Raw genomic sequence first — 40924 nt, forward strand, 5'->3', positions numbered from 1 at the left:
ATCATCCTCGGCTCGCTGATGGTGGCGCGCCTCGCGAGCGGCGAAGGCCAGAACTAACACAACGCTCATTCAACGGCCTGACGGAGAACTCATTTGACGAGCCGCCAACAAGAAACCGATCCGCGACTGATCCTGCTCAGTCCGGACGACAACTGCCTGATCGCGGCGGCGCGTCTCGACGCCGGCACGCAGGTGCAGATCGAAGGCGAAAGCGTCACGCTGTCGCGGACCATCGAACTCGGGCACAAGGTGGCGCGCCGCGATCTGGCGAAAGACGACAAGGTGCTGCGCTACGGCGCCGTGATCGGCCACGTCACCGAAGCGGTGCCGCGCGGCGAGCATCTGCATACGCACAACCTCGAAAGCGATTACCTGCCGACGTACACGCACGACGCGGGTCATCAATTCGTCCACCACTGATTTGCGCATCACGAGGCGGCCTTGCGCCGCGCTGGAACGAACATGACTGAGACATCCGTAGCAAGCGCCTCTGCGCAACAGCCGACGCTGCAAGGCTATCTGCGCAGCGACGGCCGCAAGGGCATCCGCAACGTGGTTGCGGTCGCGTATCTGGTCGAGTGCGCGCATCATGTGGCGCGCGAGATCGTCACGCAGTTTCGCGAGCCGCTCGACGCGTTCGGCGAGGCCGGCGCGGCGCATGAAGCGCCGGTTCATCTGATCGGCTTTCCCGGCTGCTATCCAAACGGCTACGCGGAGAAAATGCTCGAGCGGCTGACCACGCATCCGAACGTCGGCGCGGTGCTGTTCGTCTCGCTCGGGTGTGAGAGCATGAACAAGCACTACCTCGTCGATGTCGTGCGCGCGAGCGGCCGTCCCGTCGAAGTGCTGACCATCCAGGAGAAAGGCGGCACGCGCAGCACGATTCAGTATGGCGTGGACTGGGTTCGCGGCGCGCGCGAGCAGCTCGCCGCGCAGCAGAAGGTGCCGATGGCACTGAGCGAACTCGTGGTCGGCACGATTTGCGGCGGCTCCGACGGCACCAGCGGCATCACCGCGAATCCGGCCGTGGGCCGCGCGTTCGATCATCTGATCGACGCGGGCGCGACCTGCATCTTCGAGGAAACCGGCGAACTCGTGGGCTGCGAGTTTCATATGAAGACGCGTGCGGCGCGGCCCGAACTCGGCGATGCGATCGTCGAGTGTGTGGCCAAGGCGGCGCGCTATTACTCGATTCTCGGCCACGGCAGTTTCGCGGTCGGCAACGCTGACGGCGGCCTCACCACGCAGGAAGAAAAGTCGCTCGGCGCGTATGCGAAAAGCGGCGCGTCGCCGATCGCGGGCATCGTCAAGCCGGGCGATATTCCGCCGACCGGCGGCCTGTATCTGCTCGACGTGGTGCCGGACGGCGAGCCGCGTTTCGGCTTTCCGAACATCAGCGACAATGCGGAAATCGGCGAACTGATTGCGTGCGGCGCGCATGTGATTCTGTTCACGACCGGACGCGGTTCGGTGGTGGGCTCGGCGATCTCGCCGGTCATCAAGGTGTGCGCGAATCCCGCCACGTATCGCAATCTGTCCGGCGACATGGACGTCGACGCAGGCCGCATTCTGGAAGGGCGCGGCACGCTCGACGAAGTGGGCCGTGAGGTGTTCGAGCAGACCGTGGCGGTGTCGCAAGGCGCGGCGTCGAAATCGGAAATGCTGGGCCATCAGGAATTCATTTTGACGTACAAGACGTTCGAGCCGGTCGGGCCCGCGTGCCTGCCGTCGAGCGTGGCGGCGCCGCGTCGTGTTGTTGCGGTCGAGCCGCAGTAACGCAACGCAATAAGGCAACGAAGAACCGCAGTGAAGAACCGCACTGAGCGTCGGCTCGCGGTGTGATAAAAAGCTCATTCGACAGAGTGTGACCAGGATGGAGACGGGTACATGACCGCAACGATCGGTTCGAAGGTTCGGCAGCGCCGCCGCGTCGGGCGTAGCGCGCTGGAATTAACCGGCTTGAGCCTCGGCAGCGCGCCGCTTGGCGGCCTCTATCGCGACCTGTCGGATGAAGAAGCGCACGCGACCATCGCGGCCGCGTGGGACGCCGGCGTGCGTTATTTCGACACCGCGCCGCATTACGGGCACACCAAGGCGGAGCATCGTCTGGGCGACGCATTGCGCCGCTATCCGCGTGGCGAGTATGCGCTGTCGACCAAGGTAGGCCGCCGCTTCGTGCCGCGCACGACGCCCTACGACGGCAAGGAAGGCTGGCAGAACCCGCTGCCCTTCGAGGCGATTTACGACTACACGCACGACGGTATTCTGCGTTCGTTCGAAGACAGCCAGCAGCGGCTCGGCATCGTCGACATCGACATTTTGCTGGTGCACGACATTGGCCGCGTCACGCACGGCGACAACAATCCGCATTACTGGCGGCAACTGACCGAAGGCGGCGGCTTTCGGGCGCTCGACGAACTGCGCTCGGCCGGCGCGGTGAAGGCCGTAGGACTCGGCGTGAACGAAAGCGCCGTGATTCTCGACGCGATGGCCGAGTTCGATATCGATTGCGCGCTGCTTGCGGGCCGTTATACGCTCCTCGAACAGACGACGCTCGACGACCTCCTGCCGGCGTGCGAACAGCGCGGCGTCAGCATCCTGTTGGGCGGCGCTTTCAACTCGGGCATTCTGGCGCGCGGTGTCGAAGGCGATCTGAAATTCAACTACGGCGAGGCGCCGCGCGAAGTGATCGAGCGCGTTGCGCGGCTCGAAGCGGTGTGCCGCGCGCACGGCGTGCCGCTCGCCGCCGCGGCCTTGCAGTTTCCGTATGCGCATCCGGCGGTCGCCACCGTGCTGACCGGCGCGCGCAGTGCCGAAGAACTGCGCGAGAACGCGGCGTCGTTCGAGTTGCCCATCCCGGCGGCCTTGTGGTCCGCCTTGCGCGACGAGGGCCTGCTCGACGCCCGCGCGCCCGCGCCAGAGGACTGAACAGAACATGCGTATCGATGCCCACCAGCACTATTGGGACCCCGCCCGCGGCGATTACGAATGGCTCACGCCGGAACTCGAGATTCTGTACAGGCCGTTCGGCCCGGCGGATCTTGCGCCGTTGCGGGAGCAAACCGGCATCGAGAAAACGGTGGTCGTGCAGGCGGCGCCGACCATCGACGAAACGCGTTATTTGCTGGACATCGCGCGCAACGAGCCGTCGATTGCCGGCGTGGTCGGCTGGGTGCCGCTGCTGCTGCCCACCGCGCCGGCTCTGATCGGCGCGCTCGCGGACGAGCCCAAGTTCAAGGGCGTGCGCCCGATGCTGCAGGATCTGCCCGACGACACCTGGATCGCGAATCCCGATCTCGCACCGGCCATCGACGCGCTGATCGCACACGACCTCGCGTTCGACGCGCTGATCTACGCGCGGCACGTCGAACACGTTGAAACCTTCGCGCGACGCTTTCCGGCGCTGCGCATCGTGGTCGACCACGGCGCGAAGCCGCCGATCCGCTACGGTCAGGCGGGCTGGCAGACCTGGGCCGATGCAATTACGCGGCTCGCCGCGTTGCCAGGCGTGCACTGCAAGCTGTCCGGACTCGCGACCGAGGCGTCGCCAGGCTGGACCGAAGACACGCTGCGGCCCTACGTCGAGCATCTGCTGACCACGTTCGGTCCCGCGCGGCTGATGTGGGGCAGCGACTGGCCGGTGCTCGAACTCAACGGCGATTATCTGCTGTGGCATTCGGTGGCGAACACGCTGCTTGCGTCGCTTGCCGACAGCGAGCGCGAAGCGATTTTCGGCGGCAACGCCGCAGCGTTTTATCGACTGTGATGTGACCCAAGCAAACGGACCAACACAGGTTAAGCCCATTCAACTGGAGTCGTAGATGACGCAAAGACTGGCCGGCAAGACAGCATTGATTACCGCAGCGGGACAAGGCATCGGGCTCGCGACCGCGGAAATGTTCGCACGCGAAGGCGCGCGTGTGATCGCCACGGACATTCGCATCGACGGCCTCGCCGGCAAACCGGTCGAGGCGCGCAAGCTCGACGTGCTCGACGGCGAGGCGATCAAGGCATTGGCCGCCGAAATCGGTCCGATCGACGTGCTGTTCAACTGCGCGGGCTTCGTGCATGCGGGCTCGATCCTCGAATGCAGCGAGGAAGATTGGGACTTCGCGTTCGACCTGAACGCGAAGGCGATGTACCGGATGATCCGCGCATTCCTGCCCGGCATGCTGGAGCGTGGCGGCGGCTCGATCATCAATATGTCGTCGGCGGCGTCGAGCGTGAAGGGCGTGCCGAATCGCTTCGCGTACAGCGCGTCGAAGGCGGCGGTGGTCGGGCTGACCAAATCGGTCGCCGCGGACTTCATCACGCGTGGTGTACGCTGTAACGCGATTTGCCCGGGCACGGTGTCGTCGCCGTCGCTCGAACAGCGAATCGCCACGCAGGCCGCGGCGCAAGGCGCGACGCTCGAAGCCGTGCAGGCCGCGTTCGTCGCGCGTCAGCCGATGGGCCGCATCGGCAAGCCGGAAGAGATCGCCGCGCTGGCGCTGTATCTCGCGTCGGACGAGTCGGCGTTCACGACTGGCCATGCGCATGTGATCGACGGCGGCTGGTCGAACTGATTCATGCGCGCCTGCCTGAGCCGGCGCGCGTTGACGTACCAACTGAACACCACTGAAACCCAGAGGAAAGTGCAACGATGAAACTGCTTCGTTACGGGCCGAAAGGCCAGGAAAAGCCGGGCTTGCTCGACGCGCAAGGCAAGATTCGCGATCTGTCCGGCGTGGTTGCCGACATCGACGGCGCGGCGTTGACCGACGCAAACCTCGCCAAACTGCGTGCAGTCGACGCGGCCTCGCTGCCCTTGGTCGAAGGCAATCCGCGCATTGGTCCGTGCGTCGGCAAGATCGGCAAATTCATCTGCATCGGCTTGAATTACGCGGATCACGCGGCTGAATCGAATCTGCCCGTGCCCGCCGAACCGGTGATCTTCAACAAGTGGACGAGCGCGATTTCCGGTCCCAACGACGACGTGGAAATTCCGCGCGGCTCGAAGAAAACCGATTGGGAAGTGGAGCTCGGCGTGGTGATCGGCAAGCCCGCGAAGTACGTGGACGAAGCGAATGCGCTCGACTACGTCGCCGGCTATTGCGTGATCAACGACGTGTCGGAACGCGAATGGCAGATCGAACGCGGCGGCACGTGGGACAAGGGCAAGGGCTTCGACACGTTTGGCCCCATCGGCCCGTGGATGGTCACGCGCGACGAAGTCGCCGATCCGCAGAACCTGGGCCTGTGGCTCGAAGTGGACGGTCACCGCTATCAGAACGGCAACACGAAGACGATGGTGTTCGGCGTCGCCAAGCTGGTTTCGTACGTGTCGCAGTGCATGAGCCTGCAACCGGGCGACGTCATTTCCACTGGCACGCCGCCTGGAGTGGGCATGGGCGTGAAGCCGAACCCGGTGTATCTGAAGCCGGGGCAGACGATTCGCCTCGGCATCGAAGGTCTTGGCGAGCAAACGCAGAAGACCTACGCGGCGGAGTAAAACGCTCGCGGCCGACGCGGGGCGCGGGGCGCGCGGCGCATGAGCTTCGCGCCTGCAACTTCAATTCGCCGGTTCGTGGTCGCCGTTCTCACCGATCCGGTTGATCGTGCCTTGCGCCACCGCCACGAGTTTCTCGCGGTTGCCGTCCATCACGAAGATGTTGCACTGGCAGGTCGCCTGATGGCGGCCTGCATACACCACTTGCGCCCTCGCAATCAGCGTCCCGTTCACGGCCGGACGCAGATAGTTGATCTTATATTCCCCCGTCACGACCTTCGGCCCGAGCGAGAGCGCACCGGCAAACGTGAGCGCGTTGTCGGCGAGATAGCTGATCACGCCGCCATGCACGAAGCCGTGCTGCTGCCGCAGCTCGTCGCGGATCGGCAGGCTCAGCGCGAGTTCGCCGGTGCCCGTGTACATCAGCTCGGCGCCTAACAGCATGCTGAACGGCTGGGCGTGCAATGCGCCGCGCGCCCGGTCGAGTAGGTCAGTCATTGTGTTTCCTTCGAGGAAGGCCCGCGGTGGCATTGCGCACGAGGGTGCGCTCGTCGGTCCCTACCCACTCTAGGAAGCGCCGACGCACGCCGTCAAGGTGAATCGGAAATATCCGCGCGGCATGCTTGTGTCGGTCGACAGAAATTCAGACGATGGCCGACGTAAACGCACCGTAAGGCGAACTTTGACGAATTTGATCTTCAGCCAGCTTCGATGCTGCCGTTAACCCTGACGTAGCTCCCGTTATTCTTTGCCTTCAGGTGTTCACGATGTTCAGCAAGATCAAGGTCGCATCCGGCCTGTTATGTGTCCTGGCCGCGTTCTGCGTTTTCCAGCTTGTCACGGTGGGGTTGGGTTTCTGGTCGTTGACGCGCACTCATCACGACGTTGGCGACCTCGCGAATATCGCGTTGAAGCAGGTCGACGCCGTCAACGAAACGACGCAGCATCTGATGGACGCGCGTATCAACCTGTCGCGCGCCGGTACGCGGATGGTGCGCGGCGGCGCGGAGCCGACGGACATCGTCCAGCATGCCCGCGAGCAGCTCACGGCCGCCGAGCGGTCGTTCAACGCGTTCTCGAGCGCGCCGAAAACCAGCGACGAAAACGGCGCGCGCGCGGCGGCGCTCGCCGAGCGCTACAAGAAGCTGCATGGCGCGCTCAGCGAGCTCGCGCAGTTTCTCGACGCGAACAACATTCAGGCTTTTCTCGATCAGCCGACGCAGTCGTTCCAGGATGCCTATCTGACCGAGCTCCATAACTTCACGCAGTTCGGTAACGCCGCGAGCCGCGCGTCGCTGGATTCGATCGACACGCGCATGGCGACTTTCCGCGTCGTCAGTATTGTGATTTTGCTGGCGCTGGTCGCCGGAACGTTCGCCGTGCATCTGGCGTTGCGCCGTGGCGTGGTCGCGCCGCTCGAGGAAGCCGGCCGTCACTTCGAACGCATCGCTCAAGGGCGCCTCGATCAGCCGATCGCCGCGCGCGGCACGAATGAAATCGGCCGGCTGTTCTCGGGCCTGGCGAAGATGCAAGCAAGCGTCGCTCGCACTGTGCAGACCGTGCGCGAATCCGCCGATTCGATTCACCTTGGCGCCGATGAAATCGCGACCGGCAACGCCGATTTGTCTGCACGCACGGAGAACCAGGCGGCATCGCTGGAAGAAACGGCATCGAGCATGGAGGAACTGACCGCCACCGTGCGTCAGAATGCCGACCACGCGCGTCAGGCCAATGCGCTCGCCGAGACCGCTTTGGAGGCCACCTCGCGCGGCAGTGAAGTGGTCGACAAGGTGGTCGACAAGATGCGCGGCATCGCGCAAAGCTCGGACAAGATTGCCGAGATCATTTCGGTGATTGACGGCATTGCGTTCCAGACCAATATCCTCGCGCTGAATGCGGCCGTCGAGGCGGCGCGCGCGGGCGAGCAGGGCCGCGGCTTCGCGGTCGTGGCCGGCGAAGTGCGCGGGCTCGCGCAGCGCAGCGCGCAATCGGCGAAGGAGATCAAGACGCTGATCAGCGAGTCGGTTGCCGAAATCCAGGGCGGTTCCGCGCTGGTCGAGCACGCCGGCGAGGCGATGAGCAACGTGTCGGCGTCCATTTCCCGCGTCACGCAGATGATGGCGGAAATCAGCGCGTCGTCGCTCGAACAAAGCACGGGCATCGAGCAGGTGAATCAGGCCGTGGTTCAGATGGACGAGATGACGCAGCAGAACGCGGCGCTCGTGGAAGAGGCGGCGGCAGCGGCGGCTTCGCTGCATCAACAGACGCAGCAATTGAAGGAGGCGGTTTCCGTCTTCGAAATTTCTGAAGCTGTGTTGCGGACACAACAGTTCGACGCAATGCCGGTCCAATCTGCGCAATTTGCGTTGTCGCGAATGCGCGCAATTTAAATCGTCTGCGCGTAAAAATCAGGCAGCCGCAAAAAGAAAATGGCCCGCAAAAGCGGGCCATTTTTTTGTCAGGCGCAAGCGCCTACGCAAAGCTCAAAGTACCGTGGGTACTTAGGCCGGCGTGATGTTCGCAGCTTGCTTGCCCTTCGGGCCTTGCTTCACTTCGAACGACACCTTTTGGTTTTCTTGCAGGGACTTAAAGCCGCTGCCTTGAACTTCCGAAAAGTGCGCGAACAGGTCTTCGCCGCCGTCGTCCGGCGTAATGAAACCAAAGCCCTTTGCATCGTTAAACCACTTCACAGTACCTGTTGCCATTTTTAATCCAGTAAATGTTGTGTATTGCATTCGCGACCGCTACTTCTCAACCCGAGATCGAGCGCGAAGTACGAGTTGTATCACGTCTTTATGACGGACGCCAATCAACCAGTATTCGGGTATTCCCAGGTTTGGGGGTTTTTCCGGTGTCAACGGCGCAAAAAACGCATTACTAGAACCAGGGTAAACCCTTGGTATTAAGGGTTGCCCCGGCCGTTCCCGCCCCGGAATTTTCGGCGCTTCAGGCCGGTAACGCGTCGAAAGCGGTGGCGAGGTGATAGGGGGTAGTCGACGGCATGTCGGCGCGCGCGACTTCACCGGCCGAGGTTTTGCATTCGAACCAGCCTTGCGGCCGCAGGAAGCGCTGCTGGAACAGTTCGATTTGCCGCGGCAGCGCCGCGCGTACGGCGGCATCGTCGTGGCTCGCAAGCGCGCGCAGATATTCCGTCTGCGCCCAGATGCGCTGGATCGGGTCTTTGACTTGTCCGTCTTCATTCAGCGACGCATACACGCCGCCGGTTTCCTGATCCACGCCATGACGTTGCGCGAAGGCGAACGCGCGCGGCAACGCTTCCGCAAGCCCGGAGCCGTCGAACAGTTCGCGTGCCTGCGTGACCAGCCAGAACCATTCGAACTGATGGCCTGGCTCGAGGCGATTGTCCGGCGCGCCGACCGGCAATTCGGCGATGCAGCCCGACGGCGCATGCACGAAGTGACGAGCGACGGCGCTGGCGAGGCGCCGCAGCGCGGCGTCGAAAGCGTTGTCGCGCGTGGCCTCGCGGGCGGCGAGCCACGCTTCGGTCAAATGCATCAACGGATTCTGGATCGGCGTGCCGGTCACGTTCGCGAAGTCGGCGGTGAGCGCGGCGTTGAAGAGATCGTCTTCGGCGGTAAAGCGCGATTGGATCAGCGCCGACGTTGAATGCACGATCTCGAGCGCGTCGCGATTGCCCGAGCGGCGGCCATATTCCGCGCACGCAAAGACGACGAACGCATGCGTGTACAGGTCTTTGACGGTGTCGAGCGGTGCGCCCTGCGCGTCCACGCTGTAGAACCAACCGCCGTGTTCCGTGTCCTGAAAAGTGCGCGTGAGCGAATCGAACAGGACCTGCGCGTGGGCCGCATCGCCGGCCTGCGAGAACACGAACAGTTGACGCGCGCACGCCATTGCCCGGTAACGCTCGACGGGCGCCGGACCGTGGTCTTCCCCGACGAGCGCCTCGTACGGCAACCTGAGCGCGGGGTTGAAACCGGGCCCGCGCCACATGGGCAGGATGACGCCGTTGAAGTGGTCGCGCAGGCCGGCGGCGAGCGCGATCGTCGAGGCGGCGTCAGAGTGGGTGCTGGGCATAATCAAATTCAAGCGCGGGTTTCAAGGCGCCCGTGAGAGCGGGCCGGGTTCGGCGGCAGCGCGGCTGCGGCGTGCGGCCTGCCTCGCGGGTACGACAAAAGCGGCAGGTGCAGCAGGAGCGGCGGAACCAGCAACGGCACGCGGCTTAGCATAATGCAAACGGATGCGAGCCGGCACCCAAAATCGGCAGCGAAAAGGCTTAATAACTTCAAGAAGGAGAGAAGACGATGCTCGGCAACTTTGATCTCATCTCCCGTCTGGTGCTGGCCGCGGCGCTCGGCAGCGTCATAGGCTTCGAGCGGGAGCGTCTGTCGTGGGCCGCGGGCTTGCGCACGCACATGCTCGTGTGCGTGGGCTCGGCGCTGATCATGATCGTGTCGGCCTATGGTTTCGCCGAGGTGCTCACCGGCGAACACGTCGTGCTCGACCCTTCGCGGATGGCGGCCCAGGTCGTCTCCGGAATCGGCTTTCTCGGCGCGGGCTCGATTCTGCTGCGCGGCGAAATCGTGCGCGGGCTGACGACGGCGGCCAGCCTCTGGTCGGTCGCCGCGATCGGTCTTGCGGTCGGCGGCGGGCTCTACACGGCGTCGATTGCGGCGACCGTCATCATTCTGATCATCCTCGCGGGCATCAAGCCGCTTGAGCGGCGCTTCATCACCGTGAAGCAGCGGCGCCAGGTGACGATGCTCGTCGAGCGCGGCACTCTCACGTTTCACTCGCTGCACGACGAGCTGGGCGCGGCGAGCCCGCGCGTGAAGCAATTCGTGATGCAGCAGAGCGACGAAACACCCGAATGCGACGAGGTGATGATCACGCTGCATCGCGTGTCGAGTGTCGAATACGAGGCGATTTGCACGCGCTTGCGTCAGTTGCAGGGCGTGAGGGAGTTCCGTCAGGACGACGCGTCGGGTTAAGCGAAAATCGTCGGCGAATGGCTTCGGCGGCGGTGGGCGCCATGCGACAATGCGGTCTCGAAAAATTCCAATGGCATTTGACGAGCGGTGCCGGCGCCCGCTCCCCGGCGACGGCCGCTTTCTTCTCTATGGCAGATTCCGCAGTAACCAAGCAGTCCCGGCCTGAGCGCGCCGCTTCGAAGAAGCGTCGCCAGGCCACCGTCCCAACCGAAACCGAAAAGAAGCTGGCGCGCGCCGCGCGCTCGGCGCAACGTCTCGCGCAACTGAGCGACGTCGCGCGCGACGACAGCACGCTCGACCTGTTCCCCGACGACCCCACCCGCGCGACGCTGGAAGCGATGAATATCGACATCCGCCAGGGCACGCTGCATGGCTTCGAATTGCCCGATGTGGTGCTCGCGGCGGTGGGCGCTTTGGATGCGTCGGCTGAGGGTGCGTCGATGGATGGTGGTAAGGCGGCGCGGCGGACAGGTCGCGGCGGGAAGAGTGACGAATCTGAGGCGGTGAGCGCGCAATTGACTGGGCTGGAGATCGAGCCGCCGGCGGCCGTTGCGTCGGATGCGGCGCGCGAATCGTCGGCTGTGGATTCGGCTGACGGCGATAAGCTGGCCACTTCGGCGCTTACGCCGGCCATGGCGGCCGCGACCGTCGCGCGCAGCGTGACCGCGCTGCGTCAGGCCGTGGAGCCTGGCGGCGTGAGTGTGGACTCGGCGGCTGGTGACGGCGCAAGACAGGGGAACGCCAAATCCGGGCAGCGGTTGGCTTCGACCGAGCGAACGGAAGCGGCGCTGCCTGGCTTGGCGGATGCGACTGCAGCGAGCCCGCGCGGCGGAGCGGCTGTAGCGCTGGAGTCTGGGCTTGGGTTGGCCGCAGGCGTGGCGTCGTCCAGGGCGGCGGACGCGCAAGCGCGTCGGACGGCCGCGTCGACGGACAGATTTGCGAGCTCATTTGCGGACGAGACGAAGCCATCGGCGATTGGATCAGCGCGCGACGCAACGGCAACTGCAACCGCAGGCATAGAAGCGCCGGAAACCAAACGCATCGGCACCGCGGCCGCGTCGGCGCACGATACAACGTCAACCGCAACTGCAGCGAAAGAAGCACTCGACACTAAACGCACAGTCACCGCGCCCACCTCGGCGCGCGATACGACACCGACTGCGACCGTGGCCACCGAAGCGCCAGAGACTAAACGCACCGCCACTGCACTGACGTCGGCGCGCGGCGCAACGTCAACCGCGACAGCAGCGACAGAAGCCCAACGCGCCGAACCCGCCGCCGCCGCGCCCGCCGCGCCCACCGCGCCCACCGCGCCCGAACTCGACCGCGCCCGTGCAACCGCCTTCGCGGACACCGTCGATGCGTTGTACGGCGTGATCGCCGACCAGCGCCGCGCGGCAACCGACCACTCGCGCCGCATGAAATGGATGCTGTCGATCGTGGTCGGCGCGCTGCTGATGACGGTCGCGATCGGCATCACGCAAACGCTGCTTCTCATGCGCCTGACGCGCGAGACGACGGCGCAGCAGCATCGCGTCGAAGAGATGATGCAGAACCAGCAGGCCGCGATGGCCAGTCTGCTCGACACCCAATTGGCGATGGCCAATGCAGCCGCTGCGAAGGCCGCTTCCCCGGCCGTGATGCCGACGGCGGGCGCCGCGGCCGCCGCAGCACCGCAGCAAGCCACCACGACGCCGACAGCGAACGGCAAGCGCGCCATCCGTACTCAACACGCGCACAAGCCGAAGACCGCCACGCGCTGATCGTCCGCGAGTCCCCGCCGCGCCGGCGCAATGCCAGCCGCGCCGCGATTTCCACCGCCTCGCCCGGATAGACGCCGTAAGGCGGACGCCGCCCGCTGTCCGCCGCAATCGCGATCGCGCGCTCTACACTCTGCATGCTGCCGCGAAGCCGAATCGGACACGCGGGCGCCTCATTCGACCCTAGCCACATGCCGACGAGCGAACACAAATATTCCATCGACGACCTGATCGCCGCGCTTCTGCGCGATCAGGGCATACACGACGGACATTGGGCCTTGAACGTCGAGTTCTCGGCCACCGGCGCCGCCGTCAAGCCGCAAGACCAGCCGACGCGCACGCTGCCGGGGCTGATCGTGTCCGTCAACAGCGCGACGCTGGTGGCGGCTGACCCGTCGGCGGAAGGCTCCGTCGACGCCGCCGCCGTCAACCCGCGCAAAAGCGGGCCGGCGAAGCGGCGGGCGGCCAGCCCGAAAGCCGGGCCGACGACGCTGCAATAAGCGCTGACGGCGACAAACGGAAGGCTCGCAAAAAGGGACGTTGTAATGTTGCAACGCAATATGCCCGTCCATGCGGCCAGGCGTCGCACCACCCATTTATTGCTGCGCCGCACTAGCTTTCGACTAGGGAAAACCCTATAATTCTTTTTAAGGGAAAACCCTAGCAAATGCAGCAATCAACCGGGAGTCGCCATGAGCTTCATCTTTGCACTGTTTCAAAAGGTCAGCGACCTCTTTGCGTCGCCCCATCTGCCGCTGGACGCAGACTATTCGTATGCGGCACGCGCCCGCGAAGCCGAGCGTCAGCGCAAGGCGCAAGCCACGCTGTTCGGCATCAAGCTGACCGACTAATAGCAAGCTGTTCGGCCCGCGCGCGTTAAAGCGCCGGGTGCGCACCTCGAGTGCGCGCGCATCATTTCAAGCCACTGCCCGCGAAAGCGTGCCGTGGCTTTTGTTTATTCGGGGCCTGGCGCGCCGCTTCAGCGGGTTCGCTGCCGTCTTATATTTCCCCGCCGAAATGAATGTAACGGCGGCTGACGTGATTGCGCCGCGCAAAGCGCGCGCTCGGCCCCGAGAGCCTTATTGCCCGCAGGTCTCAGCCGAGAAGGCGCTAACGCCATCCGTCCCTATCTTTGAAATGTGCGCTTACAAGTGCTCACGTCTTCATGCGGTTTGCGTCGTTAAAGTGGTTTTCAAGCGCACGGCGTCGTGTGCAGGCCCCAAAACCCGGGCCAATGCAGCGCGGCGCCGGCTTGATCCGAACTTTACGGGAGAGAACCATGAAAGCCTTCAACAAGACATCGCGGACTATCGTCGCGGCATTGCTGGCCGGCGGCGCCATGCTGGCAGCCGGCGGCGCGTCCGCTCAGGAACGCGTCATCGTCGAACACGGCCCGGCGCCGGTCGTTTATGGTCAGCCGCATATGATGCCGGTCGGCGTGTCGATCGACATCGGCTGGCACGGCGATCGTTATTACGACGGCCATCGCTATTGGCAGCACGACGAGTGGATGCGTCATCACCCGCACGACTATGATCCGCGTCACCACGGCCGCGACGAGCACCGTCCGCCTGCGCGCTACTAATTCGCGCATGAACCGTCGCGCCGCCTGAAACGGCGCGAACTGGCAAAGCCGGCTCTTCCGCGAGGAAGGCCGGCTTTGTCGCGTTCGGCATGACGCATGCTCGGGCTGCGCTATGCTTTAACGCTTTATGGATTGTCAGCGAGGTAGCGGCGTGAGCAAGGCAGCGAAAGCAGTGATAGGCGTAGTGGGCACCGGGTTGATGGGCGTCGGCATCGCGACGCAAAGCGCGTTGCACGGACACCGGACGGTCGTCCATGACGTCGACGCGGCTCGTCTCGGGAGCGTCGTGCCGAAAGCCGAAGCGGTGCTGGACGAATTGATCGACGCCGGCCGCATCGGGCCGGAGGCGAAGCAGGCGGCGCTCGCGCATATCGAGACGCATGCCGCGCTGGACGTAATGCGTTCCGCCGATTTCGTCATCGAAGCGATTCCAGAAGTGCTGGAACTGAAGCACCGCCTATACGAAAAGCTGTCGACGCTTCTCGCCGACGGCGCCATTCTCGCCAGCAACACAAGCGGCTTCCCGCCGGATCAATTGGTCACGCCGTTGCGCGCAAAAGAGCGCTTTGTCATCGCGCATTTCTGGAATCCGCCGCACATGATTCCGCTCGTCGAAGTGGTGCCGGGAAGCGCGACTGCGCCGGACGTCACCGCAAAGACCGCGGAATTGATGAGCGCGATCGGCATGGAGCCGGTGGTTCTGACGAAGGCGATTCCCGGATTCGTCGGCAACCGTCTGCAGTTCGCGGTATTGCGCGAGGCGCTGAACATCGTGCGCTCGGGCGCGGCGACGCCGGATGTGGTCGACCGCGTCATGAAGGCGTCGCTCGGGCGCCGCTGGGGAATCGTCGGTCCGCTGGAGGCGGCAGACATGGGCGGGCTGGACACTTTCCTCGATATATCCACGCATCTGATGCCCGAGCTCGCGAAAGACGAAGACGTGCTCGATCTGCTGCGTCAGCAGGTGGACGCGGGGCGCGTCGGCGTGCGCAGCGGTGCCGGGTTTTATGACTGGGACGAAGCGCATCTCGCGCAGGTGAAGGAAGGGCGCAAGCGGGTGATCGGGCGGGGGTAGGGTTACGGCGGTGCCGCTGACTTAAGGCATATAAATCGCAAATACAGGCTTAAGCCTGTATTCGCAAATTACAAGCTAAAACCTGTTAAACGTGCGCCGCACCGCCCGCCCGACTCTGCGCTATAACTACCCATCATCCTTCCAACACGCGCCACGCCCATGTCCCACTACTTCTACGACCCTGCCGCCGGCCACAACCTTCCGCACGATCCGTTCAAGGCGATCGTCGCGCCGCGTCTGATCGGATGGATTTCTTCTCGCGACACCGACGGCACGCTGAATCTGGCGCCGTACAGCTTTTTCGGCGCGTTCGCGACTTTTCCGCCGATCATCGGTTTTTGCAGCGAGGGGCGCAAAGACAGTGTTTCCAACATTGAAGCCACCGGAGAATTCGTCTGGAATCTCGCGACCAAACCGCTCGCCGAGCAGATGAACCGTTCGTCCGCGCCGGTTGCGCCGCATGTCGATGAATTCGAGCTCGCGGGGCTCACGCCTGCGCCGGGGCGTAACGTGCAGGTGCCGCACGTCGCGGAATCGCCGGCCGCGCTCGAATGCAAGCTGCTGCAGGTCGTGCGGCTGCATACTCTCGACGGCAAGCCGATGGACAACTACCTGTCGCTCGGGCAGGTGGTCGGCGTGCACATCAACGAGGCTTATCTGAAGGATGGATTGTTCGATACGCACGCCGCGCAACCCATCATGCGCGCCGGCTATCGCGCGGATTACGCGGAGATTGGCAACATGTTCGAGATGTTCCGGCCGACCGCGTAACAGCAGGCCTCTGCAGAGGCGACGCGCTCGCAGCCCGAGAACATACAGCCCGAGCAATGCACAGCAGGAGCACGCTTGGACCGCGCCTTCGAGCGCGGCTCAGTCCCGCCCCGAGCGCGCCTTCAAGCGCGCCTCATCCCAACCGCACCCGCGCCTCGAACCCACTCAATCCCGCCCACTCTCAAGCTTAAACACGCTAACCACTTGCGCCAAACGCGCCGCATGGTCGCGCAATTCCGCAGCCGCCTCTTCCGCTTCCCCGACAATGGTCGCGTTCTGCTGCGTCGCTTCGCCGATCTGCGTGACGGCGAGATTGACCTGCTCGATGCCGCCCGACTGCTCGCGCGACGCCACGCTGATCTCGCCCATGATCGCGCGCACCTGGCCGACCTGCTGAACGATGCCTTGCATCGTCGAGCTGGCCTGCTCGGCAATCTGGAAACCGCTTTGCACGGTCGCGGTCGATTCGGCGATCAGACCTTCGATCTCCTTCACCGAAGCCGCGCTGCGCTGCGCGAGCGCCCGCACTTCCGAGGCGACGACCGCGAAGCCCTTGCCGTGCTCGCCAGCGCGCGCCGCCTCGACGGCCGCGTTAAGCGCAAGAATGTTGGTCTGGAAAGCGATGCCTTCGATCACGCTCGTGATCTCGGCGATCTTCTGCGACGAGCGGCTGATGTCGCCCATCGTCGACACCACGCGTTCGACCGCGCGTCCGCCTTCGAGCGCCGCGTCCGCCGCACGGGTCACCAGCGTATTCGCTTGCGATGCGTGATCGGCGTTCTGCTGCACCGTCGACGTGATCTGCTCCATGCTCGCCGCGGTTTCTTCCAGGCTGCTGGCCTGCGTCGCGATGCGCGAGGCGATGTTGCCGCTACCCGTGGCGATCTTCTCGGTGCCTTCCGACATATCCGTCGACGCGCTGCGCACCTGCGAAACGATGCGCGCGAGACCTTCGCCGATGCCGTCGATCGAGCGCATCAGGCGGCCGATTTCGTCGGCGCGTCCGCTTGCGCCCTGGGCGACGCGCACGCTCAGATCGCCCGATGCAAAGCGCTCGGATGCCTTGACGGCTTCGTCGAGCGGCCGGCTGACGAGGCGGCGCACCGCGAACAGGAACACGACCGCGAACACGCCGACCAGCACGAAGCCGGCGACCAGGAAGTGATTGCGCGTCGCGTTGACTTCGGCCATCACTTCGTCGCGCGGCGCGACGCCGCCCACGAGCCATTGCCATTCCGGCACGGTGATGAACGAAACGAATTTGTCGCGCGCGCCTTGCTCGCCAAGCGTGGCGTCGGCGGAACTGTATTCCAGCCGGCCTTCCTTCATGTCGAGCATTTGCTGATACGGCGCGTTCGCGTTGTCCGCGTTCTGGCCGGCGGCGGCCGGATGCACGACCAGCTTGCCGCGGTCCGCGCCCTTCGACGCGTTGACCACAAAGTAATAGCCGCTGTCGCCGATCTTCAGCTTGCGGATGCCGTCCTGGACCTGCTGGATTTCCGGATCGACGTTCACGCCGACAAACAGCGCGCCGATCACGCGGCCGCTCGCGTCCGTCACCGGCCGGTATTGCGTGATCCAGCGCTTGCCGAACAGCGCGGCGAGCCCGGTATAGGTCTTGTTGGCGACGACGAGCGCATACGCCGGTCCGTTGCGGTCGAGCAGCGTGCCGATTGCGCGCGAGCCGTCCTGTTTTTTCAGCGAGGTCGTCACGCGCACGAAGTCGTCGCCCGTGCGCGCGAAGATCGTGGCGACCGCGCCGCTGCGTTCGAGAAACTGGTCGGGGATAGTGAAGTCCATGTTCAGTACCTTGTCGCCGGCTTTGAACGTGGGCGTGGCGACGCCGTTGACGTCGATCTTCTGCGTTTCGTCGAGCGTGTAGGTGCTGGGCAGGAAGCTCGCGAACAGCGACGTCGAGCGGTCCACTTCGGCGGACAGCGCCTTGTCGAACAAGCTGATCATCGCGGCGATCGAGCGATCTTTTTCGGCGATGCGTTCAAGCACCTGGTCGCTGACCTGCTTGCCGGCGCTGCGCGTGAGCGCCCACGTGAACGAGGCGAAAATCAACGCGACCAGCACGCACGAAAGTACGGCGAGCCGCGCGCCGACGCTGGCGCCGCGCAAAGAGAATGATTTCATGGACGTGTGCGGAGTAAGAAGGACAAACGATGCACGGCGGGCGCGCAGGCACCCGCCGGCATCGTGTCTGGTTTACGGCCGCCGATAACGCTTCCTTTAGCGAACTGGAAGCATTTCGTAATACTGCGGCGCTTCAAAGCGCCTGTTTGCACGTCTCAACGCACCGTCTGACAGCGCCTGAACACCCCGTCAGCCTGTCAGCGCTTCGTCGTCCACGTGCGCAGCAACAGCGCGTTTGTGACCACGCTCACGCTCGAGAACGCCATGGCCGCGCCGGCCAGCATCGGATTCAGCAAGCCGAAGGCGGCGAGCGGAATGCCGATCAGGTTGTACACGAATGCCCAGAACAGGTTTTGCTGGATCTTGCGCCACGTCTTGCGCGAAATGTCGATTGCATCGGCCACGAGCGCCGGGTCGCCGCGCATGAGCGTGATGCCGGCCGCGTGCATCGCGACGTCGGTGCCGGTCGCCATCGCGATGCCGATGTCGGCGGCGGCGAGCGCGGGCGCATCGTTGATGCCGTCGCCGGCCATCGCGACGATGCCCGCGCTGCGGATTTTCAGATCGCGGATCACGCGAGCCTTGTCATCCGGCAGCACATGCGCATGAAATTCGTCGATGCCGAGTGCTTGCGCGACGCTCGCCGCGCTGCCGCGATTGTCGCCGGTCACGAGCACGCTTTTCACGCCCATTGCCGCGAGCCGCGCGACGGCCGCGCGCGCGGTCGGCTTGACTGTGTCGCCGAATGCCATCAGCGCGAGCGCGACGGGCGTCGACGGATCGAGCTGCATGAGCCAGGACACGGTATTGCCGGCCGCTTCGAGTTCGCGGGCGCGCGCGGCGACTTGCGGCGGGAGTTCGACGCCCAGTTCTTCCAGCCAGCGCGTGCTGCCGAGCGCGAGCTTGCGGCCGCCGACTTCGGCTTCGACGCCGCGGCCGGCCACGGCGCGCGCGTCGCTGGCGGTCGGCGCGTGCGCGCTGGATTTCGCCGCCTCATACGCGCTGACGACGGCCCGCGCGAGCGGGTGATCGCTTTGGCGCTGCACGGCTGCCGCGAGCGCGAGCGCTTCATCGCGAGCGATCTCGCCGACCGGTTCGAACGCCGTCACCGAAGGCTGCCCGATGGTCAGCGTGCCGGTTTTGTCGAACGCGACAAGATTCACGCGATGCGCGGTTTCGAGCGCCTCGGCGTCCTTGATCAGCACGCCGTGCCGCGCCGCGACGCCGGTTCCGGCCATGATCGCGGCCGGCGTCGCCAGGCCGAGCGCGCACGGGCAGGCGATCACCAGCACCGCGACCGCGTTCAGGATCGCGGTTTCGCCGCCGGCGCCCGCCAGTAGCCAGCCGATCAGCGTGAGCGCCGCAATCGCCAGAATCGCCGGCACGAAGATTTCGCTGACGCGGTCGACGAGCCGCTGGATCGGCGCCTTCTCGGCCTGCGCGCTTTCGACAAGCCGAATGATCCGCGCGAGCGTCGTTTCCGCGCCGGTCGCGGTGGTGGTCACGGCAATCGCGCCTTCGCCGTTGATCGAGCCGGCGGTCACCGCGTCGCCAGTCTGTTTGGCGACGGGCAGGCTTTCGCCGGTAATCAGCGATTCGTCGATGTGCGTGCGGCCTTCGAGCACCGCTCCGTCGACCGGAACGCGTTCGCCCGGCCGCACGATCACGACGCTGCCGACCGTCACTTGCGCGAGCGGTACTTCGCGCTCGCCCGCGCCAACGCGAATGCGCGCGCGCTCGGGGCGCAGCGCCTGGAGCGCGCGGATCGCGTCGGTGGTTTGGCGCTTCGCGCGCGCTTCGAGCCATTTGCCAAAGCGCACGAGCGTGATGACGACCGCCGACGCTTCGAAGTACAGATGCATCGCGTCGTCTGGATGACGCGCGAGTTGATAAACGCTGATGCCATACGCCGCCGACGTGCCGAGCGCGACCAGCAAGTCCATGTTGCCCGCGCCGGCGCGCACCGCGCGGTAGGCCGCGCGATAGAAGCGCGCGCCGAACACGAACTGCACGACCGACGCGAGGCCGAACTGCAGCCAGACCGGCAGCATCGCCTCTGTGCCGAACCATGCGGCGATCATCGGGACGATGAGCGGCAGCGTCAGCAGAGCGCAGACGAGCACGGCCGCGAGTTCGCGGCGTGCCTCGCTGCGTTTGCGCTCGGCGGCGGACGGTGCGGCGGCGCCGGAAGCGCTGGACGGGCCGGCATCGGCTGATTCCGGCGCGGTGTCCGGCGGCGCGACTAACGCGGCTTCGTAGCCGGCTTTCTTGACGGCGGCGATGAGCGCGTCGGCAGTGACCGCCGCGCCGGTCGCCGCATCGCTCATCAGATTGACGCTCGCGGTCTCGGTCGCCAGATTGACGGACGCCCCGGCGACGCCCGGCACCTTCGCCAGCGCTTTTTCGACGCGCATCGCGCACGACGCGCAGGTCATTCCGCCGATTTCCAGCTCGGCGGTGTGGATCGGATCGGCGTCGGCAGGACGGGCAGCAGCGGCAAGTTCGGTCATGGTGATGAAGGCTCGTGGCGGCATCGGCCGCATGATGAAGCCTAGTATTGACCTTCCCATGATGGGAAGGTCAAGCGCAGTCTCGCCACGCGCCGGGCTTTGCGGCAATCAGCGATTCACGCCTTTGCGCTTGCCTGGTGAGCGCGGATACGATACAACGCGATGTTGTCGGCGATGCAACGCGGACTGGCTGCGCTGGTTTTGGGAGACCGCGCGAGCACTGTTGCCCTCACGCCGGCGTCTCCCTTAGGACAGCACGTTCCGCCCTCTGAACGAATGATAAAAAATCGCCGAGCAGTGTTTACGAATTACTGGACCTGCGCATCGCTCGCAGGCCTCGCATTTTTGGCTGGTTGCGCGTCGACGCCGTCCACGACGCAAAAATCCACCGGCTGGATCAAGGACGAAGTCGCCGATTCCTATGTATTCGGCTATCCACTGGTGCTGATGGGGGTGGCGCGCGACGCGGCCGTCGGCACCGAGCCCGGCCAGGCGCCGCTCAATACGCTGCGCCATGCGCAGGCGCTGCCGCCCATCGGCGCGGCCAATCCGATGCAGCCGAGCCTCGACACGCTGGACTCCACCGGCTGGCTCGACGTCGGCAGCGAGCCGGTGATCCTCGCGCTGCCCGACTCGCGCGGCCGCTATGTGGACGCCCGCGTGCTCGATATGTGGACCAACGTGGTGTGGTCTACGGCCGACCAGTTCGCGACGCGCGCGAACGGCATCAAGGCGCAGGCCATCGCGTTCGTCGGACCGGGTTGGCAGGGCGATCTGCCGAAAAACGTCAAGCGCGTCGACGTGCCGACCCGCAACGCATGGGTGAGCGTGCGCGTCCAGTCGAACGGCACGCGCGATCTGACGGCGGTTCGCAAACTGCAGCGCGCGATTCGCGTGGCGCCGCTTTCGGTGTACGCGGGCAGCACGCGCTCGGCGTCGATTGCGCCGCCGCGCAGTAATGCCGATGCGCCCACCGGCGCCATTGGCGCCGCGGGTGCATCCGGCACGCCGGCCGCGCAGGTCGCCGCGCTCGACGCAAACGGCTTCTTCAACCGGCTCGCGCAGGCGCTGCCCGACAACCCGCCGACGCCGGCCGATCCGCACGCGCTCAAGTTTCTCTCCGACCTTGGCGTGACGCCGGGCCAGCCGGTGAAGCTGCCGGGTGCATCGGACGCCATTGCAGCCGGTCTTGCCGACGGCCATGAGCGCGTGGTCACGCCGCCGTCCAATCTGCTGACGGGCAACGGCTGGAGCTGGTTCGGCGACGGCGTGGGCAGCTACGGCCCCGACTATGCGCTGCGCGCTTACGCCGCTTTCGCGCAGCCGGGCATCGGCACGAAAGACGATGAAGTTCGCGCGGTCGTCACTCAGGACAGCGACGGTCACACGCTCAACGGCGCGAATCGCTACGTGATTCACTTCGCGCCGAATCAGTTGCCGCCGGTGCGCGGCTTCTGGTCGATCACCGCTTATACGAAGGACGGCGCGCTCGGCGAAAGCGCACCGGCGCGTATCGCAGTCGGCGATCGCAACGGCGCCCGCCGCAATCGCGATGGATCGCTTGATGTCACGGTCTCGTCGACGCGCGGCAAGAGCGGCAACTGGCTGCCGGCGCCGCGCGCCGATCTGCAACTCGTGCTGCGCCTTTATGCGCCGAAGCCTCAAGCCACCGACGGCACCTGGCAACCGCCGGCCGTCGTGCGTCAGTAATTTGCGCTTCGCATAGCCGGCAAGATTCGAAGGCCGGCAGCGCGCGTCCGTCACGACTTCGCGGTCAATGACGGACGCGCGGTTGTAGAGCGCGGGCGATTGTGTAAGCACGGCTTACATTTCTATCCGACGAAAGATTCACGACTTATACTGCCGCTTGCGGGATTTTCGTGTCGCGGCCGGCTTGCCGCCGCATTACCCAAAACCGAGCATGGCAAGCATCAATAAAGCATCACTCGCCTCTTCCATGCAGACCATGCGCGATGTCGCGCAGTCGCGCCGCACACGTCGCGTCATCACCGGTCTGCTGATCTTCATCGTAGTGTTCGGACTGCTGGGCTTTTTCGCGGCGCCGCCGCTGATTCGCCATATCGCCGAACAACAGCTCAGCAAGCAACTCGACCGGCCCGCTACGATTGGCCGCATTGCGCTCAATCCCTACACGCTGAAACTCGAAGCGGACCGCGTGCATATCGGCGAGCGCGGCGGCGCGGGCGATTTCGTGGACATCGAAAGGCTTATCGTTCAGCCGTCGTGGAGTTCGCTGTTTCGCGCGGCGCCGATTGTCGATGAAATACAGCTTGATTCGCCGCGTTTTCATATTGTTCGCTACGACGCGCAGCGCTTTAATTTCACCGATCTGATCGAGAAATTCTCGAAGCAGCCAAGCACGCCCGACAGCAAGCCGACGCTCTTCTCCGTGTCGAACATTCGTCTCGAGAACGGCCAGATTACGTTCGACGACAAACTGCTCGGCGCGACGCATGTGATCGATCAATGGAAGCTCGGCATTCCGTTTATCGCCACGTTGCCGTCGAAAACCGATATCTTCGTCGAGCCGTTGCTGCGCGCGCGCATCGACGGCAGTCCGCTTGCCATCGACGGCAAGACGAAACCGTTCGCCGCGTCGCGCGAGTCGGAAGTGTCGTTGCGCTTCGAAGGACTCGACGTGCCGCGCCTCATCTCATATGTGCCGACCAAACTGCCGGTGATCGTGCAGGCGGGCAAGCTCTCGACGGATCTGAAGCTCAACTTCGTGATGTCGAACGACGCGCCGACACTGCGCGTGGCGGGCACCGTCGATCTGAACGATGTCGATGTGCGGGACGCAAGCAAGGCGCCGTTTTTCGCCACGCGCGCGGTGCATGTCGCGGCGCGCACGCTCGAGCCGCTGAAGAGCGTCTATCACTTCGACGACATTCGTATCGACGCGCCGATTGCCAATCTCGCGCGCGACCGGAACGGAGCGCTGAGCGTCGAGAAGATGTTCGCCCCCGCGCCGGCGCCTTCGGCTGCGAAGAATGCGGCGCAAGCGGCGAGTTCGCCGGCGCCTGGCTCCGCAGCGGCGGCACCGTCGGCTGCATCGGCGGCAAGCGGCGCGCAGAACAACGCTCAGCACGAAGCGCAAAAAAGCGCGGACAAACCCGCACCGCCGCTCGACCTCTCGATCAAACGCTTCGTACTGAACGACGGCACCGTCAACGCACGCGACGAAGCTACGTCGCGTCCCGTCGACGTCGGTATGGAAAAGCTCGCGGTCACGCTGACCGATTTTTCGACGCTCGCCACCGCGCCCGCGCACTACACGCTCAACACGAACCTCAAACGCAGCGGCGGTTCACTGGGCGTCGCAGGCGCATTGAGCCTGGCCGCCAAAACCGCGAGCGCCAAACTCGATATCAAGTCGCTGAATCTGCCGCTGCTGCAACCTTATCTCGATGCGGCAACCGTGGCGCAAGTCACCGACGGCACGCTTTCGACGACCGCGAACATCGGCGCGAACTGGTCGAAGTCGCCGGCCGCGGTGATGGTCGCGGACTCGCAGCTCGATCTGCAATCGCTGAAATTGACGACGCGCGGCGCGAAGGCTCCTGTGATCTCGCTCGCGCAGGGCAGCGTCAAGGTCAAGCAGGTGGACCTGAACGCGCGCACCGCCGATGTGACGAGCGTCGACACGACCGGCCTCGCCGTCGACGTGCAACGGCTGAAAGACGGCAGCATCAACCTTGCATCGCTCGCCGGTCCGCATGAGGCGGAGCCGAAACGCACGGCCATTCATGCTGTGAAGAAGGCGCAGGCGGAAGGTCCGGCATGGCACTACAAGATCGGCGAGCTGAACGTGAAGGACGGCACCGCCAATTTCACCGACAACACCACGCCGCAGCCGGTCAAACTCGGCATCGCGCCGCTGCAACTGAAAGTGCAGCAGATCAGCGACGACCTGAGCCGTCCGCTGCCCGTGGAACTGCAAGCCACGCTGAACAAGAAGGGCACACTTGGCCTGAAGGGCGACGTCACCGCGACGCCGCTCAAGGTTGCGGTCAAGGTGAACGCGAACCGGCTCGACGCGGCGGCGTTCGAACCGTACTTCGGCAGCCAGTTGAATGCGACGATTGCGAGCGCGCTGCTCAACGGCAGCGGCGATCTTGCGTTGAGCCAGGCGAAGTCGTTGAAGGCGACTTATCGCGGCGATGTGGCGCTCGTGGACGTGCGCATGCTCGACAAGGCCACCTCCGATCCGTTCGCCGGGTGGCGCTCGCTCGCGCTGACCGGGCTGAAGGCGGATTACGACGAGCGCGGCACGTCGGTGGACGCGGAGCGCGTCACGTTCACGAGGTTCTATGGACGCGTGCTGCTCGACGCGCAAGGCAAGCTCAACCTGAACGACGTGGTCGCGCATCAGAGCGGCGCGGCGCAGTCGCTTACGCGCGACAAGAACGCCAAGGACGGCGCGGAACCCGTGCCGTTGACGCCGCCGACGGCCTCGGCCGTGGTTGCCGCGTCGGCACCGATCGTGGCGTCAGCGTCCGCGCCGGCGTCGTCCACCACGACCGCTGCGCCCGCCACGCCTGCCACCGTCACTGCCGCAACACCGCCGCAAAGTCCGGTCAAGCTGCATTTCGGCCAACTGGTCTTGCAGCAAGGCCGCGTGACCTACACCGACAACTTCATCAAGCCGAACTTCACGGCGAACCTGGTTGGCATTCAGGGCACCGTCGGCGCATTCGGCACGCAGTCGACCACGTCCGCGCCCGTCGACATCGCGGCGAAGCTGGCCGCCAATGGTCCGCTGTCGATTCGCGGCACCGTTAATCCGCTGATCGCGAAACCGGCGCTCGATCTGACCGCGAGCGCGCACGACATCGAGCTGACCAATCTCACGCCGTATTCCGCGAAATACGCGGGCTATCCGATCACCAAGGGCAAGCTGAACGTCGATCTTCACTACAAGCTCGAGAACGACCAGTTGAACGCGGACAACCATTTGTTCATTGACCAATTGACGTTCGGCGATCACATCGAAAACGACACGGCGACCAAACTGCCGGTGCGGCTCGCCATCTCGCTCCTGAAAAATTCGCGCGGCGAGATCGACGTCAATCTGCCGGTGTCCGGCTCGTTGTCGAACCCCGAGTTCAGCATTGGCGGCCTGATCTGGCATGCGGTGCTGAACCTGCTGCAAAAGGCGGTGACCGCGCCGTTCTCGCTGATCGCGAACGCGTTCGGCGGCAGCGGCGAGGAACTCGGCTACGTGGAATTCGAACCGGGCTCCGCGCAGCTCACCGACGCCGACACGAAGAAGCTCGAGACGATCGTGAAGGCGCTCGGCGCGAAGCCGTCGATCAAGATGGATCTGATCGGCCGCGTCGACCCGAAGATCGACGAGCCCGCGTTGCGCATGCGCTACGTGGACCGCCTCGTCAAGCAGCAGAAAATCAAGGACGTGGTGGGCAACGGCGAGAGCGTGGACCTGTCGAGCGTCACCGTCGATCCGAAGGAATACGACAAGTATCTGACGAAGGCCTACAAGTCCGCGGACTTCAAGAAGCCGCGCAATTTCGTCGGCCTGACGAAGTCCTTGCCCGACGACGACATGAAGAGCGCGCTCGCAGCGAACGCGCCCATCGACGAGGCCAGCCTGCGGCAGCTTGCGCAGCAGCGGGCGCAAAGCGTGCAGCAGTATCTGGATGGCAAGATCGACAGCAGCCGCGTGTTTGTCGTCGCGCCGAAGCTCGACGCGGACGGCATCAAGGACAAAGGCGCGACTACGCGTGTTGATTTCGGGCTGAAGTGAGTAAGGTCACGTGCGCGCCGTCGTAGGCGCGTCGCTCAGGCGGCGCGCGTCGGCGTCTTCAACGCGGTCTGCTCGATGACGCGCGCGAGCGTGTCGAACGCGGGCCCGATCTTCTCGTTCGGCACGCACGCATAGCCGAGCAACAGCCCGCGCCGCGCGGGCGGATCGCTGCTGTAATAGGTCGCGAGCGGCCGCACGATCACGCCGGCGTCGAATGCGGCCGCCGTCACCGCGCGGTCGTCCGCGTGATCCGGCAAGCCGAGCACCAGATGCAAGCCCGCTTCGTCGCCCATCACCGGCAGTTCGCTGCCGAAACGCGCGGTGATCGCATCGATCAGGATTTGCCTGCGCTCTCCGTACAGCGCGCGCATGCGCCGAACGTGCGACGTGAGGTGGCCGTCCATGATGAAGTCGGTCATGACGGCTTGCTGCATCAACTGTCCTTCGCGATAAAGCTCCGCGACGCCCATGCGAAACGTGTCGACGAGATGCTCCGGCGCGATCATGTAGCCCATGCGCAGACCCGGAAACAGCATCTTGCCGAGGCTGCCCACGTAAATGACCTGACCGGCTTCGTCGAGACCTTGCAGCGACGCAAGAGGCCGGCTGCCGTAGCGAAACTCGCTGTCGTAATCGTCCTCGATGATCCACACGTTGTGCTGACGCGCGTATTCGAGCAACGTGCGGCGGCGCGCGAGGCTCATCACCATGCCGAGAGGGTATTGATGCGACGGCGTCACGAGCGCGAGACGCGGCGGCTCCCGCAAATCCTCCTCACGCGGATTAAGACCTTCATCGTCGACAGGCACCGGCACCAGCGTGATTCCCGACGACTGCAACACGCTGCGCGCGCCCCAATAGCACGGCTCCTCCACCCAGGCGCGATCGCCGACGTCGGTTAACAGACGCACGGCGAGATCGATGGATTGGTGAATACCCGTAGTGATGATGATCTGATCCGGCGTGCAATTCACCGAGCGCGCGACGCGCAGATAGTCCGACAACGCGCGGCGCAGCGGACGATAGCCGCCGCCGGGCGCATACGTCAGCAGATCCGGATTCGCTTCTTTCCACAAACGCGCTTGCAGGCGGCTCCACGTTCGGGCCGGAAATTCCGCGACGTCCGGCACGCCCGGCATGAAGGCGCCCCATTGTTTCGCCGAGACCCCGGCCTGGCCGATCAGACGCCGCCCGCGATTGGACAGATCGTTCAGATCGCGCTTCGGCGGTTTGGTTTGCGTGCCGACTGCCGCACCGGCCGTAGCGCCGACAGCCGCCACCGCCGGCTTTCGGCGCGCGTTGACGGCGGCGGTGTCCGGCTGCGTGTCGGCGACATAAGTGCCGCTGCCCGTGGTCGAGATCACGTAGCCTTCGGCGGTCAACTGGTCGTACACATGCAGCACCGTATTGCGCGCGATGCCCAGGTCTTCGGCGAGCGTGCGCGAACTCGGCAGCTTGGTGCCAGGCGGCAACTGACCGGTGAGAATGGCCTGCTGCATCAGCCGCAACGTCTGCCGGTAGAGCGGTTCCGAGGCCGCGCGATCAAGCCTGGCGGCGAGCCAATCCGACAAGATGATCGTATCCAAGTGGTTCTATCCGGAATAATGAAATGGTTCCATATTGTAGAACCGTAACGGTCTATAGTGGGCCACGCAATTGATGCAAGCCCGCTGTTACGCAAGAGCAGCCGGCTCGACCGCAGAGGAGACTACGGCGATGAAAACGGATGAAGTGATCGTCAGCTTTCGAGGCGTGCGCAAGACGTACGACGGCGAAACGCTGGTCGTCAAGCAACTGGATCTGGACATCTATCAGGGCGAATTCCTGACGCTGCTCGGGCCGTCGGGTTCCGGCAAAACCACCTGTCTGATGATGCTCGCCGGTTTCGAATTTCCCACCGGCGGCGAGATCTGGCTCGACGGCACATTGCTCAATACCGTGCCGCCGCACAAGCGCAACATCGGCATGGTGTTTCAGAACTACGCGCTGTTCCCGCATCTCACGGTCGAGCAGAACGTCGCGTATCCGCTGACCGTGCGCAAGGTTTCCGCCGAAGAGCGCGCGCATCGCACGAATAACGCATTGAAGATGGTGCGCATGGAGAGCTTCGCCAAGCGCTATCCCGCGCAGCTTTCGGGCGGACAGCAGCAGCGCATTGCGCTTGCACGCGCGCTGGTGTTCGAGCCGAAACTCGTGCTGATGGACGAGCCGCTCGGCGCGCTCGACAAGCAATTGCGCGAACACATGCAGTACGAACTGAAGTCGCTGCACGAGAAGCTCGGCGTGACCTTTGTCTACGTCACGCACGATCAGGGCGAGGCGTTGACCATGTCCGATCGCGTCGCCGTCTTCGATAAAGGCATCGTGCAGCAACTCGATACGGTGGACCGTCTGTACGAATCGCCGTGCAACGAATTCGTCGCGAACTTCATCGGCGACAGCAACAAGCTGCGCGGCACGATCGCCAACGTGAACGGCGAATATTGCGAGCTTCATCTGGCCGACGGCACGCGGGTGACGGGCCGCAATATCGGCGGCGCGCGGGCGGGCACGCCGGCCATCGCGTGCATCCGGCCGGAACGCATGAAGCTCTCGGCGGGCGGCAATGGACATGCCAACGGCGCTGCGCGGCCGGGCGCCAACGCGCTTGCCGGCGAAGCGCGCGGACTCATCTATTTCGGCGATCACGTGCGGATGCGCTGCGGTTTGCCGCAGCAGGACGAGTGCTTCGTCAAGGTGCCGCTCGGCACCGACGCGCTCAACGCGTTCGCACCCGGCGCGCCCGTCGCGCTCGAGTTCGCGCCCGAGCATCTGCGGGTATTCGCGGGGGCGTAAGCGCGGCAAACGCGAGCATGATTGCATCAGCGGGGCAGTCAGCAGCACATAAGAACGTCGCATGGACTCATGCTTGAAACCACCACCAAAGGAGAGCAACACACCATGAGCAAGATCGGGAAATCGCGCTGCGCCATCGCTGTCGGTGCTGTGGCGCTCGCGCTGGGCGCGGCGCAGGTGAATGCGGCCGAACTGACGGTCGTCAACTTCGGCGGCGCCAACGGGGACGCGCAAAAGGCAGCGTTCAACCAGCCGTTCGAATCGCAGACCAGCAGCAAGGTGACCGCCGTCGAATACAACGGCGAGCAGGCCAAGGTCAAGGCGATGGTCGAGGCCAAGCATGTCAACTGGGACGTGGTGGAAGTGGAGTCGGGCGACATCGGCCGCGGTTGCGACGAAGGTCTGTATGAAAAGCTCGACTGGTCGAAGATCGGCAAGAAGTCGGATCTGATTCCTGAAGCGCCGCAAACTTGCGGCGTGGGCTTTTTCGTGTGGTCGACGGCGCTCGCGTATAACGCCGACAAGCTGAAGAGCGCGCCGTCCGGCTGGGCCGATTTCTGGGACGTGAAGAAGATTCCGGGCAAGCGTGCGATGCGCAAGGGCGCGCGCTACAACCTCGAGTTCGCGCTGATGGCCGACGGCGTCGCGCCGAAAGACGTCTACAAGGTGCTCGCGACGAAGGAAGGCCAGGACCGCGCGTTCAAGAAGCTCGACGAGCTGAAGCCGAACATCCAGTGGTGGGAAGCGGGCGCGCAGCCGCCGCAATTCCTCGTGGCGGGCGACGTGGTGATGTCGACCGCGTATAACGGCCGCATCGACGCCGCGCAGAAGGAAGGCAAGAACCTCAAGGTCGTGTGGAACGGCAGCATTTACGACCTCGACTATTGGGCGATTCCGAAGGGCTCGCCGAACAAGGCGCTGGCCGAGAAGTACATCGCGTACACGCTTTCGTCGAAGCCGCAGCAGGACTACGCGCACCACATCGCTTATGGTCCGGTGAACGTGGCGGCGATCAAGGGGCTCGACGCGAAGACGCTCTCGAATCTGCCGAACTCGCCGGCTAACGGCAAGAACGCGGTGCTGCAGAACCTGTCGTTCTGGACCGATCACGGCGACGAGCTGGAGCAGCGTTTCTCGTCATGGGCTTCGAAGTAAGTCGTGAAGTGATGCGATGACGCGCGCGCGTTGGAGCGATCCGCTGCGCGCGCGGGTGGATGGACTGGAGCCGGACTAACGCTGCTCCGGTCCGCAGCTTTGCAGGGAGACCAGGTGTGACTACGATGACGATCGCCGCCGATTCCACGCCGGAATCAACCGGCCGGCTCAAGCGCGAACTGAAGGCCGCGGAAGCGAAAAAGCGTGCGATGGCGCTGCTGCTCATCGCGCCGCTCGCGATTTTTCTGCTGCTGATCTTCGTCGTGCCGATCGGCGCGTTGCTGACCCGCGCCGCGCAGAATCCCGAAGTCGTGAACGCGTTGCCGCATACGCTTAGCGCACTGCACGCATGGGACCGCAAGACGCCGCCGCCCGATGCCGCATACGCCGCACTGGCGACCGACCTGACCGCCATCGCCGATAGCGACGGCATGGGCGCGCTCGCGCGCCGGCTCAATGTGGAAATTCCTGGTTATCGCTCGCTGGTGGCAAAGTCGGCGCGCGCGATGCCTTTCGTCGACGACAACAGCAAGCCGTTGCAACTGACGCCCGCGCAATTTCACGCGAAGTTCGCCGAGCTCGACGAACGCTGGAACAACATCGCGTACTGGCAAGCCATCGCGAAGAACGGCAGTCCGTATTCGCCGTTCTACGTGCTCGCTTCGCTCGATCACAAGCAGGACGCGTTCGGTCACATCATTCCGACCGATCCCGACCAGCAGATCTATCTCGCCGTGTTCACCCGCACCTTCGTGATCGGCGCTGCCGTTACGTTGTTCGCGCTGCTGCTTGGCTATCCGCTCGCTTACTGGATTTCGACGCTGTCGGAGCGTCGCGCGAATCTCGTGATGATCCTCGTGCTGATTCCTTTCTGGACGTCGATCCTCGTGCGCGTGGCGGCATGGATCGTCATCTTGCAGAGCGAAGGTCTCGTGAACAAGGCGCTAGTGGGCAGCGGCCTGCTGCACGATCCGCTCGCGCTGCTGTTCAACCGTACCGGCGTCTATATTTCGATGACGCACATTTTGCTGCCGTTCATGATCCTGCCGCTCTACAGCGTGATGAAGTCGATTCCGCCGACGTATCAGCGCGCGGCCATTTCGCTCGGCAGCCATCCCTTCGCCGCATTCTGGCGCGTGTATGTGCCGCAGACCTATCCCGGCATCGGCGCGGGCGCGTTGCTCGTCTTCATTCTGGCGATCGGCTACTACATCACGCCGGCGCTGCTCGGCGGCCCGAACGACCAGATGGTCAGCTACTACGTGGCCTACTTCACCAACGTGACGATCAACTGGGGCATGGCGTGTGCGCTCGGCGCGCTGCTGCTTGCCGCGACGCTGGTGCTGTATGTGATCTACGGACGCTTCACGCGTTCATCGCTGAGCCTCGGCTGAACGGAGCCTACCGACATGAAACTTGCCAAGCCCCTGTTCGCGCCGCACACGTCCTGGGTGGAGCGCGCGTGGTATTTCGCGTTGCGTGCGCTTGCCGTGCTCACGCTGCTGTATCTGATTTTGCCCGTGCTCGCGATCGTGCCGCTGTCGTTCTCATCGAGTACGTTCCTCGTCTATCCGATTCCTGGTTGGTCTCTGCGCTGGTATCAGAATCTGATTGCGTCCGATGAATGGCGTATGGCGGCTAAGAATAGCTTTATTGTCGCGCCGTCCGCGACGGTGGTCGCGACTGTGCTTGGCACGCTGGCGGCAATCGGCCTCACGAAAGCCAACTTCCGCGGCAAGGGCTTGCTCATGGCGATCCTGATTTCGCCGATGATCGTCCCGGTGGTTGTCGTCGGCGTGGGCATGTATCTGTTTTTCGCGCCGCTCGGACTTGCGAATACGTATGTTGGGCTGATTCTCGCGCATGCGTCGCTCGGCGTGCCGTTTGTCGTGACGACGGTGGCCGCGACCTTGCAGGGCTTCAACTACAACCTCGTGCGCGCGAGCTTGTCGCTTGGCGCGAATCCGGTGAAGACGTTCTTTCGCATCACATTACCCGTGATCGCGCCTGGTGTGATTTCCGGCGCCTTGTTCGCGTTCGCGACGTCGTTCGATGAAGTCGTCGTCACGCTCTTCCTGGCCGGCGCGGACCAGACGACACTGCCGCGCCAGATGTTCACCGGCATCCGCGAAAATATCAGCCCGACGATTGCAGCGCTCGCCACCATTCTGATTATTTTTTCGACGTGCTTATTGCTGGCGCTGGAATGGCTTCGTGGCCGCAATGCGGCGCGCGCGGTTCGGGCGTAAATGCGGCGCGAGCAAATATCCGGTAACTTCGTTGATGCAACATGAGAATCGACAACTCTTGACACCGTTCTAAGATTCATCCCATTCCGCGGGCTTCTGCGTCTCGTCATACTTTTATCCCTTGATAAAAAGATGCGAGAGGCGCAGATAACCAATGAAAACCCCGCTAACCGTGCTTGTGTGTGCGCTCACACTGACAGCTTGCGCGGATCACGCCGCGCGCGCACGGCTCGGCATTCAAGACCCCACCCTGCTTCAATCCGGCATTGGCGCCTCGCAAGACGAGGCGGCAGGCGCCGCCAACCCGCAATGGATCAACGCATACGCGCCCGCTGCCAGCGGCGGCACGGCGCTCGCGTCATTGCAAGCGCGGCTGAACCGCTTGCCGCCTGAACAGAACGGCTATTTCCGCGCGAAGGCGCAATGCTGGATCAGCGCGGGCCACGAGGCGCGGCAAGCGGGCGACCACTGGGGTTTCGTCGAGGAGGCCATCGGTCAGGCGGCGGTCATCACCCTGGGACTTGAAAATGGCACGTCGTTATCGGCTGCCAATCCGGCGCTGCGCACCGTCTCCGTGGTGCGTCCCGATTTGTGGAAGATCGTCAATACCATCAAGTCGGACCCGGTCACGGCCTCCTGTCGCGAAGCGCAGCAGCCGCTCGCATGCGCTGAAGTCGAGCTCATGCAAGCGGGCCACGATGCATGGGTACGCAACTTCGCTCATGCCGAAAAGCGTCTGCCGGACATTCAGGATAACTTGCGTAAATCGGCCGAGAGCGCGCTGCAATGCAAGCAGGCCGCGCCCGCGAGCGCTGCGGCGCAGAGTCCGGCAATGCCACGAACGGTCACGCTGCGCGCCGACTCGCTGTTCCGTTTCGACGGCGGCAACGATGCCGCGATGCTGGCCGCCGGCAGACGCGAACTCGACAAAGTGGCGCGAAGCATGAAGACAACGGCCACGCTTCGCGAACTCAGGATCACCGGCTACACCGACCGTCTCGGCGACAACGCCCATAACCAGAGCCTGTCGCTGCAACGCGCGCAAACGGTAGCAGCGTATCTGCGCGCTCGCGGCGTCACCGTGCCAATCGCTATTCGCGGGCTTGGCAGTGCGAAACCGGTGGCGCAATGCCGGCAAACCAGGCGCGATGAACTGGTGCGATGTCTCGCACCGAACCGGCGGGTGGAGATCGAGTTCGTCGTCGCGCCTTCCTGATCTGCTCAGGCTGCGCACACGAACGTCGTACCCCGCGGACGCCAACGGCTTATGGCTGCCGGGAGGTCACGAGAGGGCCGTCAGAAGTCCATGATCGCCCCAACCGGAAATGGAAGTTTTTCAGGAGAAATGCAACACATGTCGACTATTCTGATTATCGATGACCACCCAGCGTTCCGGATGATTGTCCGGTTGCAGCTCATGCAACTGCTTAGCGTCGAACAAGTGGTCGAGGCGGACAACGGCCAGACCGCTGTCGAGATGGCTCGCCAATACAAGCCCGACCTCGCGATACTCGACCTCGACATTCCGCGCATCAGCGGACTCGATGTGATTCCGCGTCTGAAGCTCGTGCATCCGTCGATTCGCCTGATGGTGCTGTCGGGCCACGACGCGGCGACCTTCGCGCCGCGCGCAATGCGTTCGGGCGTTCACGGCTTCGTCGGCAAGTCGCAGGACATGAAGGAAATCTTGCGCGGCGTCGAAGCGGTGCTCGCGGGCTATACGGTTTTTCCGGTCGGCCCCAACGGCGCGAGCATTGCGCCGGGCATGGCGCCGAGCGGCGAGGAAGGCCGAATCATGCTGCTGTCCGACAAGGAACTCGTCATTTTGCAGATGCTCTCGCGGGGCATGTCGAACAAGGCGATCGGCGACGCGCTCTTCATGAGCGACAAGACCGTGAGTACCTACAAGAGCCGTATCCAGGAGAAGCTCGGGGTGTCGTCGCTCGCAGCGTTGATCGAATTTGCTTCGTTGCACAAGCTGATCAGCTAGTTCCAGCCGCTATGAACAAGACGAGTCTGCATTGCGGCGAAGGCGCCGATTGTCACCAGCCGGCGCAGCGCGCTGTTGAGCTGGAAGGCGCGCGCGCAACGCAGCAGGTCACCCTCCCCGCTGTTGGGAGAAGCACGTCGCGGGCTGACGCTAACGCGCGGCCGTCCGACTCGCGCGAGCAAGCTCGCGATTCCGGCAAAGGCGTGAGTCCTTCTTTCGAGCCATTCGATCGCCGCTATCTTGATGCACTGATCCACGAAGGGATCGATCTCGGCGCATTTCTCGAAGGATGGTGCGTGGCGATGCGCAATGATCTCGACCGTCTCGGCAATCTGCAAAGCGAAGGCGACTTCGACGATTTACGGCCTCTGTTGCACAGGCTCAGCGGGGCGCTAGGACTTGTCGGCGCCCACAGTTTGATGGACGCATTGCGGCGCGTACCCACCACGCGATCCGAGCCCACTTGCAAATTAATTGATGCGCTTGCCGCACGCATGCGAACGCTGATCGAGCAACTCGAAGGCGTGCGTGACGAACACCGGAGCGCACGACCATGAACAGGCCGTTGGCCTTGATCGAGGGCGCGCTTGCGCTTCCCAGCTCGCGTCCGCTGTCCGGTTTGCCGCCGCCTTTCGGCTCGTGGCGACGGTCGGCGTCGTACACACAGGAACGCGTCCCGCAACCGGCAATGCCGGGCGTGCCGCAATACACGCCAAGGCCGCAACCTCGCCGACGGAATCCACCGAACAACAGGTTCCGATTCTTCTACAAGTTGCCGCAGCGGCCCAATTCGGACAGCCGTTTCGACGAGCAATTGGCAGAAGCGCGGCATTATCTCCAGGCGGACTACGTGCGTCCGCATTCGTCGCGTTCGGATCGGATGCTTGGCGCCGCGATCTTCGTGGGCTGCAGCATTGCGCTCGCGTGGCTCCTGGCGACCTGTTCCACGCATGACGTCGCCGATCAATTCGCAACAGCGGCAAAGCCGTCTGCAACGTCGACACGTACTGGCCGCGTGACAGTTCAGCCATTAGCAGACGTCCAACCAGACGCACCCAAGCCGATGCCACGCGTGGCAGAAGCGCCTCAACGTACTGCGCAGGCGCAGGCGTCATCGTCAGTGACGGCTCGGTCACCCCAAGCCGCACATCGCGTCGACACAGCGAGTTCGCCGCAACAACGTGCCGACTCGCAGCGTAACGCCGGTACGTCACGCCATATCGCCGCAGACAACCGCTCGGCAAAAGCGTATCGCACTGCGACAACTACAGCGGCACTGGCGGATCGCGTGGAAATTGAAAGACTGCGTCGCGGATCGAATCATTCGGTTGATTCGCTGGCGAACTCTTCGGTATCGAGGGGACAGGGGCAACCCGAGCGGCCCACACCGCGAACTCTCGCAAACGACTCAACCGAGAGCGCGGCATTGTTCGATTGGGCCGCTCAACAGCGGCGCGCAAACGCCAACACACGTACAACGTCGCCGGCATCTTCGCAAACCGATCCCGACTGGAATGCGCACATGACGCAGCGCCGGATTACCGACAATCCCGCCGCTTTCCAGGCCGACCGCGCGCAACCATAAGCGCTAAAACCATCGACGAAAAAAAAGCCCGACCAAGGTCGGGCTTCAAAAGTCGGCTGCGCCCTCCACAGGACGCAGCCCCTGCAAAACAGCAAGCTGTTTGCGTCGTCGCGAGCCTTAAGCAGCCAGCAGCGAACGCAGCACGAACGGCAGAATACCGCCGTGCTTGTAGTAGTCGACTTCGATCGGCGTGTCGATACGCAGCAGCACCGGCACGCGCTTCTCCTGGCCGTCCTTGCTGCGAATCACGAGTGTCACTTCCTGCTGCGGCTTGAAGTCCGCGCCGAGCCCTTCGATGTCGTACGTTTCTTCGCCGGTAATGCCGAGCGATTGCACGCTGTCCGAGCCCTTGAATTGCAGCGGCAGAACGCCCATGCCGACCAGGTTCGAACGGTGAATCCGCTCGAAGCTGCGTGCGACCACAGCCTTCACGCCCAGCAGTTGCGTGCCCTTCGCCGCCCAGTCGCGCGACGAGCCCGTGCCGTACTCTTCGCCCGCGAACACGATGGTCGGCGTGCCGGCGTCGATGTACTTCATCGCTGCATCATAGATGGACAGTTGTTCGCCGCTCGGCTGGTGAATCGTCAGGCCGCCTTCCACGCGCGAACCGTCTGCCTTCGCCGGGATCATCAGGTTCTTGATCCGGACGTTCGCGAACGTGCCGCGCATCATCACGTCGTGGTTGCCGCGGCGCGAGCCGTAGCTGTTGAAGTCGGCCTTCTGCACGCCGTTTGCCTTCAGCCACTTGCCTGCGGGCGAGTCTTCCTTGATCGAGCCAGCCGGACTGATGTGGTCGGTCGTGACCGAGTCACCGAAAATGCCCAGCGCGCGCGCGTTCTTCACGGCGGCGATGCTGTCGGCCGGCGTCATCGAGAAGTCGTCGCCGAAGAACGGCGGCTCTGCAATGTACGTCGACTTCGGCCAGTCGTAGACCTGACCTTCCTCGCCTTCGATCTTGCTCCACAGGTCGCCCTTCTTGGTCAGCGACGAGTAGTTCTTGCGGAACGCTTCCGCGTCGAGCGCGAACTTGAGCAGGTCGTTCACTTCGTCGCTGGTCGGCCAGATGTCGCCGAGGTAGACGTCCTTGCCGCCCTTGCCCTTGCCGACCGGTTCGGTCATCAGGTCGCGCGTGATGTTGCCGGCGATCGCGTAAGCCACGACCAGCGGCGGCGAAGCCAGGAAGTTCGCGCGGATGTTCGGGTGGATACGCGCTTCGAAGTTACGGTTGCCCGACAGCACGGCAGCCGCGACGATGTCGTTCTTCGTGATCGCTTCGTTCAGTTCCGGCGTCAGGTCGCCCGCGTTGCCGATACAGGTCGTGCAACCGTAAGCGGCCAGCGTGAAGCCGAGCTTGTCGAGGTACGGCAGCAGGCCGGTCTTCGTCAGGTATTCGGTGACGATACGCGATCCGGGAGCCAGCGACGTCTTGATGTGCGGAGCGACCGTCAGGCCAGCTTCGACAGCCTTCTTCGCGAGCAGGCCGGCAGCCAGCAGCACGCTCGGGTTCGACGTGTTCGTGCACGACGTGATCGCGGCGATCAGCACGTCGCCGTTCTTCACGTTGACGCCGTTGGTCGTCGTGTATTGCGCGTTCAGATCGTCGGGCTTCTTCGCAAAGCCGTTTTCGGCAACCGGCTTCGAGAACAGGTCGCTGAACGTCGACTTCACATGACCGATTTCGATGCGGTCTTGCGGACGCTTCGGGCCTGCCAGCGACGGCGCGACGGTGCCGAGATCCAGCGTGACGACCTTCGTGTAGTCGATGTCGCCGTCCTTCGGAATGCCGAACAGGTTCTGAGCCTTGAAGTAGTTCTGGAACGCCGAGATTTCTGCGTCCGTGCGGCCCGTGCCCTTGAAGTAGTCGATGGTTTTTTCGTCGACCGGGAAGAAGCCCATGGTCGCGCCGTATTCCGGCGCCATGTTGCCGATCGTCGCGCGGTCCGGCAGCGACAGCGAGCGCGTGCCTTCGCCGAAGAACTCGACGAACTTGCCGACAACCTTCTCTTTACGCAGCAGTTCGGTGATGGTCAGCACCAGGTCGGTTGCCGTCACGCCTTCGCGCAGCTTGCCCTTCAGGTGCACGCCGACCACGTCCGGCGTCAGGAAGTACACCGGCTGGCCGAGCATGCCGGCTTCAGCTTCGATGCCGCCCACGCCCCAGCCGACCACGCCGATGCCGTTGATCATCGTCGTGTGGCTGTCCGTGCCGACCAGCGAATCCGGGTAGTACACGGTGTCCGTGCCGTCGGCCTTCTTGTGCACGCCGCGTGCGAGGTACTCGAGGTTCACCTGGTGAACGATGCCGACGCCCGGCGGCACGACCTTGAACGTGTCGAATGCCTGCATGCCCCACTTCATGAACTGGTAGCGCTCGTTATTGCGCTGGAATTCCAGTTTCATGTTCAGGTCGAGCGCGTTCTTTTCGCGGAAGTGGTCGATCTGCACCGAGTGATCGACGACCAGATCGACCGGCACCAGCGGCTCGATCGACTTCGGATTCTTGCCCACCCGCTTCGCGACGCCGCGCATTGCAGCGATGTCGGCGAGCAGCGGCACGCCGGTGAAGTCCTGCAGCACCACGCGCGACACGACGAACGGGATTTCGTCGACGCGTGCCGCCGTCGGCTTCCAGTTCGCCAGTTGCGTGATGTGTTCTTCGGCGATTTTCTTGCCGTCGTAGTTACGCAGCACCGATTCCAGCACGATTCGGATCGAAACCGGCAGGCGGTCGATCTTGATGTTCAGTGCCTTGCCGAGTTGCGGCAGGGAGTAGAACTTGCCTTTGCCGGAACCGCTGTCGAATTCCTTGAGCGTTTTGTGGAGGTTGTGGGCCATGGTGTTTTCCTTGGTTTGATCGCGGAACTACAGTACTTAACTTGACTAGATGACGTACAAATCGACGTACTCATTGACCGGCATGGCTTCGAGCCGCGCCTGATCCAGCGACACGTCGAGGATCGCCAGTTGTTGCTTGACCGGGAAGCGGCGCGCGAGGTTGGTCCTGAACTTCTCGACCAGCAACGGAATTCCGTCTTCGCGACGACGCTTATGACCGATCGGGTATTCGACTACGACTTCGTCGAACTGCGATCCGTCGTTGAATTCGATCGTCAGTGCATTGGCGATCGAACGCTTCTCGGGATCGTGGTAATCCTTCGTGAACTGTGCGTCTTCGACGCATTGCATCTTGGCGCGCAGCACATCGATACGCGCGTCTTGCGCGACCGAATCTTCGTAATCGGCAGCCGTCAGGCGGCCGAAAATCAGCGGCACTGCGATCATGTACTGAATGCAATGATCGCGGTCGGCCGGATTATTGAGCGGACCTTTTTTATCGATGATGCGAATCGCGGCTTCGTGCGTGCGGATCGTGATCTTGCGGATGTCGTCCACATGCTTGCCGTGCGCGACGAGCTGCGCCTGCAACGTCATGGCCGCTTCGACGGCGGTCTGCGCGTGGAACTCGGCCGGAAACGAGATCTTGAAGAGCACGTTCTCCATCACATACGAGCCGTACGGGCGCTGGAATTTGAACGCGTTGCCCTTGAAGAGCACATCGTAAAAGCCCCACGTCTTCGCCGTCAGCACCGACGGATAGCCCATCTCGCCAGTTTTCGAAATGAGCGCGAGACGTACGGCGCGCGAGGTCGCGTCGCCGGCGGCCCATGACTTGCGCGAGCCGGTGTTCGGCGCATGGCGGTACGTGCGCAGCGCCTGCCCGTCGACGAGCGCCTGCGAGACCGCGTTGATGAGCTCGTCGCGCGTGAGGCCGATCAACTGACCGACGACCGCCGTGGACGCGAGCTTCACCAGCAATACATGATCGAGCCCGACCTTGTTAAAGGAGTTTTCGAGCGCGATACAGCCTTGAATTTCGTGCGCCTTGATCATCGCGATCAACACGTCTTTCATCGTCAGCGGCGCTTTGCCCGCTGCGATGGCCGTACGCGAGAGCCAGTCGGCTGTCGCGAGAATTCCGCCGAGGTTATCCGATGGATGACCCCATTCGGCGGCAAGCCAGGTGTCGTTGAAGTCGAGCCAGCGGATCATCGCGCCGATGTTGAACGCGGCCTGAACCGGGTCGAGCTGGAACGACGTGCCCGGCACCTTGGCGCCGTTGGGGACGATCGTGCCCGGCACGATGGGTCCCAACAGCTTGGTGCAGGCAGGGTAGGTGAGCGCCTCGAGTCCGCAGCCGAGCGTATCGATCAGGCAATGACGCGCGGTTTCCAGCGCGAGCGCGCTGTCGATCGGATAGTCCAGAACGTAGTCGACGATATCGACCAGGACTGTGTCCGGGTCGGGTCGCACGTTGGAAATCGGAGCGGACATCGAGAGCTCTTCCTGATGACGACAGTTAGTTCGTCTTGTTGATCGCGTTCGATTGCGTCGGAGCCGGCGCGCCTTGCACCATGGCTGCCGTCTTGCATTCGTCGGCGAGACGCGAGCTGTCCTTGTCCGAGAACAGCATGGCCTTCGTCGGGATCACGACGAGATCCATGCCGGTGGCGGCGTCGTGGAAACGGTCTGCACCCGTGGTCGTGGACTGACGCGGCAGATTGTAGTTCTTGTTCGCCCAGTGAACCGTGACGATCTGGTCACGCTTCATGTCGCCCTTCAGATCGAACGACAGGCCTTCGTTGCACGACCATTTTTCCGCGCCTTCCGGGATCGGATCGAGCTTCGCTTCCTTCACCGGGTTTGCCTTGCGCTTGATCAGACGGCGCGGCTGCGGCTTCTTGGCCACGGCCTTGGCGGCGGGCTTCGTGGTGGTCGCCGTTTGCGCGGCGGCGTCAGTCGCGACGGTCAGCATCGTCGTGGACAGGGCGCCAATCACGGCGGCGATCATCAACTTGTTCATGGAGAACCTTTCTATCTAATTTCAGTTAAACGGTACGCGGTCTACCGGTCCTGGCGGCCGCGGGGTTGAACTGCAGCGCCTTGAAGCGCACAGCGACCGCTATTTTCGCTTATTTAGCGGCACGTACTTCAAATTCTCAGGTCCGGTGTAATTCGCGCTTGGACGG

Annotated in this window: 35 protein-coding genes (1 of these 35 running past the window's edge); 25 read left to right on the forward strand and 10 right to left on the reverse strand. The window is 63.8% G+C overall.

What is annotated here, in order from left to right:
* The 7 genes from P0D87_RS28315 to P0D87_RS28345 all read left to right on the forward strand — a co-directional run.
* Positions 1-57, forward strand: partial view of an ABC transporter permease gene (locus P0D87_RS28315; RefSeq protein ID WP_053859734.1) — the final stretch only. 1011 nt of this gene lie to the left of the window's left edge; 57 of the gene's 1068 nt are visible here — the last part of the coding sequence; its start codon lies beyond the left edge, outside the window; its stop codon occupies positions 55-57.
* A gap of 36 nt (positions 58-93) precedes the next feature.
* Positions 94-420, forward strand: a complete 327-nt coding sequence (locus P0D87_RS28320) for a UxaA family hydrolase (protein ID WP_006047520.1) — start codon at positions 94-96, stop codon at positions 418-420.
* A 42-nt stretch (positions 421-462) separates the two neighbouring features.
* Positions 463-1776, forward strand: coding sequence for a UxaA family hydrolase (locus P0D87_RS28325; RefSeq protein WP_006047521.1), 1314 nt, complete (start codon positions 463-465; stop codon positions 1774-1776).
* Between the two features lie 111 nt (positions 1777-1887).
* The gene (locus tag P0D87_RS28330; RefSeq protein ID WP_053859733.1) at positions 1888-2928 is read left to right on the forward strand and encodes an aldo/keto reductase; all 1041 of its coding nucleotides are present in this window, start codon (positions 1888-1890) and stop codon (positions 2926-2928) included.
* A gap of 7 nt (positions 2929-2935) precedes the next feature.
* Complete coding sequence (locus P0D87_RS28335) at positions 2936-3766, forward strand: amidohydrolase family protein (RefSeq protein ID WP_053859732.1); 831 nt, start codon at positions 2936-2938, stop codon at positions 3764-3766.
* A gap of 55 nt (positions 3767-3821) precedes the next feature.
* Positions 3822-4565 (forward strand): SDR family oxidoreductase, encoded by a 744-nt coding sequence (locus P0D87_RS28340; RefSeq protein WP_029967366.1) that lies wholly within the window; start codon positions 3822-3824, stop codon positions 4563-4565.
* A gap of 77 nt (positions 4566-4642) precedes the next feature.
* A complete protein-coding gene (locus P0D87_RS28345) occupies positions 4643-5491 on the forward strand; it encodes an ureidoglycolate lyase (protein WP_006047525.1) in 849 nt (282 codons plus the stop codon).
* A 60-nt stretch (positions 5492-5551) separates the two neighbouring features.
* Here the strand turns inward: P0D87_RS28345 and P0D87_RS28350 are convergent, their stop codons facing one another.
* A complete protein-coding gene (locus P0D87_RS28350; RefSeq protein WP_053859731.1) occupies positions 5552-5986 on the reverse strand; it encodes a PaaI family thioesterase in 435 nt (144 codons plus the stop codon).
* Positions 5987-6255: 269 nt separating this feature from the next.
* On the opposite strand from P0D87_RS28350, the gene P0D87_RS28355 reads away from it, so the two are divergent.
* Positions 6256-7878: a methyl-accepting chemotaxis protein gene (locus tag P0D87_RS28355; protein WP_053860782.1), complete on the forward strand. Its 1623-nt coding sequence runs from the start codon at positions 6256-6258 to the stop codon at positions 7876-7878.
* A gap of 111 nt (positions 7879-7989) precedes the next feature.
* Here the strand turns inward: P0D87_RS28355 and P0D87_RS28360 are convergent, their stop codons facing one another.
* Together P0D87_RS28360 and P0D87_RS28365 are read right to left on the reverse strand one after the other, a co-directional pair.
* Entirely contained in the window at positions 7990-8193 is a 204-nt protein-coding gene (locus P0D87_RS28360) for a cold-shock protein (RefSeq protein WP_006047528.1), read from the reverse strand.
* 241 nt (positions 8194-8434) lie between these two features.
* On the reverse strand, positions 8435-9544 hold the full coding sequence (locus P0D87_RS28365) for an AGE family epimerase/isomerase (protein WP_053859730.1): 1110 nt from the start codon (positions 9542-9544) through the stop codon (positions 8435-8437).
* 227 nt (positions 9545-9771) lie between these two features.
* On the opposite strand from P0D87_RS28365, the gene P0D87_RS28370 reads away from it, so the two are divergent.
* The 7 genes from P0D87_RS28370 to P0D87_RS28400 all read left to right on the forward strand — a co-directional run bounded on the left by P0D87_RS28370 (position 9772) and on the right by P0D87_RS28400 (position 15649).
* On the forward strand, positions 9772-10458 hold the full coding sequence (locus P0D87_RS28370; RefSeq protein WP_006047530.1) for an MgtC/SapB family protein: 687 nt from the start codon (positions 9772-9774) through the stop codon (positions 10456-10458).
* A gap of 128 nt (positions 10459-10586) precedes the next feature.
* Positions 10587-12221 (forward strand): hypothetical protein, encoded by a 1635-nt coding sequence (locus P0D87_RS28375; protein WP_053860781.1) that lies wholly within the window; start codon positions 10587-10589, stop codon positions 12219-12221.
* Between the two features lie 188 nt (positions 12222-12409).
* Positions 12410-12718, forward strand: coding sequence for a hypothetical protein (locus P0D87_RS28380; protein ID WP_053859728.1), 309 nt, complete (start codon positions 12410-12412; stop codon positions 12716-12718).
* A gap of 192 nt (positions 12719-12910) precedes the next feature.
* Positions 12911-13069: a hypothetical protein gene (locus tag P0D87_RS28385; RefSeq protein WP_167450680.1), complete on the forward strand. Its 159-nt coding sequence runs from the start codon at positions 12911-12913 to the stop codon at positions 13067-13069.
* 428 nt (positions 13070-13497) lie between these two features.
* Positions 13498-13803, forward strand: coding sequence for a hypothetical protein (locus P0D87_RS28390; RefSeq protein WP_006047534.1), 306 nt, complete (start codon positions 13498-13500; stop codon positions 13801-13803).
* Positions 13804-13930: 127 nt separating this feature from the next.
* A complete protein-coding gene (locus P0D87_RS28395) occupies positions 13931-14878 on the forward strand; it encodes a 3-hydroxyacyl-CoA dehydrogenase family protein (protein ID WP_082367134.1) in 948 nt (315 codons plus the stop codon).
* A gap of 159 nt (positions 14879-15037) precedes the next feature.
* Entirely contained in the window at positions 15038-15649 is a 612-nt protein-coding gene (locus P0D87_RS28400) for a flavin reductase family protein (RefSeq protein WP_006047536.1), read from the forward strand.
* 165 nt (positions 15650-15814) lie between these two features.
* On the opposite strand, the gene P0D87_RS28405 is transcribed toward P0D87_RS28400, so the two are convergent.
* Positions 15815-17788: a methyl-accepting chemotaxis protein gene (locus P0D87_RS28405; RefSeq protein WP_053859726.1), complete on the reverse strand. Its 1974-nt coding sequence runs from the start codon at positions 17786-17788 to the stop codon at positions 15815-15817.
* A 197-nt stretch (positions 17789-17985) separates the two neighbouring features.
* Positions 17986-20298 carry a heavy metal translocating P-type ATPase gene (locus P0D87_RS28410; protein ID WP_321175878.1) on the reverse strand — a complete coding sequence of 771 codons (2313 nt, stop codon included), beginning with the start codon at positions 20296-20298 and terminating at the stop codon, positions 17986-17988.
* A 276-nt stretch (positions 20299-20574) separates the two neighbouring features.
* Between P0D87_RS28410 and P0D87_RS28415 the strand changes: the two genes are divergently transcribed.
* Both P0D87_RS28415 and P0D87_RS28420 read left to right on the forward strand, forming a co-directional pair.
* Positions 20575-22008, forward strand: a complete 1434-nt coding sequence (locus P0D87_RS28415) for a DUF1254 domain-containing protein (RefSeq protein ID WP_053859724.1) — start codon at positions 20575-20577, stop codon at positions 22006-22008.
* Between the two features lie 211 nt (positions 22009-22219).
* Positions 22220-26083 carry a DUF748 domain-containing protein gene (locus tag P0D87_RS28420; RefSeq protein ID WP_053859723.1) on the forward strand — a complete coding sequence of 1288 codons (3864 nt, stop codon included), beginning with the start codon at positions 22220-22222 and terminating at the stop codon, positions 26081-26083.
* A 35-nt stretch (positions 26084-26118) separates the two neighbouring features.
* Here the strand turns inward: P0D87_RS28420 and pdxR are convergent, their stop codons facing one another.
* Positions 26119-27669, reverse strand: coding sequence for a MocR-like pyridoxine biosynthesis transcription factor PdxR (pdxR, locus tag P0D87_RS28425; protein ID WP_053859722.1), 1551 nt, complete (start codon positions 27667-27669; stop codon positions 26119-26121).
* A 130-nt stretch (positions 27670-27799) separates the two neighbouring features.
* Between pdxR and P0D87_RS28430 the strand changes: the two genes are divergently transcribed.
* From P0D87_RS28430 to P0D87_RS28455, 6 genes are all read left to right on the forward strand, one after another.
* Positions 27800-28918, forward strand: a complete 1119-nt coding sequence (locus P0D87_RS28430) for an ABC transporter ATP-binding protein (protein ID WP_006047542.1) — start codon at positions 27800-27802, stop codon at positions 28916-28918.
* Between the two features lie 105 nt (positions 28919-29023).
* A complete protein-coding gene (locus P0D87_RS28435; RefSeq protein ID WP_006047543.1) occupies positions 29024-30073 on the forward strand; it encodes an ABC transporter substrate-binding protein in 1050 nt (349 codons plus the stop codon).
* A 116-nt stretch (positions 30074-30189) separates the two neighbouring features.
* Complete coding sequence (locus P0D87_RS28440) at positions 30190-31467, forward strand: ABC transporter permease (protein WP_044020317.1); 1278 nt, start codon at positions 30190-30192, stop codon at positions 31465-31467.
* A 15-nt stretch (positions 31468-31482) separates the two neighbouring features.
* Complete coding sequence (locus P0D87_RS28445; RefSeq protein WP_006047545.1) at positions 31483-32322, forward strand: ABC transporter permease; 840 nt, start codon at positions 31483-31485, stop codon at positions 32320-32322.
* A gap of 154 nt (positions 32323-32476) precedes the next feature.
* On the forward strand, positions 32477-33538 hold the full coding sequence (locus tag P0D87_RS28450) for an OmpA family protein (RefSeq protein WP_053859721.1): 1062 nt from the start codon (positions 32477-32479) through the stop codon (positions 33536-33538).
* Positions 33539-33676: 138 nt separating this feature from the next.
* A complete protein-coding gene (locus tag P0D87_RS28455) occupies positions 33677-34312 on the forward strand; it encodes a response regulator transcription factor (protein WP_006047547.1) in 636 nt (211 codons plus the stop codon).
* Here P0D87_RS28455 and P0D87_RS28460 read toward each other — a convergent pair.
* Complete coding sequence (locus P0D87_RS28460; RefSeq protein WP_321175877.1) at positions 34309-34650, reverse strand: hypothetical protein; 342 nt, start codon at positions 34648-34650, stop codon at positions 34309-34311. The genes P0D87_RS28455 and P0D87_RS28460 overlap by 4 nt on opposite strands.
* Between P0D87_RS28460 and P0D87_RS28465 the strand changes: the two genes are divergently transcribed.
* The gene (locus P0D87_RS28465) at positions 34615-34869 is read left to right on the forward strand and encodes an Hpt domain-containing protein (RefSeq protein WP_408637090.1); all 255 of its coding nucleotides are present in this window, start codon (positions 34615-34617) and stop codon (positions 34867-34869) included. The genes P0D87_RS28460 and P0D87_RS28465 overlap by 36 nt on opposite strands.
* A 131-nt stretch (positions 34870-35000) precedes the next feature.
* Entirely contained in the window at positions 35001-35897 is an 897-nt protein-coding gene (locus P0D87_RS28470; protein ID WP_321175876.1) for a hypothetical protein, read from the forward strand.
* A gap of 117 nt (positions 35898-36014) precedes the next feature.
* Here P0D87_RS28470 and acnA read toward each other — a convergent pair whose 3' ends face one another.
* Genes acnA through P0D87_RS28485 form a run of 3 tightly spaced genes read right to left on the reverse strand, consistent with a single transcriptional unit; the run spans position 36015 to position 40758 of the window.
* Positions 36015-38732, reverse strand: coding sequence for an aconitate hydratase AcnA (gene acnA / locus P0D87_RS28475; protein WP_029967393.1), 2718 nt, complete (start codon positions 38730-38732; stop codon positions 36015-36017).
* Positions 38733-38777: 45 nt separating this feature from the next.
* Positions 38778-40229 carry a bifunctional 2-methylcitrate dehydratase/aconitate hydratase gene (locus P0D87_RS28480; protein ID WP_053859718.1) on the reverse strand — a complete coding sequence of 484 codons (1452 nt, stop codon included), beginning with the start codon at positions 40227-40229 and terminating at the stop codon, positions 38778-38780.
* 25 nt (positions 40230-40254) lie between these two features.
* Entirely contained in the window at positions 40255-40758 is a 504-nt protein-coding gene (locus P0D87_RS28485; RefSeq protein WP_006047552.1) for a hypothetical protein, read from the reverse strand.
* Between the last annotated feature and the right edge of the window lie 166 nt (positions 40759-40924).

This window comes from Paraburkholderia sp. RL17-368-BIF-A (genome assembly GCF_046054045.1).
Classification (GTDB): Bacteria; Pseudomonadota; Gammaproteobacteria; order Burkholderiales; family Burkholderiaceae; genus Paraburkholderia; species Paraburkholderia graminis.

Excerpts from the sequence above, each read along its gene's own strand:
- P0D87_RS28325 (WP_006047521.1), top strand. The coding sequence starts at position 463 with ATGACTGAGACATCCGTAGCAAGCGCCTCTGCGCAACAGCCGACGCTG.
- P0D87_RS28330 (WP_053859733.1), top strand. The coding sequence starts at position 1,888 with ATGACCGCAACGATCGGTTCGAAGGTTCGGCAGCGCCGCCGCGTCGGG.
- P0D87_RS28335 (WP_053859732.1), top strand. The coding sequence starts at position 2,936 with ATGCGTATCGATGCCCACCAGCACTATTGGGACCCCGCCCGCGGCGAT.
- P0D87_RS28340 (WP_029967366.1), top strand. The coding sequence starts at position 3,822 with ATGACGCAAAGACTGGCCGGCAAGACAGCATTGATTACCGCAGCGGGA.
- P0D87_RS28345 (WP_006047525.1), top strand. The coding sequence starts at position 4,643 with ATGAAACTGCTTCGTTACGGGCCGAAAGGCCAGGAAAAGCCGGGCTTG.
- P0D87_RS28350 (WP_053859731.1), bottom strand. The coding sequence starts at position 5,986 with ATGACTGACCTACTCGACCGGGCGCGCGGCGCATTGCACGCCCAGCCG.
- P0D87_RS28355 (WP_053860782.1), top strand. The coding sequence starts at position 6,256 with ATGTTCAGCAAGATCAAGGTCGCATCCGGCCTGTTATGTGTCCTGGCC.
- P0D87_RS28360 (WP_006047528.1), bottom strand. The coding sequence starts at position 8,193 with ATGGCAACAGGTACTGTGAAGTGGTTTAACGATGCAAAGGGCTTTGGT.
- P0D87_RS28365 (WP_053859730.1), bottom strand. The coding sequence starts at position 9,544 with ATGCCCAGCACCCACTCTGACGCCGCCTCGACGATCGCGCTCGCCGCC.
- P0D87_RS28370 (WP_006047530.1), top strand. The coding sequence starts at position 9,772 with ATGCTCGGCAACTTTGATCTCATCTCCCGTCTGGTGCTGGCCGCGGCG.
- P0D87_RS28375 (WP_053860781.1), top strand. The coding sequence starts at position 10,587 with ATGGCAGATTCCGCAGTAACCAAGCAGTCCCGGCCTGAGCGCGCCGCT.
- P0D87_RS28380 (WP_053859728.1), top strand. The coding sequence starts at position 12,410 with ATGCCGACGAGCGAACACAAATATTCCATCGACGACCTGATCGCCGCG.
- P0D87_RS28385 (WP_167450680.1), top strand. The coding sequence starts at position 12,911 with ATGAGCTTCATCTTTGCACTGTTTCAAAAGGTCAGCGACCTCTTTGCG.
- P0D87_RS28390 (WP_006047534.1), top strand. The coding sequence starts at position 13,498 with ATGAAAGCCTTCAACAAGACATCGCGGACTATCGTCGCGGCATTGCTG.
- P0D87_RS28395 (WP_082367134.1), top strand. The coding sequence starts at position 13,931 with ATGGATTGTCAGCGAGGTAGCGGCGTGAGCAAGGCAGCGAAAGCAGTG.
- P0D87_RS28400 (WP_006047536.1), top strand. The coding sequence starts at position 15,038 with ATGTCCCACTACTTCTACGACCCTGCCGCCGGCCACAACCTTCCGCAC.
- P0D87_RS28405 (WP_053859726.1), bottom strand. The coding sequence starts at position 17,788 with ATGAAATCATTCTCTTTGCGCGGCGCCAGCGTCGGCGCGCGGCTCGCC.
- P0D87_RS28410 (WP_321175878.1), bottom strand. The coding sequence starts at position 20,298 with ATGACCGAACTTGCCGCTGCTGCCCGTCCTGCCGACGCCGATCCGATC.
- P0D87_RS28415 (WP_053859724.1), top strand. The coding sequence starts at position 20,575 with ATGATAAAAAATCGCCGAGCAGTGTTTACGAATTACTGGACCTGCGCA.
- P0D87_RS28420 (WP_053859723.1), top strand. The coding sequence starts at position 22,220 with ATGGCAAGCATCAATAAAGCATCACTCGCCTCTTCCATGCAGACCATG.
- P0D87_RS28430 (WP_006047542.1), top strand. The coding sequence starts at position 27,800 with ATGAAAACGGATGAAGTGATCGTCAGCTTTCGAGGCGTGCGCAAGACG.
- P0D87_RS28435 (WP_006047543.1), top strand. The coding sequence starts at position 29,024 with ATGAGCAAGATCGGGAAATCGCGCTGCGCCATCGCTGTCGGTGCTGTG.
- P0D87_RS28445 (WP_006047545.1), top strand. The coding sequence starts at position 31,483 with ATGAAACTTGCCAAGCCCCTGTTCGCGCCGCACACGTCCTGGGTGGAG.
- P0D87_RS28450 (WP_053859721.1), top strand. The coding sequence starts at position 32,477 with ATGAAAACCCCGCTAACCGTGCTTGTGTGTGCGCTCACACTGACAGCT.
- P0D87_RS28455 (WP_006047547.1), top strand. The coding sequence starts at position 33,677 with ATGTCGACTATTCTGATTATCGATGACCACCCAGCGTTCCGGATGATT.
- P0D87_RS28465 (WP_408637090.1), top strand. The coding sequence starts at position 34,615 with ATGCGCAATGATCTCGACCGTCTCGGCAATCTGCAAAGCGAAGGCGAC.
- P0D87_RS28470 (WP_321175876.1), top strand. The coding sequence starts at position 35,001 with ATGCCGGGCGTGCCGCAATACACGCCAAGGCCGCAACCTCGCCGACGG.
- acnA (WP_029967393.1), bottom strand. The coding sequence starts at position 38,732 with ATGGCCCACAACCTCCACAAAACGCTCAAGGAATTCGACAGCGGTTCC.
- P0D87_RS28480 (WP_053859718.1), bottom strand. The coding sequence starts at position 40,229 with ATGTCCGCTCCGATTTCCAACGTGCGACCCGACCCGGACACAGTCCTG.
- P0D87_RS28485 (WP_006047552.1), bottom strand. The coding sequence starts at position 40,758 with ATGAACAAGTTGATGATCGCCGCCGTGATTGGCGCCCTGTCCACGACG.